The organism is Bowmanella denitrificans, assembly GCF_002887595.1.
Classification (GTDB): Bacteria; Pseudomonadota; Gammaproteobacteria; order Enterobacterales; family Alteromonadaceae; genus Bowmanella; species Bowmanella denitrificans.
This window is the reverse complement of sequence record NZ_PEBU01000004.1, coordinates 288,358-346,028: the sequence shown is the minus strand read 5'-3', so window position 1 is coordinate 346,028 and position 57,671 is coordinate 288,358. Positions and strand designations below refer to the sequence as shown.

Here is a 57,671-nt window from a genome sequence, read left to right as displayed (position 1 = left end):
TCGGTAGTGGCCAATGGCACCATAAAGTCGCCCTGAGCGTGTTCGCCATTAATACGGAATGGCCCGGCAATGCCGATAGGCACCTGCGCCACACCAATAAAATGTTCAATATTGCCCTGCAGACTATGGGGGTCGATGCTGTACTTGCCCACATGATTGATTTTGGCATCACTGAATTGTTCAAAAAAGCGCTGTCGAGCCTGAATAATCTCCTCGCCGTAATCATCAGTGTCCGAGCGGGGAACTTTGTTATGGTCCACCTTGTTTTCGGTCACCACATCTTCCACTTCCAGTTTCAATGTACCAAAGGGTGAGGCTTTAAAGCTCACCAGTATTTTGTGTTTTTGCTGTGGCAGTGGCTGGCATTGCTCGATATGTACAAACAACGAACTCTTGAGCGGAAAGTCATGGCTGCCCATGCTGTTAAATTCTGCCAGCGGTAAGGTCTGCCCATCAGCCAGTTGCAGAAAAATCTTATCCCTGGGTACTTCCTTACCGCCTATGCGTATCTCGCTAACTTCCTGGACGATGGCATCCTTAAGGCGGTTTTTCAGGGAGAAACGCACTCCGCTGCCCATATTGGTTAAACTGCCTCTGTTATATAGTTGTTTTAGAAGAATACTTGGAATGAACATATCTGCTTGCTACCCCTGTTGTTGTCAGCCATCCTGAATAGCCTTGAACGGAAGGCTGTTTGTTTATGCCTATCAACTATTGTTGATAAAACCGCCAAATGCTAGTTTTATATAGTGTTTTTTCTTTGATAACAGTAAGTTGCAACAATGCCCAGAGAGGAAATGCTGTGCTGACATCTGACAAGCTCCTGCAACGTGCCAAGTACTGGCTTTACGCTTGGTTGGTACGCTTTGGCAGACTGCGTCAGTTCAGTATGTCGGTGGACGAAGTTAGTGCCCTGCTGGTGCCCAATCTGCCAATTCAGTTAAACCTGGCGATCCCTGGCGGCAATGGCGTGCTGAACGTATTGAGTGTGGAGCTCAGCCTGCCAGACAACAAAATGCAGATGGCGTTACTCTGCGAATTCAAGGTGGAGATGCGCGGGGTCAGAATTTACCAGGCACATATACTGGCCACGGTGCAGGGAAAGCCGCACTTTCTTAAGCAAAGTGCCACTATTCGCCCCATGCAGGTCAGCCTGGATACAATCCAACTACTGCAGGATGACTATCTGGTGATTAAAAGTAGCAGAGATATTCTGGCCCGCCTGCTGCCAGACTCTATTTCAGGTTGGGTCAATGCTTCGTTGGATGTATTCAGTGGTGGCTTGTATAAAGACGCCGCCGCCTATCTGGACCTTTATGTTAGCGGCGGCAAGCAAAGAGTATTGGATTACCACAAAGGGCAAATTGAAAAGCAGTTGCTGGATCTGGTGACCAGTGGCGAACTGGATTATCAGTTGGATGAACACCTGCCCGATGAACGGCTGTTTGCCCGCCTGGGCAAAGAGGTGCAAGTGCAGAACGGGCAGTTAGTGTTTTTGTTTCACCGCTGACAGCGATATACCACAAAACGGCGGCTGCCATGTTGAATGTCACTGTCCACCGTCAGGGCGTTACCACCCAGTTTTACCGCTTCATTCTGGCCCAGCTTTAACAGTTCGGCGGCCATTTTTTCCTGGTCTCGCTCGACAAAGGCGATTCTATCCAGCACCTGCGCATTGGCACTGCCCAGGCGCTGACAGTCAGCAAGCTGATGCTTTTCCAGCAACACGACAGCATCTGCGCCAGGCACCGATTCCACCGATGCACAACCACTTAAAACCAGTAAAGGAAAAATACCATTCAACAACTTCATTAGTGCACCATTGGTTCGCGGGCAAGTTCTTTATCAAGGGCTTCGTCCTGAGCATGTTTCAGCTCATCGTCGACAATGGACTTTACCTCATCATCCACCCACTCACCAATATCTTCAATATTCAGGCTTGGGTCGTCGGCACATTTATCCAGCATTTCAAAGGCTTCCACAAAATAATGAGCCATGCTGTCCAGCGAGCTGATATGGGTGTTGCAACACACAAGACCAATGTTGGCGGTCTGGCCATAGGTCAGCAAGGTGATATTCACCCCGCCCCCCGGCGTAATAGTGGAAATAGGATAAGCCGCCAGCAGTTTGGCATCGCGCAAATAGCGGGTCTGGCTTGGCCCTGGCACATTGGAAATAAGGATATTGGCGATGGGCTTAAACCAATCCGACAAATGCAGCAACTCCACCACCAGCGCCACCGCCTGAATCAAGATGGTGTAGTAGCTAAAAGCGCCTGGCTCTGAGCGTTTCGCCGCATTTTTAACGATGCGGTGGTTTTCAATAATCTGCCGCAAACGCAGGTAGGGGTCCATTTCACCGTGCGCCAGTTTGACCGGCACTATAGCTATCTTATTGCCACCGGTCTGCTCACCCGGCTTACGCAGGTTAATCGGCATATTGGTATACAGCGCCTTTTTAAAGCTATGGTGGCCGTAGTCCTTTAAAAAACGATGCACGCCGATGTCGAAACAACAGAGTAAAATTTCATTGGCCGACGCACGCATGCGCTTCGACAGCGCCTGCACACGGGTAAAGTCTAAATCCGCCACCGCCACTACCCTGCCTGGCTTGACCTGGCCGGTCAGCACCGTACGTGTGCCGGAAAACGGAATAGGCATATAGTGATCATTAATACGCACCAGCTTTACAAGCAAACGAAACAGGATCCAAAACAGGTCCACCACGGTGCGCAGAAAATGCCAGGCACTGGATATCAGTCCAGACAGCCAGTGCTTGGGACGGCGCTGGCGAAAAGGTTGCGGCAGCGCCCAAACCGGAGTAAAGCCATCGATATCAGGTTGTTCCCGGTAACCAGCCTGAAACCAGCGGATCAACGCGGCACCATCACCATACATATGGTGAATTTTCACATAAATGGCGAAATGCCCGCCCTGCCGGCTTTGAATCAGATGGTACTGCCAAAGGGGCTTGTCTCTGTCCAGACGAGGCTCATGTAATTTGGCAACAAAGCGGTTTAAGCCGGCCTTGTCACCCACATCATCGATAATATGCAGTTGCACATGATACTGCATATCCAGCTCCCGCACGGTCACCAGTCGCAGTGGAAAACCCAGCATCTGTTCAACTATGGTATTAAACGGGCTGGACGGCTTATCAAAACGACGAAACTGTTCGGCCAGATTAGGCAGATAGTCTTCGCCGGCCCCTGCGGGTAATTCAAGCAATTGCAGACAGGCTACATGTTTAGGGTTACTGTCGGATTCTGTTATCCAAAACGCCCGGTCAAGAAAACTAATCTTTCGCGTCACTCTGCATGCTCCCTGTTCTGTTCCCGTTGCCCGCTACGCACGGTCTGCTGTAAATCTTGCCATGCGCCCGGTTCGATCTGCATATAAGGTCTAAGTAGAAACAACATATTGCTCATACACTGCTGCTCAAAAGCCTGAGCGTCCAGCTCCTGCGCTTTTAACAGAGCATAGTTGCCAGCCTGGCTGAATACCAACCCCAGTTGCTGCAACATCAGCGGCACGTCGGAAGGTTCAAGACTAAGCAGCCCCTGCCCAATAAACTGATTCAGACAGTCTTCTAAAAGCTGGTCTTGCTGCTTAAGCAGCAAACGAAATGGCTTAACCAATCCAGGGTATTTTTCCAGTAAATCAACCGGATTACGGTACAGAAAGCGAAAGGTCAGATTGACGTCCAGCAGCAAATGCAAGAAGTAGAAAAACTCGTCCAGCTCCAGTGTCTGCTGCGGAGCAATAAGCAGGGGATGCATTTGCTCCCGGTATAACTCAAACAAGGCCAGGACAATCACTTCCTTGCCTTTAAAATGGTAATAAAGATTGCCCGGACTGATATCCAACTCCATGGCGATATCTACGCTGGTCACCGCAGACTCGCCATGGGTATTGAACAATTCCAGACTGGTAAACAAAATCCGTTGTGCTGTTTTACTGGCCATGGCCGTCACCTGGATAGTTCTTGTACACCCAGACTAACGGTATTTTGGCTAAAGCGAAAGCACTCAGACACTTTTACCCTAAAGCAGCCACTGACCAGTGAAGTGGTTGACTAGGTTCAGGCTTTTTCGTTAGTTAACAATAGCCTTCAGAGTTTTTCGAGCTGGTATCCCCGCGCTGCCAGTTGTGCCAGCAAACCATCCGGGCCCACCAGATGCAATGCTCCCACCAGTACCAGTTCCACTTCTTTATCCTGTAACATCTTAACCAGTTGCGGTAGCCAGTTATCGTTACGGGCTTTCAGCAGGCTGGTGTATAAGGCCGGGTGACTTTCCAGCATAGGCTGTATGCCCTCTTTCTCAAGCGCTTTAATATCCGCTTCACGCCAGGCATGGCGCAGCTTGGTCAGCATATCCGGCAGGCTTTGCATGTCTTCCAGGGTATACAGCACCAGTTCGTCTTCCTGCCCCGCGCCCATGTCGGCCAGATACCCCATCTGCTGCTCCGGTGTTTCCAAAAAACCCAGTGCCTTACCATCTTCTGACGCCTTAAGCAGATAATGGGAATCGACGCCAAGCTGATCCAGCCCCAGCTTTTGCATTTCCAGTTTGGTCAGGATCAGCGCCAGCATGGCAGCTTTATAACCCATCAGCGGTTTTGCCTGCATGCCGTGGGCCTGTAAATAATCATGCAGTTTGGTGAATGTGGCAGGGGACAATTTGTCTGCCAGACTCTGTCCGGCCGGTAAAGTCATCAGCGCCATTATCTGTTGCATAAAGGCCGGTTCCTGCATCAAACGGATATCGGTTTCCAGCACCACTTTAGCGGCGTTTTGATAGGCCTGGTCAAAACCGTCTGGCAGCGGATAGTCGGCCTTACTCAGTAAATGCAGGGTGCCGCCCAAATACAGTTGGCTCCCGGCTTTTGACACCCGCCATACGGCACCATCGGCCTGACATAGTGACGACAAGCAGCATAACAACAGCAACCAATGCTTCATTGATATTCCTTTTATAAAAAAGCCGACTTTACCCCAAGTGCCGGTAACAAGGGAAAAACAAAGTGCGGCGAATACCAGCAAGCTTTTACAAATTGACGGCAGCCGATTAACAACTGATACAGTCAGCGAGTTCCCCCTTACATAGCATATGGGCAGTTGAGTTTTTTACGTTATTCACCAACGGGAGACCCTATGTATAACAAGATCACCGCAGTACTGGCATTAGGCCTGCTGCTAGGCGGCTGTAAGCTGGACCTGAGCAGCGACGGCAATAAGGAAGATCCGGCTTTTAGCTTTGACTTTGAACAAAACGACCATGGCTGGAGCGCTGGCTTTTCCGATTATCCACCGGATGATCCCGACACCCACGAACTCAGCTCCGGTCTTAAGGCGTTGCCTACCGACAGCCAGAAGCAAGGGTTTATGCTGTCAGGCCATAATCGCAGTGACGATTTGTTTATGTATATTAAAGGTAAATTCACCGGCCTGGAGCCCAGCAGCCGTTATCAGGCCAGTATCAGCGTGAACCTGCTAACCAATGCCGGTGAAGGTTGCATGGGAATAGGCGGCGCCCCTGGCGAATCAGTGTGGATGAAATTTGGTTTTGGTGAGCAGGAGCCCAAACAGGCCGACTACTACCTGAACCTGGACAAAGGCGCGCAAAACAATAACGGCAAAAACGCTAAAATTATCGGCGATATTGCCGCCAGCGGCGCCAACTGCGAAGGCAGCAAATATGTAGAAAAAGTGCTGGCCAGCAACAATGACAGCCGTATTGAGTTTACCACCAACCAGGATGGCAGCATTTGGTTGTTTGTCGGTACAGACTCCGGCTATGAAGGCAAAACCACCCTGTATTACGATAAAATTGATATTCAGTTGAAGCGCTTGTAATTTTTACCCCTAAGCGCTCGGCTGGCAATGTCTGCAGCCCCTGGGCCCAGGTGGTAAAACACCTAGGCCCGGCGATGCCGCCACCACCTGGTATGCAACTAATACTGCTAAAACAATCGCTTACCTGTTATGGCAATATACAAGGCAAGCACACCCACAAGTGAGTAAAGCACCTCAAATGCGCCAATGCTGGTGATGCCTTGATCAAAGGCACTGATCACAATCATCACCGCCAGTAATAACGATGGAACAGCGGCAAGCGCTACAATCAGGCGAATCGTTGGCGGCAGCTTAGCTGTATTGTTGATATTGTTCATTGCATCCCTTAACCGCCGACATCGGCTCGTTCAGCTATCAATAACCGATTCCCAGGTACCGTAAAACCTCAAACCAAGTGACTCCGCCAGCTTTATCGATGGCTCGTTATCCACTTGCGTTCGATACTGCAGAATGTAGCCGTGTTTTGCAATTTCCCCATGAGCATAATTAACGAGTTTTTTAGCCATGCCCTGCCCCCGAAAAGCAGGTGCCGTAATCACGCCCAAATCGGCAATATGGCTTTGCCGCCATGGATACAGGCTACAGGCCGAGATAAGTTTATCGTGCAAAAACAATCCAAAAACCTGCCAATGGTCCAACTCTACCCAGGCGTTGTCCCACTCGTCATCATCAATGTCCTGTTTAAATTCTGCATAAAGCTGTGTATCTGCCTCACTTAAACTGCGAATCTCAATATTGCTACCAGCCAAATTGACCGTGACAGGCTGTTCAGAAAAATACACCCGGTCCGGACTGTGCACCTCAATACCTGCCTCTGACAGGCGCGTTCTGAATGAGCCTAGGTCATTCACTGCGGATGTATGCTCCAAGCACAACTGCGCTGCCATTTGAGGGGCAATACTTACCCTGGTTTTACCCTGGCCGCAGGTCAAAATGGTGATTTTTTCATCTTCAGCAAGTTCATGATGAATATAAATATCCATATCAAGCCCTGTTACACTAGGCTCACCGCTAAAGTAGAAATCTGACCAAACACATTCAAACTTTTCCATCATCGACACTCCATCCGTTTGTCTGAGCAAGGTCACCCCCTTACCTGTGAGTTCAGCAACACTAAACTGGCCAGCCTTTTTTGAAAGTCTTGCCAGATACACTGCTGTCCTTGAATTTAAAAAAGCCGACGTTGTGACACCTTCATACCTTGTATCGCCCTGCCGCCCGTCACTCTTCCATCAGAATCTGCATCATCAGCCTGTGCCGGTTTAGAAAATCCCGGGTAACAGCAAAATGCTCCGTGTCTTCATAGGCTACCTCATATATGCCACTTTCCGAGAACCGATAGATCTTCGATCAGGGATAAGCCAGTAATATAGGGGAATGCGTGGCAATGATAAATTGGGAGTTGTCTTCCACTAACTTGATGAATCGCAGACAGCGCCGCCATTTGCCGGGTACGCAACTTGCTACAATTGTAGCACTTCGCTACAATTCATTTGTTGTTATCAGGAGACATATTATGGCGACAGCGAGCGTAAGACTTGACCTAGATCTAGTTGAGAAAGCTACCATTATGGGCAAAGCGCTGAACCGCACTATGCCTAAACAGATTGAGCACTGGGCGAAAATAGGTGAAATGATGGAAGATAATCCAGATTTGCCTTACGAGTTCGTCAAACAGGCAATAATATCTAAAGCTGAAAAAGAGGCGGGGAAATTGGAGCCTTACGACTTTGGCTGATATTACCACTGTTTTACAGACAGCTAATTTTAAGAGAGCAGTTAAGAAGTTACATCAGAATCAGAAAAATGATTTGGATAAAGCGGTAAAGGCACTGATGCAAGAGCCATTGCTGGGCGAGCAGAAAAAAGGTGACCTGTCTTTTCTTCGCGTCTACAAGTTCAAGATGGTCAAACAGTTGACTTTACTTGGTTACAGTTACGAAGATGGCACTGTAATACTTGAATTGATCGCACTCGGTTCGCATGAGAATTTTTATCGGGATGTTAAAAAGTTATTCTGACTCATTGCGTATAACGGATAATATGGATTCCCTCTTTCCAGCGTTTTGCCAAACTCAAGTGGCAACTGTTAAGGAGAACTGTCCATGTCTTATATGACACACCCTCCGTGGCGCGCCAATCCCACTCGAGCGTCCTGTCTGTTGCTTTTCAGGCCAGTTGAAGCTGTTCAATCTGGTTCCTGACCAGACTTTTCCCCAAATATTCTTCACCACAAAGGGCGCGAAGAGCACGAAGGACAATAGAGATTGTCCACTCTTCTTGTTCTTCATGCCCTTTGTGGCAGAAAAAGAATGACTTGAGAGAACCGGGGGTGGCTTTTGGTATCAGGCACGCAACATTAAACTTCTGATTCTGAGCGAAGCCATCCGAGACACGCTTTCCACTCGATGTTCTCCCAGCAAATTGCCCACCTTTTAGCAGCGCCTCGACCCGACAGGGAATTTTAAGCGGAGCTAAAGCAACTTGGGACGCTTGAGGGCGAAGCTTTGGCTCGGTTGCCTCATTACCAATATCATCAATGAACCTTAGCCTGTTGATCCGGTTGATCGCTGTTGATCTAAATGCGCAGCTTTTTAGATTTTGCCGCGCCGCGGCTGCGCCAGCGTATTAGTGCCTTGTAGGGCAATGCGTATTAAGAATGTCGTTAAGCAGCAAGGGCATGTGGCATCCTGCCACAAGCGGCACGTCGGGATGTTTATACCTGGCCGGGAATTCTGGCGATGACCTTAATCTCAAAATCAAACCCCGCCAGCCAGTTTACCCCTAGCGCCGTCCAGTTTGGATAAGGGCGCTGGTTAAAGATTTGCGCTTTTACCGCCATAATGGTGGCAAACTGATTTTCCGGATCGGTATGAAAGCTGGTTACATCAACAATGTCAGCCAGCGTACAACCCGCTGCAGCCAGAACCGCCTGTAAGTTTTCAAACGCCAGCTCAACCTGACGTTTAAAGTCAGGCTCCGGGCTGCCGTCTTCACTGCTACCCACCTGCCCGGATATAAAGAGTAAATCCCCGGATTGAATAGCCGCCGAATAACCATGCTGCTCATAAAGTGCATGTCGGTTGGCAGGAAAGATAGCTTGACCCTTAATCATAAATAAACCTCACTTGATTGCTTGAGCCTGTTGATGCCGATTGCATCTTCAGGCTGGATTTGCGGTATGATGCAAACAGCACATTTCACATACAGCTCGTATACAGAATATCTGGCATACAGTTCGTATGTCAAATTTCAAATACAACTCGTATATGAAAATCATTGGGAGCATAATGAAAAAACGCGCCGAAAGTATGGCCGAGAACCGGGCCAAATTATTAGCCGCTGCACGTAAAGCCTTTGCAGCGCACGGCTATGCCGCTGCGTCTATGGATGAGCTGACCTCATCCGTGGGCTTAACCCGAGGAGCGCTTTACCACAACTTTGGTGATAAAAAGGGATTGTTGAGCGCGGTGGTGGATCAGATTGATTCAGAAATGGCGGATTATGCCCATCAATTAGGCGCACAGGCTGGCGATGCCTGGCAGGGATTGCTGGTCGAAGGTACCGCCTACATCGAAATGGCCCTAAACCCGGAAGTGCAGCGGATCGTTTTACTGGATGGCCCGGCGGTACTGGGCGATCCGTCACAATGGCCAAGCCAGAGCAGTTGCCTGCAATCCACCCGGCAAACAGTGGTAAAGCTGATTGCCGATGGCACCATGCAACAAGTTGATGCCGAAGCTGCCGCCCGACTGCTAAATGGGGCCGCACTCAATGCCGCCCTTTGGGTTGCAGCCAGCCCAGAGCCTAAAACGGTATTGCCTAAGGCCATTGAGGCATTTCGGGTATTGGCGGGTGGTTTTTTGGCGAAAGCAAATTGACTTGAGTCCATTACCTGATAAAGAAATTAATGATCAGCGCTCTAGCCAGTAGCCAGGTTTTCTATGATTATGCATCACAGCGATAACATAGATAACTTTGCTACCCTGTACTTTATAGATTATTGAAAAAGGAAAGCGGCTTAGAACAAAGCGCCGATGGCATTGACCCATCTTAGGCCAGGTGAATGGCAAAGATTGAATTGAGCTAAAAGATTCTTCCAGTTCGTTTATGAACTCATGACCTAATCCCAAGGACTGCTCTTGGTACCATTGGAAAGAATGGAATATTTCTGTTTTCACATCCGGGTGAAAAACTAAAGGTAACATCAACCGACAATATCTTTTTTAATGTCAGCCCAGCACCGCCCTTCGACCTTTCCTGATTCGAGTTCAGCACTGCGTAACTCAGCAAGCTTCAACCAATCAGCATCCACATCACAATCAGATTTTTCATTCATTGCCGTAAGAAGACAGTGAGCAGCAATAGCCTTCTCTTTATTGTTGAGCTTCCCGATATATTCGAGCATGGTTCTTAACGCATCTGACATATATACACTCCTGTGGAACTAGAAAAATAATACCACTAAATCGATATTTAAGAAGGTTTGACCAATACACTGATTTCTGGCACATCACTTGGCTAGTAACCAACACACTTGATAAAAGTAATCGCTTAAATCCTGAAGTTATATAGAAACTATGGATACAACAAAGAGAGAAAATGGTCGGCGTGAGAGGATTTACTCCGGGCGTCCTACCCTTCGCCCTTCGGGCCATCGTCGTCCCTCCGATGTTCCAATGCATTCCTGACGCATTGGTGAACTCCGACTGTAACCGCTAGCGCGCTTATGTCGTAGATTCGTTGAAAGCTGTGGAAAATTTAAGAATTAATTGGGTATCAGAAAGAGAGAAAATGGTCGGCGTGAGAGGATTTGAACCTCCGACCCCTGACACCCCATGACAGTGCGCTACCAAGCTGCGCTACACGCCGACTGAAGAGGCTGCAAAGTTTACTTATTTTACCTGGCTTTGCAATGCCCAGATGACAGAAAAAAGATCGTTTGCCGATAATCTGTTCAGTCTGGGCGAGTGATGGGCAATCTGCTGGAGTTTTATACGGTATGGGTTGTGTGCCTTTGGATGTTTCTTGCCATATTGATGGCCGGTTTGTTGAATCACCAACTTCTATACAACTTGCGCTTGGCAAGATAAGGCAGATTCTCCCTTAACAGACATACGCCTTCTTTATCAAAACAACTGGATCAGCGTAACTGGCTGGCCATCCCTGAGTCAGAACGTTAGTATCTGCTATTCACCCAATCGCTTTAGCGACCACTCTGGCAAGGCGTTTAATTAATCTGTCATAATTTTTTAATAGCCTCTGCCTACTGCTTTTTCGCCAGAGCCATAATGTCACTCGCTGTTATCCGAACTCCCGCCGTTAACCTTGCTCTACTTATGTTTGCTTTCGCACTTTACCTGGCAATGTCACTGTTACTTTCTGTCCATAAGCTAACGCCCCCAGACATTGATAATCTGTATACCTACCGCTGCCAGTTACAAGCACCAACCGCTGACCGCATCCTACGGATCCGCAATGTGGTGTCCAATCTGTCCATCGATCTGGCCAGGCAATTGTGTCACTCTGATATTATGGCGAAACAAGGTTATCAATACATTGAGATCAGTTGGCCACCTGCAGGACAAATTACCGCTAAGTCACTGTTAGCGCAGGAATATGACTTTGTACTCAATCGTCACCATAATCTTAAGGGGTTGCTCAACGACATTGACGAGCTGTATCAGAAAATTATTGAATATCCGTTACAACCCATTTTTTGGTGGAGTAAAAGCGCGCCCCCACAACTTACCCCTGCGTTTTTCCAGCATAAACGGATTGGCGTCACCAGTAATACCGAAAGCCACCCTTATTATCTGATACCGCTGAAATCCCTGGCTGATGCCGGGATCCAGTTGTCAGACGAACAATTGGTTATACTCCCCACCCCAGATACGCTGTTACAGGCTTTTGCCGAAGGCCATGTGGATATGATAATGGCGTCGGCTCAACTGCCGAGCCAGTTGCAGGCCCATCAGCAGGATTATCCGCTATACCACTCACAGCAAGCTTGGGAGGTCGCCAGCAGCAGTTGGTTTGCCAGCAAAAAAATCAGCGGTACCCCGGAGATCCTGTGTGAGTTTGTGCGAGCCAACACAGTGTACGCTGAGGTGATAAAAAACTACGCAAAACAGGCAACCATTTATGCTCAGTGCTAAGTACCACAGACGGCTGGCGATATGGTGTGCGCTGGTTGTGTTGTCTTTGCCGTGCAGCTATTACACCGCCTTATTAAGTGTCAGGCAGCAGTTGAACGCCTATCTGCAGGAATCGCTAACGATGCACGTGAACGATGCGCTGCAATCAAGTATTCATGATCTCAATAACCGCCGGTTTATTGTCGAACAAATTAATCAGCACATCTCGCAGTGGCGAACTCAAGCTGTGGCCGGTCACTTTTTAAGCGGACAATTGACGTTGTTGGACTGGCAAACCAATAACCCCCTACCTCAGGGCGGGCCGGATACGCTCAACTTGCAATGGGATTCTGGCCCGGCACATCACCAGATGCAGTTCAAACTAAGTTTGCAATTAGACACAGTTAAATGGCTGCAGCTTCAGGGCTTGTTAGCTGCCCTACTGTTGATATTTTTGCTGTTGTTTCCGCAGCCGTTAAGCGCACGCCAGCGGGACTGGCAGCTGCGCATTGGCCCTTTGCTTAATCGCAACACAATGCAGGTCAGTCTGGCCAGAATCTCAGCACTGTCTGCACAGCAATATCAATGGCTTAGCATAGAACTCGCCAGCAATTCCTCAAAGGATTCGCAGTTGCAGGCCTGTCTGTTGGATAGCCGCTTTTACAGTTTGACCACCATTCAATTTGATTGGCTGCTATGCGCCTTAAACCAACCAGAATGCTCGGCCGAACAGGCTATGTCTATCGCTTGTGCGCCGGCAGAACTCGTTTTTATGCCTCAGCAGGTGCAAATACATGGATTGGTGATCCCAATGGCAAAGACGCCCCTGTTGTATTACCGCTGGTATGCGCAGCAGCGTTGGCAAAACCTGGATGAAGGATGGTTGTTAAACCCGGCCACCAACAAAGCTGACTTACCGACTGGTGCTGTCTTGGCCAATTTTATGCGCGCACATCAAGGACATAGCCGTGCGATTAACGATCTTGAACAAAACGGTCTCACGCCCAAAAAACTAGACCAAAACCGCAATCGTATTCGAGAAACCCTCTGCGCGGTGTTAGGGGAAGCGCTGGCCGAACCTTATTTGTTTGAGTCGAAACGAGACATCCGCAGTGGCCGCTTTGCACATCGAATTGCGGTGGATATACCTCAAATTCTTATCAGCAACAGATAAAACAATCTGAATTGTCACTTCGCCATCAAAGAGAAAAAACATTAATAAACAATAACCTACAACTAATAGACATCCATAAGCCCGACATCAATCTCGCTTTAACTGAACTGTCATCGCTGCATTTCACTATCCCTGTGCAATTTTACACAAAGGATCGCCTTATGAACTGCTCTCAACCGAGTATACGCCCCCTGGCATTGTTAGTTTCAATGTCTCTGCCCCACGTGGCGTATGCCCAAAGTCCACAAACAACCGAGCATCGCATCGAAGAAATTGTGGTCACCGTGCAACAACAAAATCAGGTTATCACCGAGGTGCCGGTGGCATTGTCGGCCTTCAGCAACAAAGAGCTGGAAAAGATGAACCTGACCGACTTTGAACGCATAGCGGCACTGACACCGGGCTTTATCAGCCAGCAGCAAACCGACAGCTCCGCCAGCTTTGTGATCCGCGGTGTTGAAGCGGCCGGCACCGGCGCGGCAGCCGAACCCACTATCTCCATATTTTACAACGGTGTGGACTCCTCTCGTTCCCGCGGTGCGGTGAAGGAACTGTATGACATAGAACGGGTGGAAGTGGTCAAAGGCCCATAGGGCACACTGTTTGGTCGCGGGGCCTCTACCGGTGCGATAGCCATCCATACCCGCAAAGCCGATACGCAGGAAAACAGTGGTTTTGTTGAGAGCAAACTGGGTAACTACAACCTATATAGTCTGACCGGAGCCTACAACCTGGTCGTTAACGATGAACTGGGGATTCGTGTGGCGGGCAGTCGCCGCAAACGCGATGGCTATGTGTTTAACCTTGGTGAACCAGAGCGAAAACTTAATGACGATGATATGGCCGCCGCACGTTTTTCAATGCGCTGGCAGCCCAGTGACAGCATTTACCTGGACTTAATATACGATCATCAAAATGACAAAGACTATGGTGTGTCCACCAAGTCCATTATTGCTGCGTCCCCAGGCGGTGATACCTCGCCCTTCACTCATGCCGGACAAAACAAACAGCTAAAAGATCAGGCCCGTCGTCAGAATGGTTACACCCTGTTGGTTGACTGGGATATCAATCAGGACTGGCGACTGTCATCTATTACCGGCCACCGGCAACTTTGGTTTGATAATGCGTTTGATATTGATGGCACCACTTACAACGCCTTTGCAGGTATAGAATATGACCGGCAAAAAGCCATCAGCCAGGAGCTGCGTCTTGCCTATGCCAGCCAGTCGGCCACCATTACATTTGGTGCCAGCTACTACCGGGATGAAGCCAGCAGTGGTTTTGATTTTGTTATTAACGAACAGTACTTACTGGGCGGTTTTCCCAATGTGTTAACCCCGCTCCCCGAATTACCGGTAGCGCCCGGCGTTTCCGTGCCACTCAACGAAGCCAATGTGTCACGCAGTTACACCGAAAACAAACGTCATAGTCAGTCGGTGTTTGCCAATCTGAATATGGATCTGAATACTCACTGGACCTTGGACGCAGGTCTGCGTTACACCTGGGACCGGGCCACACTGGCAAGATCGGGTGACGCCTTTACTTTGGACGGCGTCGGCTCTTTTGTATTGCCGAATGGTTTTCTGGGCAACAGCTTTGCTGAAATGCACAGCACAGATGCCGACTTCAATATGCTTTCACCACGCGTAGCCCTAACCTACAGGTTAAGCGATACGGTTAATGTTTACGGCGGTATGTCTATTGGCAAACGTGCCGGTTACCCGGATATCAGCATCCAAAACCCTACGGTGGATAGCGTCAGCTTCAGCACTAAAGAGATTGGTAATGAAACGCTGACCTCCTACGAGATAGGCGCCAAAGGGCAAACCAGTAACCTGTACTTTGACCTGGCTTTATACAGCTACGAATACCAAGACTTTCAAACCGTCAGCCTGGATATCACCGAGGGTGCAGCAAACGCGGGTAAGGCTAAAGCCTGGGGACTCGAAGGCCTGATCAGTGCCGAGTTCACCGACTGGCTGGGCGGCTTTGCCAACTACGCCTACATTGATACCGAATACGTTAACTTCTTCGATACCCTCAATGGCGAGCCTGTTGATTTGTCAGGCAATCGATTCCGTTTAGCCCCGAAAAACACCTTCAGTATCGGGCTGGACGCATCGGCCTCACTAAGCGGCAGTTGGCGCTGGTTTGCCAATACCCAATATGCCTATCGTTCAGACTACTTCTTTAACAACGACAACCTGGCAAATGAGCGGCAGGACGGTTTTGGCTTGTTAGACGTTCGTATTGGCCTGGAAGATGACACCCGCGGCTACAAAATAGAACTCTTTGCAGAAAATGCACTGGATGAACAGTGGGTACGCGATATTGGCAACGCAGGCAAGTTGTTTGGCACCTCCACCGCAATTCGCGGCAACCCGCGTTTTTATGGTGTGCGCTTTCGCGCCGAATTCTTCTGAATAAAGGAACCAGAGCATGAAAAAGTTAACTTTAGCCTTCGCTGTAATCGCATTAAGCGCCTGTACTCACACCCAACAGTCGCCTGCAAAACAACAACTTAAGCTGAATCAGATCCAGGTACTGGGCACCCACAACAGTTACTCCGGTTTTGTCGAGCCCAAGCTGCTGGCAGCCTTGGCCAAGACGGCAGATAGCAAAATGGCTGGCTTTATGCGCAATATGAGCCCCGAGCAAATCGCCGTGTTTAAGGAAGAACATCCCAATCCGATGAACTTTGCTGAAGGATTTAACTACGGCTTTACGTCGCTGACTGACCAACTTAACCATGGTGTCAGGGGATTAGAAATAGACTTGCACCGGGATCCTGAAGGAGGCCGTTTTATGCATCCAGCCGGGTACGCCATGCTGACCGCGCAAGGGCTACAACAAGACTCACTCTTGCCCCATGACAAGACGGATCTGCAAAAGCCGGGCTTAAAAGTGTTGCATATGGCGGATCTTGATTTTCGCAGTAGCTGCAACTTATTTACCCGTTGCTTGAAGGAAATGAAACAATGGTCCGATGCCAACCCCTCGCATGCCCCCATTTTTGTTATGCTGGAAGCCAAAGGTAAGGGCTTGGATGGGTTTCCTGGCGCCACCGAAGTTCTGCGCTTTGACCAGGCAGCATATGCCAGCATGGACCATGACATTATTCAGGTCTTAGGGCGCGAGCGTGTTATCACCCCGGATGATGTCCGCGGCAGCTATCATACGCTGGAGGCGGCGGTCCGCGCACATAACTGGCCAACGCTGGCAAACAGCAAAGGGAAATTTGTGTTTATGCTGATCGCAGCTGGCGATACCAGTGACCTTGGCTATTACGCCGCATCCCGCCCCAATCTTGAAGGCAGGGTGGCATTTTTACGCTCTAGCCCCGGCAGCACCTATTCCGCTTTTGTGTTAATGGACAACGCTATCGTCAGACAAGATGATATTCAGGCATTGGTTAAACAAGGCTACTTAGTGCGTACCCGCTCGGACATTGAAACCTATGAGGCAAAGGTCAACGACCAAAGCCGCGCCCGGGCAGCCTTTAGCAGCGGTGCACAGGTTATCTCAACGGACTTTTATAAACCCGGCAATCTTTACCGCACCGATTATCATGTCACCTTGCCGCAGGACGCTGAGGCGGATTTTCGCTGCAACCCTGTTAACGCTGATTGCTAGATGCCTGCAAAAGCCACAACGCTTTTATGACCCACAAATAACAATGCCGTCACTGTAGACGGCACCTGTTAGAAAGCGCCGACCGTTCGGCGCTTTTTTATTGGCTCGCTTTTTATTGACTAGCGAAGGTCGAACCTGTCGGCATTCATCACTTTGGTCCAGGCGCTGACAAAATCGCGTACGAACTTCTCCTGATTGTCGTCCTGGGCATAAACCTCGGCGTATGAACGTAAGATGGAATTAGAGCCAAACACCAAATCCACCCGGGTTGCGGTCCATTTCATTGCACCACTTTGCCGCTCACGAAGTTCATACAGATTCCGCCCTGTAGGTACCCAGCGGTAATTCATATCGGTCAGGTTGACAAAGAAATCATTGCTAAGCTGGCCAACTTTATCGGTCAACACGCCGTGACGGCTGCCACCATGGTTAGTTCCCAGTACCCGCATACCGCCCAGCAGCACGGTCATCTCTTTGGCTGACAGGCCCATTAACTGCGCGCGATCCAGCATCAGCTCTTCCGGTTGCACGCGGTAGTCTTGTTTCAGCCAGTTACGAAACGCATCGTGAATCGGCTCCAGCACAGCAAAAGCCTCTTCATCGGTCATTTCGGCACTGGCATCACCACGGCCTGGGGCAAAAGGCACACTGATATTAACACCGGCATCGCGTGCGGCTTTTTCGACTGCTGCACTGCCGCCCAATACAATCAGATCGGCAATACTGACTTTTTTGCTCAGTCCGGCCTGAATTTCCGCCAGCACTGCCAACACTTTTTGTAGCCGCTCAGGCTCATTACCCGACCAGTCTTTTTGTGGTGTCAGACGAATACGGCCACCGTTAGCGCCACCGCGATAATCCGAACCGCGGAATGTACGGGCGCTGTCCCAGGCGGTGCTGACCAGTTCACTGACCGTCAGACCGCTGGCCAGAACGCGGGTTTTCAGCTCGGCAATTTCGCTTTCATCCAGGTGATAATCCACAGCCGGAATGGGGTCCTGCCAGATTAAATCTTCGCTTGGCACTTCCGGGCCCAGGTAACGGCTTTTCGGGCCAAGATCCCGGTGCGTCAGCTTAAACCAGGCGCGGGCAAACACCTCATTGAAATAGGCCGGATCGGCGCGGAATTTCTCGGAAATCTTGCGATACTCCGGATCCATCTTTAACGCCATATCGGCGTCGGTCATCATCGGCAGACAGCGGATGGAAGCGTCTTCCACATCCACAGGTTTGTCTTCGTCACGAATATCAACCGGCTGCCACTGCCAGGCACCGGCCGGGCTTTTAGTCAGTTCCCACTCATGCTTGAATAACATTTCAAAATAGCCGTTGTCCCATTGGGTTGGATGGGTAGTCCAGGCCCCTTCAATACCGCTGGTCACCGTATCCCGGCCAATGCCGCGTGACTTATGGTTCATCCAGCCAAAACCCTGTTCTTCTATATCTGCCCCTTCCGGCGCTGGCCCTAATTTGGCCGCATCACCGTTGCCATGGGCTTTACCTACAGTATGGCCGCCTGCCGTCAGGGCTACGGTTTCTTCATCGTTCATGGCCATGCGGGCAAAAGTCACGCGCATATCCTCGGCGGTTTTGAGCGGATCAGGATGACCATCCACCCCTTCAGGATTGACATAAATCAGCCCCATCATCACCGCCGCCAGCGGGTTATCCAGATCGCGCTCACCACTGTAACGGCTGTTTTCACCATCCGACGGTGCCAGCCATTGTTTTTCCGAACCCCAGTAGGTGTCTTTTTCCGGGTGCCAGATATCTTCCCGGCCGCCGGCAAAGCCAAAGGTTTTAAAACCCATGGACTCGTAGGCCACATTACCGGCCAGAATCATTAAATCGGCCCAGGACAGCTTGTTGCCGTACTTTCTTTTAATCGGCCACAGCAGGCGGCGGGCTTTGTCCAGATTGCCGTTATCCGGCCAACTGTTCAGGGGGGCAAAGCGCTGGTTGCCGGTACCACCACCGCCACGTCCATCAGCAATGCGATAGGAACCCGCCGAGTGCCAGGCCATCCGAATCATCAAACCACCATAGTGACCCCAATCTGCCGGCCACCAGTCCTGGCTGTCGGTCATCAAGGCGGTCAAATCGGCTTTAACAGCGGCCAGATCCAGCTTTTTAAAGGCTTCTGCATAGTTAAAGTCTGCATCCATGGGATTGGTTTTACTGTCGTGCTGATGCAGGATGTCAAGATTCAGCGCATTGGGCCACCAGTCCATATTAGTGGCACCAGATGAGGTCATACCGCCGTGCATTACCGGGCACTTTCCGGCACTGTTGGAATGCGTTTTCTCCATGTCAGGTTTCCTCTTCACTTTGCTAAGTTGGATGGCGTCACTACCGCCACAATCGAAGTTAAAAGTTACCTAGATAATTTAATCTTTAAAAATTAATTTATTGGCTGGCCCCAATCGTTTTAATCAATACATCTGGTAACGGCAGTTACAAGTAAAGTTGGCTTTGGCAAATCTGCAAGTGAAAACCGCAACCGCACAGACTAGTGCGCTCAAATCCCCCCTTAAGCGCATTAAGGCAGCATTTTCTTCAGGGTTAAAATCCCCCTCAGCTCACCCGGGCTGAAGCCCGTGGCCAGATCCGCCGGGTAATGACTTTGCAAGGCGGCCTTAACGTCATCCCCTAACTGGCTGCCATGGCAGGATAAGCAAAGGCCTTCGGTCATTATGGGTTTGGCCAGCCTGAACTGCTGCTTATCCAGTTGTATGGCGATTAATGACGAGGCTTTTTCCCCAGCAGCCAGAGCCTGTTGAAAGTAGCGGATCTGTTCAGCTTCCCAACTGTCCGGCTGATTATCCGGGTTACGCACCTTATGACTGGTGCGGCCGATATACCAACCGTCTGTGGAGTATCGTTTGGCAATGTGCGGTGCCATTTCACGACAAACGTTAATCCCCTGGCTAAGCCCACCCTGCTCAATAGCCTGGCTTAAGGTAGTTTTGAGTTCAGTGGCAAATAGCCGGATGCGTTGCATAGCTTCCGCTTCCATCTGGGCTCTTTGCGCTTGAGGCTCACTGGCCAAGGCGGCAACTGAGCCCAGCGCCATTAATAGCCCAACAACTATCCCCGGCCTTACTCTTGCTCCCCACATACCCGCCCCTTTTAATATCAGCTTCACTACCACTACTATAGTGTTCAGAACCACAGTAATTTTGTTTTGGATCAGAAAAGGAGCCTTATTATGGCGGAATCGCAAACATTCAGTGTGCAATTGCAGTTATTGGAAGGCTACAAGTTCGAGGTGGACTTTGGTGAGTTTGGCCAGATTATCAGCGATGAACCCCAGCCACTGGGCCAGGGACAAGGGCCCAATCCCTCGCGTTTGCTGGCTGCCTCGGTCGCCAATTGTCTGGCTGCAAGTCTGATGTTTGCTATTCGTAAATTTAAGGAAGAGCCTGGCGAGGTTAAAGCACAAGTACAGGGCACCATGGAGCGCCAGGATGGCAGATGGCGTATCGGTCAGCTGCAGGTGCAACTCACTTTGGGTAATGAGGGCGCCAATATTCCCCACCTTGAACGGGCGCTCGGCCAGTTTGAAGACTTCTGCGTGGTTACTCAGAGTGTCCGCCAGGGTATTGATGTGCAAGTTAAGGTGTGTGATGCCAGCGGCAAGTTGCTGCTTGGCGGTTAAATACCCCCAGCAGATGAACACTTATTGACATGTGTTTGATTATTACTTGATAGTACTGGCGTAAAATTAGGCAAAAAAACGATACAAAGGAACTGACAATGATGAAACCCCACGCACTGTTGAAACTCACAAGCGTCGCCCTGCTTGCTCTGACAAGTCAGATTGCGCTTAGCGCTGACATGGCCAAAGATGCCATATGGACAGCGGTGAATAACAACCCGCATCGCAGTGAAAGCGAGATAGCCAGAGATCAGTACCGGCATCCGGAACAAGTACTGCGCTTTTTTAATATCAAGGCAACCGATCGTGTGGCGGAAGTTGCCCCCGGCGCCGGTTGGTATACCCATATTCTGGCGCCACTGTTAAAAGACCAAGGTAACTATGTTGGTTTACAGCATCATCCGGCCTACTACGGTAAATGGCCAGATTGGGCGGCTAAGCTGGCCGCTTATCCTGAACAGGTTGCGCAACAACCTGAGCTGTATGGCGATCGTGCCAGTGCCAGTTGGTTACCCATGCCGGAAGGTCTGCCGGTTGAAGAAAACTCCGTCGATGTACTGCTGATCGTGCGTACCCTGCACAACTGGCAAAACCAGGGGCGTATGGAACCCGGTTTGCAGCAAAGCTGGCAAATCCTCAAACCAGGTGGCACCTTAGCCGTTGTGCAGCACAGGCTGAACGAATCATCAGCGTTGGATGCCGAAACAGCCGCAAAGAATGGCCGCTTTAAACAGTCCCAGGTCATCGCCATGATAGAGGCCCATGGCTTTAAACTGGTCGACAGTTCTGAGGTTAACGCTAATCCCAAAGACGAGCAAAATTACCCTAAAGGCGTTTGGACGTTACCCCCTACCCTGGCGCTGAAAGAGCAAGACCAGGACAAATACCTGGCCATTGGTGAATCAGACCGCATGACGCTGAAATTTATCAAAGTGGCAAATCAGCAACTTACACAAGTCACCCACTAAACCCGCAACAAGCCGGTTGCCCGATAAGCGACCGGCTCCACCTCACGCCTCACGCCTCACGCCTCACGCCTCACGCCTCACGCCTCACGCCAGCAAGCATATGCCTAAATTAGTAAGTTTATTACAGAATCATCTTGCATTTTTTGCTCATACTGGCAGAGTCGGGGGGTCGAAAGCTTTATTTCACAAAAAAGCGGCTTTCGGCAAAAGTTTTTTACTAACGCCCTGTTTTTTCACGTTTTAGTAACAAAACCGGCAAATCGGACATTGCCGCCCAGGCCAGGGAATTGCCTGATATCAGCCGCTCCAACAGGAGTCGGCGCCAATCTGTTTAACCAGGAGAGACCACTTTTTATGTGCGGTATATTCGGTATTCTCGACATCAAGACGGATGTCACCGAGCTACGCTCCAAGTCACTGGAGCTTTCCAAGTTATTGCGCCATCGCGGCCCGGACTGGTCAGGGATTTGGAATAATAATAATGCCATCCTCTGCCACGAACGTCTGGCCATCGTTGACCTTGATAATGGTGCACAACCGCTCATCTCGAATAATAATCAGCAGATCCTGGCCGTAAACGGTGAAATTTATAACCACAAGCAGTTGGAAGCGGGGTTGGCAACGCCCTATGCGTTTAAAACCAAGTCTGACTGTGAGGTGATTCTGCCCTTGTACCAACAAAAGGGTGTGAACTTTATTGACGACCTGCAGGGTATGTTTGCCTTTATCCTGTATGACGAAGCCGAAGATGCCTACCTGATTGCCCGCGATCATATTGGTATTATTCCGCTGTATACCGGCTTTGATGAGCACGGCAACTTCTATGTGGCGTCAGAGCTAAAAGCCCTGTCGCCGGTGTGCAAAACCATTAAGGAATTCCCTCCTGGCCATTATCTGTGGAGTAAATCCGGCGAGCTGACCAAGTATTATCAGCGCGACTGGATGGACTATGACAATGTCAAAGACAACCACACCAGCCTGGAAGACCTGAAAATCGCCTTTGAAAAATCGGTGAAAAGCCACCTGATGTCTGACGTGCCCTATGCGGTATTACTGTCAGGCGGGCTGGACTCCTCACTAGTGTCGGCCATTGCCGCCAAATATGCCGCTAAGCGGGTGGAAGATAACGATCAAACCCAGGCCTGGTGGCCACGTTTGCACTCCTTTGCCGTAGGCCTGGAAGGCGCACCGGATCTGATCGCGGCCCGTAAGGTGGCCGATATGATTGGCACCGTGCACCATGAAATTCATTTCACTATTCAGGAAGGTCTGGATGCCATCAAGGATGTCATCTATCACCTGGAAACCTACGATGTCACCACCATTCGTGCCGCCACGCCAATGAGCCTGATGTCGCGTAAGATCAAGGCCATGGGCATTAAGATGGTGCTGTCAGGTGAAGGCTCGGATGAGATTTTCGGCGGTTATCTGTACTTCCATAAAGCGCCAAACGCCAAGGAATTCCACGAGGAAACCGTGCGTAAACTGGATCGCCTGCATATGTTTGACTGCCTGCGCGCCAATAAATCCACCTCGGCCTGGGGTGTGGAAGCACGGGTGCCTTTCCTGGATAAGGAATTTATGGATGTGGCCATGCGCCTGAATCCAAAAGATAAAATGTGCGGCAACGGCAAAATGGAAAAACATGTACTGCGTGCCGCCTTTGATAACGGCGAATATCTGCCGGCCGAAGTATTGTGGCGTCAGAAAGAGCAGTTCAGTGACGGTGTAGGCTATTCCTGGATTGATTCGGTAAAAGACTATGCCGCCAGCCAGGTCACCGACCAGCAGATGAAAACCGCCGCCTTCCGCTTCCCGGTTAACACCCCGGATACCAAAGAAGGCTATTTGTTCCGCACTATCTTTGAAAGCTTCTTCCCGCAGGAAAGCGCGGCACGTTGCGTGCCCAGCGGCAAGTCTATTGCCTGCTCCACGGTGGAAGCCCTGGCCTGGGATGCCAGCTTTACCAATAACGCTGACCCATCCGGCCGTGCTATGCGCGGCGTACATAGCGACGCGTTGGCGGAGTAATCTGTAGCTATTTTTCTAAAAGCCCGCTTTCGCGGGCTTTTTATTGTTCTGCATCAATCTAAATAACTCATAAACCCTTGGCACACCAAGGCTTTGCCGTTTAAGCTGGGCAAAAAAGCAATACCCGGAAAGACCATGCGTAGTGCCTTTATTGTCTCACATTTGTTAATGGCGATTGCCCTGCTGCTACTGGCGCAAAGCTGGGGCTGGGTTATCTGGTTGCTGGTGCCTCTGGCGCTGACCTTCGCCATCGGCCTTCAGGATATGCTGCAAACCGAGCACAGTATTCGCCGCAATTTCCCGCTGATTGGCCGCGGCCGCTGGATGATGGAAAGCCTGCGGCCCTTTGCCCGCCAATATCTGATTGAATCTGATTTGGACGGCACGCCGATTAATCGCATGTTTCGCAGCATTGTCTATCAGCGCGCCAAGGGCGACCTGGACACCCTGCCCTACGGCACCAAAATCAATACCTATGAGTCCGGCTATGAATGGATCAGCCATTCCATTGCAGCGCGCAATATTCATGAGCTGGACTGCTCGCCCAGAGTAAAGATTGGCGGCAAAGACTGCCTTAAGCCCTATTCGGCCAGCATTTTAAATGTCTCTGCCATGAGCTTTGGCGCGCTGAGTAATAATGCCATCCGCGCCCTGAATAAGGGCGCAAAGATGGGCAGCTTTTACCACAACACCGGCGAAGGCGGCATTTCTGATTATCATCTGGAGCATGGTGGCGACTTGGTCTGGCAAATTGGTACCGGCTATTTTGGGTGCCGTGACAGTGAAGGCAAATTCTGCCCCGACACTTTTGCCGAAAAGGCCGGGCAGGACGTGGTTAAGATGATTGAAATCAAGCTCAGTCAGGGCGCTAAACCCGGCCATGGCGGTATATTGCCAGCCAGTAAAAATACCGATGAGATTGCCCGGATTCGCCATGTACAGGCCCATACCGATGTGATTTCACCTTCGGCCCATTCGGCCTTTTCCACCCCCATTGAGATGATGCATTTTATCCGCCTGCTGCGGGAAAAATCCGGCGGTAAGCCGGTCGGCTTTAAGCTGTGTATTGGCCGTCAAAGTGAATTTATCGGCCTGTGCAAGGCCATGGTAGAAACCGGTATTCAAGCGGATTTTATTACCGTGGATGGCGGCGAAGGGGGCACCGGTGCGGCGCCGCTGGAATACAGTAATTCGGTGGGCATGCCGCTACGCGATGCCATTGCCTTTGTGGAAGATTGCCTGATTGGCTTTAACCTGCGCGACGACATTCGCATTATTGCCTCGGGCAAGGTCTTTTCGGCCTTTCACCTGGTACGCAATCTGGCCCTGGGGGCCGACCTTTGCAACAGCGCCCGCGGTATGATGCTGGCGCTGGGCTGCGTGCATTCGCTGGAATGCAATAGCAACCGCTGCCCGACCGGCATTACCACACAAAATCCTAAACTGATTAAGGGCCTGGATGTGCAGGATAAGGGCCATCGGGTGGCCCGTTTTCATAAAGAGACCGTGCATGCGGCGGTGGATATTGCCTCATCGGCGGGCCTTGCCAGCCCTTCAATGGTTAATCGCAGCCATGTGCAGCGGCGTATTGACCAGCAACGGGTAGCCAGATTGGATGAACTGTTTCCCTACCCTACCGCCGGGGCATTTTTACAGGCGCCCTACCCGGCCAGCTACCGGCCTTATATTCAGGAAGCCAGCAGCGAACACTTTATGCCAGACAACTATCTCTGCCACCGCTGCTGATAGCCCTTGTGATCTAACCACAGAGAACACGAAGAGCACAGAGAACACTATGATGAGATGAGTCGGCATGGCGATAAATTCTGTGCTTCGTGCTCTTGGTGTTTAATTGGTGTTTTTTTACTCACCACGAAGGACACTAAGAACACGAAGAGCGCAGAGAACACTATGATGAGATGAGTCGGCATTGCGATAATTTCTGCCCTTCGTGTGCTTCGTGCTCTTGGTGGTTTAATTGGCGTTTTTTTACTCACCACGAAGGACACTAAGAACACGAAGTAAAAGACGTCTTAAAACAGAGAAAACGACATTCCATCAAGTGCTTCGAGCCCCTCATGTTTATAAAAGCATCTATCATTTACCACGAACACTAAGATGAAATGAGTCGGCATGGAGATAACTTCTGCCCTTCGTGTGCTTCGTGTTCTTGATGTTTAATTGGTGTTTTTTTACTCACCACGAAAGCCACTATCTTCATCATGCTCTTTGTGGATGTTAGAGCGTGAATTACCGAGCACTAGATACTAAGCCAAAAAGGAACTAAGAAAATGGAATTCGAAACACTTTCAAACAAGGTGATTGGTTGCGCAATCGAAGTACACAAGGAACTCGGACCTGGCTTGCTTGAATCAACCTATGAGCAATGCCTAGCTCACGAACTGCGTTTAAACGGCGTAGAATTCAAGCTTCAACATCAATTGCCGATCGAATACAAAGGCTTTTGTCTAGATTGTGGGTACAGAATCGACATGTTGGTAGATAACAAGCTTATCCTTGAGCTTAAGAGCGTTGAACAGGTCAAGGACATTCACAAAGCTCAACTACTTACCTACATGAGACTGGCCAATATCAAGAAAGGTTTATTGATAAATTTCAACGCTCTGAAACTAAAAGATGGCCTGAAAAGATTCGTCCTATAACCCTTCGTGTACTTCGTGCTTCGTGGTTTAGTTAGCGTTTTTTACTCACCACGAAGGACACAGAGAACACTAAGATGAAATGAGTCGGCATGGCGACAACTTCTGCCCTTCGTGTTCTTGGTGTTTAATTGGTGTTTTTTACTAACCACGAAGGACACTAAGAACACGAAGTAAAAGGCCGTTTCTATAATGATGGCGACTCCCCCCTTCGTGTGCTTCGTGCTCTTCGTGGTTTAATTGGCGTTTTTTTCTCACCAGGAGAGACACTAAGAACATGAAGATGACAAGTGTCTTTGAATTGAGATGGTATGATCCCTTCGTATATTTCGTGGTAAAAATGATTCCACTGACAAGCAAAGCTGACAACCTGCCTACTATGTCCGCTGGCCGGGCTGGGCCAATTCGCGCCTTTTAGGTATACTTCGCCCACTATCCCTGTAACAGCAAAACCGGGCTTGATAACCAGGCCCGGCGTCGCCATTTACAGGCCATTGCGATTTGATTGGAGCCTTAAATGGAAACCCGTTTTGATGAACTGCTGGAGTTCCCCTGCTATCAAACCTTTAAAGTGCTGGGTGTTGCCCATGAGCGCCTGCCTGAGGATGTGGTGGCCTGCCTGCAGCTACTGGCACCGGATGACTATAATCCCAGCATCCGCCCCAGCACTAAGGGCAATTACCATTCGGTGTCCATTGATGTACGTGTGACCAGCAAGGAGCATATGGAGTCGGTGTATATCGAACTGGGCAAACTGGAACTGGTACGGATGGTACTCTAAATCGTGAGTACGCCAAGCCTGATTATTCGTCAGTTGGGGCGCCAGGACTACGCGCCCATCTGGCATGCCATGCAAAACTTTACCGACCAACGCGGTGTCGAGCAGCAGGATGAAATCTGGCTGGTTGAACATAACGCGGTGTTTACCCAGGGCCAGGCCGGTAAGGAAGAACATCTATTGGCTCCCGGCGATATTCCGGTGGTAAAAGTAGACCGCGGCGGCCAGGTTACCTATCACGGCCCCGGCCAGCAAATGATGTATGTACTACTGAATCTCAAACGCCTGAAAATCGGCGTGCGCGATCTGGTAACCGCGCTGGAACAATCCGTGGTGGAATTGCTAAAACCTTATGGTGTAAACGCCTACCCCAAGGCCGATGCCCCAGGGGTATATGTAGACGGGCGTAAAATTTGCTCCGTGGGCCTGCGCATTCGCAAGGGCTGCTCATTTCACGGCCTGGCGCTAAATATCAATATGGATCTGGGGCCGTTTCAGCGTATAAATCCATGCGGCTATGCCGGGTTGGAAATGATACACTGCGCGCAACTCGGCGGGCCGGACAATCTGCCAGAGGCAGGTAAGTTGTTAAGCCAGGCATTTTGCCGGCTAATCAAGATTGAACAGACAGACTATCGGGAAGGTTTTGATGACTAAAGCAGTACGTGTCGAAGCAGGTGTAAAACTGCGCGACGAAGACAAAATGAAACATATCCCTGTCACCATCATCCCCACCGAGCGGGAGCAGATGCTGCGCAAGCCCGACTGGATCAAAATCAAGTTGCCTTCCAGTACCGAAGGGATCGACCGCATAAAAAACATTATGCGCAAGAACAACCTGCACTCGGTCTGTGAAGAAGCCAGTTGCCCTAACCTGTCTGAGTGTTTTACCCACGGTACCGCCACCTTTATGATCCTTGGCGACATCTGTACCCGCCGTTGCCCATTCTGCGACGTAGCCCATGGTAAACCACTGCCACCCAGTGCCGAAGAGCCGGAAAAGCTGGCCACCACGATTGCCGAAATGAAGCTGAAATACGTGGTGATCACCTCGGTAGACCGCGACGATCTGCGAGACGGCGGTGCCCAGCACTTTGTTGACTGTATTAACGCCATCCGCAAACACAGCCCCAGCACCAAAATTGAAGTACTGGTGCCGGACTTCCGCGGCCGTATGGACACCGCGCTGGAAATCTTTAAAAACGGCGTACCCGATGTGTTTAACCACAACCTGGAAACCATTCCACGCTTGTACCGTGAATGCCGCCCGGGCGCTAACTACAAATGGTCACTGGAGTTGCTGCGTAAGTTTAAAGAGCAGCACCCAGAGATTATGACCAAATCCGGCCTGATGATGGGCATGGGCGAAGACCAGCAGGAAATGGCCGAGGTTCTGAAAGACCTACGTGAGCATAACGTCGATATGCTGACCCTCGGCCAGTATCTGCAACCCAGCCGCCACCATTTCCCGGTGAAACGCTACGTGCACCCCAGTGAATTTGACGCCCTGCGCGACACCGCCTACGAGCTTGGCTTCAGCCACGCCGCCTGTGGCCCAATGGTACGCTCCAGCTACCATGCTGACCGCCAGGCTGCCGGGGAAGAAGTGAAGTAGATTGTTAGGTGTGAGGGGTTAGGTGTGAGGCGCTTAGCCCTATAAGAAATTGAGGCGGTATTTCGTTTTAACTATCGTCCTAGCAGAAACTGCTTGTACAAAAAAGCCTGCTTATCAGCAGGCTTTTTTGTCTCGAAAATCTATTTAGTGACTTAACTCATGCCATTTATCAAGACTAGCGCGGGACGTCGCTCTGAGCAGTCTGTAGTAGTACCCTGCTGGTACTACACCAATCAAAGAATCACCTTGCTCATTAAATCGTCTCGATACCTTTGCGTGAGACAATCTTTGATAACTACTGTTACTAGGATCCCTTACCTCAAAATAAACAACATCCTGCCCCTCACAGCATCCATTTTGACTGACAAGTATGGCTACAACCATATCACCAAGGGTATCGTTGGTATATTCTACATTCCAGTTTCGTAAAGCGGTAACATCACTCCAAGTTCTTGGCCCCCCAATAGCTACGTTGTCAACAATGTCTTGCATCTGAGTAACTTGGTGCTCAAGAGCATCAAGTCTATCTGTAAGAGCATTGATTTTATCGTAATTCCCCTGAACACTGGGGCGTTCTTGTGCATTTACCAAATCAGAAACTGAAACATGGCCCAGCAGCAATGTCGCTATTAATATTGCCTTCTTCATATTATTTCCCTTAAGTAAGACATATAGAAATTTAAGTGTCGATATTTTCAAACAGAATTTTATCTTTCAAATAAACTGCGATACCTGGTCATCAATAGGATCAGGCCGATACCGATTACAAATACATTACCGGGTTCAGATATGTTGACGGCGATCCGGTGTTTTGTTTTCTCAACAACCGCATTTCCATTATTTTGACCATCGTTTACCGTGCGAAGCGAGACTTGTTTGAATGAATCCCCAGCACTTGCTGTTATTGACAAATGAACGCCATATCCTCCATCAGAATATTGTTGAATAACGGATGCAGGATCTAACCCATACGATATACCATTAACAGACAAGAACCACTCGCCTGGCCATGGATAGTCAGACATACTGAGGAAAATACTAAATGCATCAATGGGCTCAAAAAAACTAAACTCTAGAACACCAAACAAATCTTGAAAAACACCACCATCTGTTGTTCCTAAATAGTTACCGCCTGATGATGTATCCCAAACATTTTCAACAACTAACTCAAAACTAGTCATACTATGGTGGAGCTCATAATCTCCAATTGCTGCTCCATTGGGCAATAAACTACCAGAAGCATAACTTTCGAAATTTTGTTCAATCACTCCGCTGCCAACTGTATCGTAGAATGACTGAACATTGGTATGTTGGATTATTGCTGCATGTGTACTTAATGAAACAAACGCTGTTAATGCAAAGGAGATTTTCTTTATTGAATTCATCATTGCTTCCCTCAAACAAACTTTATATTTACGTATCAACTTTGTCGTTGCTAATCCTGCAGACAAATGTCTTGCATTTTTCAGGTTGTAGAGAATTAGAATCTATTCAGTAGAATTGTTACATTTAGAGATGGGCATAAAATAAACGAACTGATTACTATCAGCCTGCCCTAGCCATAAAATGATAGGCTCTAGAAGCCAACCACCATACTTCATACCAATAGAGAGTTGTGATATCCAACCCATCAACACTGGTGTTTTTTTAACCTAATCACCAATGACATCGCTGTCAATGAAAATTTTTAATTTCTAACCAAAAGTTAACTTAGTCTCTATTTCAAAAGTAACTTATCCTATGGAGGCTTTAGGGCTGAGCATGCAGTGGTTTATGAGCAAAGTAGCGAGTAACTACCTACAATTAAGTCCTAAATAGACCATTCTCTGTGATAAGCCATGTTTCCATTTGGGCACACTGAAATCTATGCATCACGGTCTTGGTTGGCTCAAGAGCTATTAACAAAACAAGTGCATGGGGGGGCTCAGCCTTGCCTAGTTAATTGCCCCTTGCTACCATGCGCATAATTTATACGCATTTATTATGCGAGGCACTGGCGATGCGTGAATTATTTGATAAAGATGCCCCTAAAAAGGCAACAAACTTAAGCATAAACAGTAGCTTATTAGCTGAAGCCAAAAGTTTAAAAGTCAATCTGTCTGCCACAATGGAACGGGCATTGGAAGCAGAAGTCAGACAAAGCAAGCGGCGGGCATGGCAGGCTGAAAATAAGCAGGCGATTGAAAACTGTAATACCTTAGCCGAAGCAAATGGCCTGTTTGCCGATAAGCATCGTGGATTCTGATGAAGCAATACGACTTATATGCCAACACAGATCCAGCTAGCCGAAACACCTACCCCTATTTTGTTGACGTACAAACCGGCCTGCTTGAAGAGCTTAACAGCCGGGTTGTAATTCCGATTTCCCCAGCCCTGGATGCCAACTCGTTTCCGAAAAACCTTTGTCCAATTATTGAGATCAATAACCAGCCATTTGCATTGCTTACCCATCAAATCACAACGGTTTCATTATCTTTTTTAAAGAGTAAAGAAGGTAGCTTGCTGCTCAACAGAGACGATATTATTTCCGCGCTGGATTTTCTTTTTACTGGAATTTAGTTTCTGCTATTGGCTCAAAAATTCTTCCGATTTTTTTCTGCAGGCTCACGTTTACCATCACCGGCGCGCGCCTTTGGCGCGTCCGGTGGATGGTTTTGTTAGCCGATTTTATATGTCATAACCACCATCTGGCTTATATGACCACCAAGTCTTATTATTAAATGGCTTGCGCTGAATGTTTGTACCGCAATGTACCTCGCCAAGCATTTCATGATAAGAATACCAATCCTCTATGAACACAACATCTCGTTCCGGAACTGCATCCTTAAATGCTTTTTCGAATATACACTCACCATCAATAATAGGCCCGTGTGGCTTTGGGACTATGCTTACATTGTTGATGACAAGGTGATTTACCATGTCAGGGAAATATGCTGCAGTTCTGTTGGCTCCAGTAGGGTGGAAAAGAACGGGTATCTGTACCACATGAACATCATCAACCCCTAATTCACGTTTAATGATTGAGATGTTGGTATCCATGATATTTTGATAATTGTCATTATTCTGCCAAAACACTCCATCATTTAGCAGTTCATCAACAGTGATTTCAGCAGATTCAGGGCTTCCTGGCTCACCTCGCTTCATTCCCTCAAACATGGTGACGCTTCCGTACCCATTAAGCGACAGCCGTTCTAAAATAGCTTTTGCTCTCCCTGGAGATGCCACTAGAACCTGAAAACCTATGTCATTCACAGCGGGAACGAAGCAGACAATTTCATCAACATGCCCAACCGTTAACCAATCTGTATACACCTCGAAAGGTGATTGGACTTTTTGAGAATATAAAAATTTCCTTAATTGAGGCATCATTTGCCTATTAGAATCAGAATAATCTCCATATTTCTTGCCGCCAAACACAATTCTGCCGAAAGGATAATTTCTTCCATTGACTGAAACTGGTGGGCTAACTTCTAAATTGCCAAATGAATCTAGAGAATTCGGAGCGCTCCCGCCGACTTGAAAATGACCAAAGTCCTCACCTAATAGCTCTTTTTCAGGAAATCCATCTAATCCTCGATCTCTCGGGCTATCCATAACCACTGGCAACACATGTGTAGCCCCTTGAACATAACCAAACTCAATTTCATCTTGAATCCACCTGTCTCCAAGATGGTCCTGTGGCTCAATTATCGTTAAAGGGACATTGATATTATCTAAAGCTTCAGTGAGACTTTCTAAAAACTTTTCATTTGTATTTTCCCCACTAACAATCCTGCACGTAAATACACGAACAGGTGGGAGTGTGTTGGGAGTCATAATCCATGGAGCAACCCTATAAACTACAGAGTCACTTGAAATGACGTTCTGCCCTTTCACCAACAATATTTCTAATGTGATCAACCCTTCAAAGTTTGCACTGGGATATTCATGTGCCTCTAGATACAGGTCTTGGCCTTTCGTAGAAAGCGGAGGCGAGTATATTAGTGTTTCATTTTCTCCAGACGGGTCTACTCCTAAAATCCTTTCATAATCCCCATTACTTGATTTGGCATAAACCGTAAACCTTGAGGCGGCACCCTCAGTTGTTGCCAGAGTCAGAAATACATCCTGAGGAAACTCATCAAGTAGCGTATCTTCTACTATTAATTTAGACCATTCTGAATAGTAGCTACCTGACGGGTCATGTTCGTTGATTTCTAGATCATTATTTACTAGGGCTATTGCACCTCTTTGGTTGTTACCCCACACCCAACTATCATTTCCTGTGTCAATTAAATCTATATCCCCATCGCGATCACTATCATTCCTTATAGAAACCCTGCAAACATCGACATTGACTTCAATTCTATCTATTTCATCTCCGTCAGTATTAACATGGATCAGCGTGGCTTTGCTCTTACCAGCCTCTAGCGCTTGAATTCGAACCAAACCTTCATACGGGAGAGGGGCTTGAACTGGCGTATTAATAATAAATTCTTTCCATGCGTTGCTTTCAACGTGAAATATCTTAAGTCCATGCAAACTTTCGAGAATCAAAGACCCCGACTGGATGTTAAAGTTGACTCGTACACTCTCACCGCGTGAGAGAAAGTGGTTAGATTCCATGTCATATCCTCATTTATTGGTTTTTAATGATGTGCGCTTAAGCTGCCTTGACCGGCTAACAATATTATTAGACGGCGAAGCTGCGATGTTCAGTACCTTTGCCGTTCTACCGCTCCATATCTGAAACTTTACTAACACAGCTTAAATCCGTTATCACAAAGTGACATATGCGCCAAAATCCTCGCACTTGCTACAGCCAAAAGTTGGTTGTTCGTACATGGCCCAATTAATTGTTAAATAGATCTATGCACCCCTTAAGCGGCCCAAGCCACTTTGCTCAAAGCTTTGGCCAAGCTCACCAGTTACCAATATCAATGACCCTGCCCCTGATAAGCAGAAGCCTACCTGCTATGGCCTATCGTTATTGAACAATTGGCATCAATTTTAATAGCCTTTCAGCAAGAAAATCATGAGCCAGTGAAGATTTATCGCACCCATAAGCTATTCTTCCAAGGTTTTGAGCGGCGATCAAAGTAGAGCCAGAGCCAAAAAATGGGTCAACCACAATTTCACCTGATTCTGAACTTTGTGAAATCAAAATTTCCAATAACTCTACGGGTTTTTCTGTAGGATATCCTCTGTAAACTCTTTTTGACTCCAATATATCTGGAACACTAAGATCTTTTAATTTTCTTTTTCCTTTTTCAAAGAAAAGAATGAACTCATACCTTGCCCTATAGTGATATCCCATTCCAATACTCACTTTATCCCATACAATAGGCTTCCAGAATTTAAACCCTATCTTTTCTGCTATAGGCTTGAGGACAAACATTGTTTCCTGATCACAAAAAATATAGAAATGTGAGTTCCTTTTTAGTACGCGATATATTTCTTTAAGAAAGACTTCAAATCGATGATTAGGGAAAATTTCAAACCACTGATTATTAGAGCTCTTACTAATTTTCAATCTTGTTGTCGTACCAATTTTTCGATGCTTCTCTAATGACTCATAAGGGGGGTCAGTGATAATAAGGTCTACGCTGGAATCAGCCAGCGTAGATAACCATGAGACGGCATCATCTCGAAAAATATTCATTCAAAACCTAATCTAAACTACTACAAAACTTTCCATTCACATGTGCACGAGAAGTGACACCTTTCGGTAAGCTTCTGCAGTCATAACAATAGCTTTGAAACCCTTCAGGGTTTCTAGCCGTCTTTCGTGCGGGAGTTTTACCGAATGCCGCAGGATAAGGGTGAAAAACATGTTCACTACCATTAGCATCAGAACAGTGCGGACAGGACTTAAATTTCTGTCCTGTGTTTACATCAACTTTGTGAATCATACCAACATTTAATTTCCTTCCACAACATTTACAACCCATATCAACACCTCAATAATGACTGCTTACTAAAATAATGACTACTTTTTCCGGAATGCATCAATAGAACATGATACATTCTGGAGAAAGTGTCGTACCGATTGATTTTCTCTCACTAAAATATAAGAATAACTTCATCATTGTGTAGCGAGCCGCCTTACCTCAGTCATCTAATTTCAAGCGTTCATAGTCGCATGTCTGCAAAGTAAATTTATCTATTGAGAGGTGGTTATGAGGTTATTGGAACTTTTAGAACATAGTATTTATGGACAGAGTGTGAAGTGTTGGCGCGACTGAAACTCTCTCTGAAATGATTTAAGACACTTTGACTCCGCTTGATGTTTCCAATCGATTCCGGGGCTACTAAAAGACTGGTAACTTGCTGGGATAGGGTTGAGTGGGAGACGCGTAGGGTACGTCGTATCGGCAACCGACTTTGCGCTGGACTGACGTTGAGATCCAGCTAGGCCCCTTGATGCCACCTCCCAGCGGCTTTTCTGCCGCACCAGCATAAAGCTGCCCAAAATCTTTCGAGAAAATTTGGTCTTTCAGTCTCATTTACTTAAGGAAAATCAATGAAGTGAGACTGTCGCGTTATAAGCAACAGGATATCAAAGATTCAACACCCCACCGGCAAACGAATCAAAGCAACAGCGCCGACTCCATCAGCATTATTTTCCAGCGTCAGTTGGCCGCCATGCTGCTCAATAATCTGGCGGGACAGCAATAAACCAATGCCCTGCCCACCCCGCTTGGTGGTGTAAAAGGGTACAAATACATTATCCGGGTTTTGAATACCCACACCGTTATCACTCAGGCTGATAAGCACTGCGCCAGCTGCGCTATAGCAATGGACTTTAATCACACCTTCCCCCGTGTTCTCAGCAATGGCCTGGCGTGCATTGGTAATTAAGTTAATCAGCACTTGTTCCAGCAGCACCGGGTCGGCGACCACCTGGGTGCTGTCCAGTTGCAGCTCGAAGGTAATATCGCTGTACATGGCCATGACCGAGCCGAGCATGCCGGGCAGGTCTATATGCTGCGGATGGATAGCATATTGGCGGCTTAACTGGCTATAGCGACCAACAAATTCGGTCAGCTTCTGACTACGCTGGTTAATCACTTCAAGCATGTCTTTTTGCACCTGATGGGTGCTGAATTCGGCCAGAGTTTGCGCCAGTGATTTAATCGGGGTTAAGGAGTTTTTAATCTCATGGCTTAGCACCCTGACAATCTGCTGCCAGGAGTGAATTTGCATTTCCCGCAGTTCATGGCTGATATCGGTAAAAATTAGTAACTGGTGCTCACCGGTTTCGTCCTTATAAAAGCTGGAGCGAATATTAAATTGCCTGGCCTGTTGCTTATCGGCAATTAACCAGCCCGATGCGCTTTGCACCAGCCCCAGCGATTTTGCCTTGCTCAGTCGCACCAGTCGCCAGTCTTTACCCAGCCAGCGCGACAGGGCCTGATTGCCGTGCACCAGTTTTCGCTCTTCATCCAGCAGCAGCACCGGGCTGTCCAACTGCTTGATTAAACTGTGAACCAGTAAGTTTTTCTCGTCGAACAGGCGTTTTTTTTGCCTCAGCGCCGCCGAAAACGCACCGATTTCATCAAATACCCTGCCGACCATGCCACGGCAATACACCGGCCGCACCTGCAGGGAATAATCATCCACCTTCATCGACTCCAGCGCATCCAGTATGCGAGCGTATGGGCAGAGCAGTTTTTTGTTTAGCCACAATGACACCAGCAACTGAGCCGGCAGTAATAACACCAACAAGGTGGCCAACATCAGCCCAGAGCTGTGTAACAGCCATAAACAGGCCACACTCAGGCCTAAAATAAGCAGGTTCACCAACAGCAAAAATATGCCAATCAGCCGCTCAAGGCTGTTCACTGTCAACATGTTCTGGCCCTGTGCATGCTAGAGGTAATCTTTGGCGACGATATGGTATTTTTCTAAGCGACGATAAATGGCACTTTTGCTGATGCCCAACAGCTCTGCGGCTTGTTGGGTTTGGCCCTTGCACTGCGTCAGGGCCTTATCCAGCAGCTCACGTTCGGCCTGCTCGAAGGTCATCAGTGGCAATTCAGCGCCCGCGGCAGACGCCACCGGAGCGGCAATGGCAGACGCCATACCGTTAGCAGCCAGCAGTGCTGCACTGATATCGGTTTGCTCACACAGCAGCACCACACGCTCAAGGATATGGCTTAATTCACGTAAATTACCGGGAAAGGGGTACGCCATCAGCAGCGCCAGTGCACAGGGCAGCAAACTGATGCCGGGCTTTTTATAGCGCTGACAAAATTGTTCGAGCAGTTGCCCGGCCAGCTCGGGAATATCTTCGCGACGCTCGCGAAGTGGCGGCACATGCAGCTCAATGGTATTTAACCTGAAGTACAGATCCTGGCGAAAGCGCCCCTCGCTAATCAGCTGTTTAAAATTGCCGTTGCTGGCACTGATCAGGCGCACGCTGGCAGTTTGGGTGGCGCTGGAACCCACCCGTTCATACTGGCCCGACTCCAGCACCCGCAGCAATTTAGCCTGGGACGGCAGCGGGATCTCGGCCACTTCATCCAAAAACAGGGTGCCGTGCTCTGCCAGTTCGAAACGCCCTACCCTGGCCCGGTCCGCACCGGTAAACGCCCCTTTGGTATGGCCGAACATTTCACTTTCAAACAGGTTTTCCGGAATAGCGCCCATATTGACGCTCACCAAAGCGCCGCCGCGATGTTGCTGCTGATATGCCTGGTGAATATAGTGCGCCAGGCTGCTTTTACCCGTACCGTTTTCACCGGTGAGCAGCAAGGTCACCGGCTTTTGGGCCACCTCATCCAGGCGGCTTTTCAGTAACTGCATGGCCGGGGAGTTTGCCACCAGCTTGACTGCCTGAGTCTGCTCCCTTGCTGGCGGGCAACAATGCTGTTCAAGCTGCTGTAATTGCAGGGATTGCTTGATCACTTGCAGCAGCCGCTGGTTGTCCCAGGGCTTTTCAATAAAATCCCGCGCCCCGCTTTTTAAGGCTTTCACCACCAGATCCACCGCTGCCCAGGCAGTTATGGCAACTACCGGCAGATGGCTGTGCAAGGCACGAATTTTGCGCAGGCAATACAACCCTTCTTCTCCCGATGTGGTGTCGCGGGAGTAATTCATATCCAGCAGCACCAGATCGACGGGCTGATGGTTAAGCATGTCCAGCCCGGTGGTTGGGCTGTCGGCTTCAACCACGTTGAAACCATGATTGGTTAAGAAGAATCGGGCACTTAGCCTGATGTCAGCGCAATCATCAATAAAAAGTATGGTCTTGGGGTTTTGCATGCTTGGTCGCGATAAAAATACAGGCTGCTGCGCAAAGTAAAATACTAACACGGAACAGCCCAGAGCCCTTTACAAGTTACTCATTTCGGAGCGCTTTTATAGGATCCTGCCTGACAATACTGTTGGCAGGAATAAAGCACGCCAGTAAAGAGAACAGCAGCAACAGCCCTAAGGCGCCGGATATCTGCAGCACATCTGGCTGCCCTAACTGGGCAATCTGGCTTTTGGCCATGCCGTACAGCAGCACAGCCAGCAAAAAACTGCTCACCAGGCCAATAACAATCGGCTGAATCGCATCCTTGAGCACCATATTGACAATACGCTTACGTTTGGCACCCAGTGCCATACGCACGCCCAGTTCATAGCGTCGCATCTGGGTGGCATAGCTGATTACCCCATAAATCCCGGTACAGGCCAGCAGCAGGGCAAACAGGCTTAACCCCCCGGCCAACCAGGCTGCCAGGCTATATTGATATACCAGTTCAGCGGCGGTGCGTTGCAGTTGCAGGTATTCCTGTATTCTCAGGCTCGGGTCAATCGTGCGCAGCTGTTGCAGGATCTCCAGTTTGGTCAGGCTCATGCCGGGTTTGATCTTCAGCATCAGGTTGATGTCACTGGCATCCAGGGGCATATAAAAATATGGGTCGATATTGGAAACACTAAAATAATCCTCCACCACCCCCACCACCTCGAAGGCTTGCCCTTTCGCGCGGTAAATACGCTCGCCTACTACATCGGTGCGGTTAAAAATGGCCCGAGCCATGGATTGACTGAGCAGCGCCACCTTGGCCTGGTCGGCCACTTCTTCGCGGTTAAAGTTGCGGCCATGCAACATTGGCAACTTCACTAATCCAACAAAGTCTTCATCCACGCGGTTATATAAAAAGCCGCCGACGCGCTGCTGGTGACTATCGTAAATAAGGGTGCCACTATGGCCGAATCTAAGTGGTGAATGGCGGGAATTGGCCACCAGTTCAACCTGAGGCAACTGAGCAAAATGCTGCTTAATTTGCGTGGCAAGCGTACGGATCTGAGTGGCGCTGGGGTAGTTTTTGCCGGGGTCTACCTCAACACTGATGACGTTCTCAATATCGATACCCAATGGATGGTTAGCGGTTTGCAGACTCATTTGCAGCACCAGGGATGTCATCATGATCAGCAAGCCGGTCAAGGCAATCTGTGATGCAATCAGGCTGTACCTGACCCGACGCGATACCTGCGCGCTGGTGCCTTTACCACTGGCGTTTAACTGTTGTTTAAGGCCGTCATAGTTGACCGCAAAGCGGCCAAAAAAGGCCAGCGCCCCGGCTAACAGCACGGCAATAGTGCAACTGAATAGCACGGTCGGGACATCCAGCCCCAGCTCATTTAAACGCGGCAGCGTGCCTTGCGCCAGCTCTTTGGTCAGCACCAATAGCCAGGCGGCGATGATCAGGGCAAACAGGCTGGCCACCAGGGTCAATAGCAGGCTTTCAACAAACAGGCGCTTAAACAGCGCTTTGGGTTTGGCCCCAAGGCAGGCGCAAATAGCCAGAACTTGCCGCTTTTTATTGATATGCGACAGGTACAGATTGAGCACATTAACAAAGGCAATCAGCAGCAATACCACGGCGCCCGCCAGGATCATCAGCGTAATCCGGACACCGTCACCTTTCACCGCATCGCTTAGCCGGGTCAGACGTGGCAGCAATTCCACGTCCCGGTACAACTGCGCTTGTGGCGACTGCAAAAAATCCTTAAAAATGGCCGATAGCTGCGCATTGACTTGGGTCGTATTCTGCCCCGGCGTAAGCTTAACCAGGCTCAGCAAATTAGAGGTGGACGAGGTGCCGTTAGGCTGGCTTAACTGGCTGTAAGCCGCCGGTAAGTAGATGTCACTGGCCGTTTCGGCAAAGGGCTGCGGCTCTTTAAAACCTTTATCGAGCACACCAACCACCTTAAATTGCTGGTGATCAAACTGTATGCTCTGGCCGATGATATCAGGGTCTGCGGCAAAGTAGCTTTGCCAGGTGGCATAGCTGAGCACGGCTTCTGGCCGGGCATCTTTCATTTCCGGGCTGGCAGACAGACCCGTGCCAAGGGCCAAGGGCACGGTTAACAGATCAAAGAATTCGGCTGTGGTATATAAGGTTTGTAACCTTGGTTCACTGGGCACACTGGCCAGAATGCCACGGCTGCGCAGTACCAGGGCTGAGTGCAGAAAGTTCTGGCTGCTGCGATACATTTGCACTTGTGAATCGATATGCTGGACACCGGATTTGACGACCTTGCCCTGGCGCACTTCGGTTTGATCCAATATATACAGCTGCGCCGCCTGTTTATAAGGCAGCGGCTTAAACAGGATCAACTGGTTAAGGTTAAACGCAGCAATCAGTGCGCCGAGGGTCAGGGCCAGGGTGAACACCAGGGTAAACACAAACATCGGCGTATTTTGTAACCCAGCCAGAGCATGGCGAATTTCGTGTTGTAACTTCATTAACTCGCCTCCGCCAAGGCGTGTTCAGACACCATTTCACCGTCAAGTAAATAATAACGGGTATGGGCAAATTCGGCATAGCGGGCATCGTGGGTCACCATACAAATGGTGGTGCCGGCCCGGTTCAGATCTTTGAGCAGGGCCATCACCGCATCGCCGTTTTTTGAGTCCAGATTGCCGGTCGGTTCGTCCACCAATAAGATGGCGGGTGAACCGACCAATGCCCGGGCAATGGCCACGCGCTGCTGCTGCCCACCCGACAATTGGTTAGGCTTATGCCCGCCCCGATGGGCCATATCCACTTGTTGCAGGGCATGGCGTACCGCCTGGTCTATTTCGGCTTCACGCAACATTTTGCCGGACGCATCCACCTCACGGTAGCGCAGCGGCAGTGCGACGTTCTCGTACACGCTGATTTCATCGATAAGGTTAAAAGACTGAAAAATAAAGCCGACCTTGCGGTTTCTGATCTCGGCCCTGGCATCGACCCCAAGCTGGCTGACGTCCTGGTTGTCAATCAGGTAGCTGCCACTGCTGGCGGTATCCAGCAAGCCCATAATCGCCAGCAAGGATGACTTGCCGCAACCAGACGGGCCGGATATGGAAATAAAATCGCCCTGGTAGATGGTCAGATCGACACCGCGCAGGGCGTGGGTTTCCAGTTCCTGGGTACGGAATACCTTGGTGATATTGGCCAGTTGCAGGCAAATTTGTGCTTGGTTTGCTTGGCTCATATTGATGTCCTTATTGGTTTTGTATGCTTAATTCAGGGAAATGTGCGACTGCTCGGCGTATTGACGCATGTCGCTTAAGATAAAGCGCTGGTCACGCGCCGCGCCCGATTTGATCTCAATAAACTGGCCGCTCTTGGCACCAAACTCCAGCCAGGTAAGTTCGGCGGTGTGACGTTCATCATCCACTTTAAATACCTGATGCCGGGAATGTTGGGCAACGTTTACTGGTGCCTTGATATACAGCGTGTCTTGCAGCGTGCCCATGCGTATTCTGGCTTCCACATTCAATGACGGGCGGGCATTATCCGGTAAGGTACCGATCAGGGCGATCTCCACTTCGACGTTACCCTCTTTAACCACAGGATCGATAAGCCGAACCTCACCTTCGGCCACCCCACCGCGAGTATCAATACTGGCCTGCATGCCCGGCATCATGCCCTGCACATCCCGCTGTGGCACCTGCACCACGGCAATTAACTCATCGGTTCCGCCCACCAGCGCCAGTTGACTGCCGACACTGACACTTTGTCCAAGCTCAACCGGCAGAGCCTGTAACACCCCGTCAATACCGGCTTTTACCTGCAATCGGGCCATACGATCCTTGGCTAAGGCCAGCAGGCTTTGCTTTTCATCGATTTGCTCTTTTTGGATCTGCAGGCTCTGTTGATGCAGACGCGTTAATTGCGCCAGACGCTGTTGGCTGTTGGCCAGCCGCCCGGACAATTTATTGACTTGGGCCTGCGTTTCCAGCAGGGTCAGTTGGGTCACTATCCCAGAATTGGCCAGCTTGGTTTCCGCCTCAAAGCGGGCCTTAACCACATCCAGATCCAGTCTAAGCTCGGCCTGTTGATTATTAGCGTCGAGCATTTCCCGCTCCTGAGTCAGGACCAGTTGTTTTAATTTGCCTTTTTCAGCCTTTAGCGCCAACTCAGCCTGCACCAGCGCCTGACCGATACCCGGGTTGGACATCGTCAGGATCACACTGTCGGGTGTGACCACCGCGCCGGGCTTTAGCAGGATCTCTTCAATCACGGCCTCATTGGCGGCGGTTAAAAAGCGCTGTACTTTGGACTCTAAGACACCAAAACCTGTGACTTCTAATGCCAACGCCCCCTGATTGACCTGACCTAACCATAACTGCCCGACCTCGACCTGACTGCTTGCCGACGGCTGGGAATAAAGCCAGACACTGAAAACAGAAAATACCAAGGTGACAGCTGGCAAAATATAGCGTTTGCTGTACATGGCCCTCACCGGGCTCACTTTTACGTCCATTGCATCGGTCCTTACCTGTTTAGCTGCTTAGCTAATGCAAGACGCAAGCGTCATACCAAAACACAACAAATTGATATTTAAAGGAATATTAAAATCAGCCTGGCATTTAACAGGGGAAATTCCCGGAATCGGGAAGATGGAAATTTATGAAATCGGGAATGGCGGCAACGTCACAGGTACTAACGAGCTTGTTTGCACGCCAAGCCACAAGCAGATCAAAGTCATTGCCTTTATAACAAGGATAATCAGGCTGAAATGCTTGGCCTAGCACACAGAGCTAACGCGATGTGCAAAATAGCGAAAGGCAACCAAACCCTGATGTTTTGCGCCTTTCACATGCGCTTGTTACGCCAGTTGGCAGCTAATCCCACTCACTTTTGCTGGCGACATAACGGCGTTTGCTGAATCGCCTGAATAATCTCTTGTTGCAGCGCCGGACTATTTACCGCCCTGGCCAGCGTAACCCCTCCCATCAGAATAGCGAGTTTTGCCCAGGTATCTGGCGGTATGGCGTTATTCTCGCCAGGGTTCATTTGCTGCACTAATTCCCTTAGTTGAGCTTCAAACGCCGATTTTATCTGTGGGTCGGCCCGCCCCACATCCGGCGTTAAACTCTGCAGACCGCAACTTTGCGAGCCTTCGCAGGTGGATTTTTCCTGCAGATAAAACCTGGCAAATTCAGGCCACCAATCGGCATTATTTGACTGGAACAGGCTGACGGCTTCCTGCACCTCCTGCATTCCGCCAATCATGGCTTCTTCAAAGGCGGCCAGCTTAGACGGAAAGTGTTTATAAAATGCCCCGGAGGTGACCCCAGCTTCTTTCGCCAGGCCATCGATACCAATGCCATTCAAGCCGTTGCTGCGAAAGCAGCGAGCCGATGCGTCACTGATCCGCTTGCGGGTTTCTACTTTTTGTTCAGCTGTATAACGCATAGCTAATCCACATTCTATTTATTTTCAACTAGTTAGATGTCATATCAGACAATATGGCAATCACTGTAGCATAAAATAACGATCGTTACCCATTTACAAGATAACGATCACTATCTAACATAGAAAATGATCGTTATCTAAAGCGATCCTTTATTTTTCTTACATTACTAAGGACAACCTATGCCACTTACATTAACGCTGACTCAAGGTGTGCTACCTGAAGGTGCAGAAGCCGATGCCATTGCCCAACTAACCCATGCCATGCTGGATGCCCACGGCTTAGCCGACAATGCCCTAATGGCCCGCAACATTACCGCGCAGGTCAATGTGTTACCCAAACAGCACTGTTTTTCTGGTGGCAAACCTTTCTCGGGTGCCTGGATAGAGTGGAAAGTTCCAGCTTTTGCCTTTTCACAGCCGGATGTGCAACAGCAATACTGCAGGCACGCCACCGACATTATCGAGCAGTTGTCTGGCCATAAGCACCCCAGGGAAAACATCTATATCAATGTGGTGCACGCCGTAGATGGAGCCTGGAATTTTGAAGGGGCAGCATTAACCAATGTGCAAATACTTGGGGCGATATCTGAGAACGCCGCAACACAGCCCAATTAACCTCTGACGAGGGGCGTTTGCCCCTCTGTCCCAACGGATAAGCATAATGTTTAAACGCATACTGCATAGCATGTTACGGGTCGGGGATCTGCAAGCCTCGATAGACTTCTATACGCAAGCCCTGGGCATGACCGTACTTCGTACCCACAACAATACTGAAGCACAATACAACCTGGTGTTTCTGGGCTATCAACCTGAATCAGCAGCGGCGGTACTTGAACTGACTTACAACCAAGGTACCCACCATTATCAGCATGGCAACGGCTTTGGCCATATTGCCGCTGAAGTTGAGATTGCCAGGCGGCCTGCGACTGGGTGAAAAACCATGGTGGCAGGGTTATCAGGGTTGCCGGCCCGTTGGCTGGCAGCCATGAGATCATCGCCTTTATTCAGGATCCCGATGGTTATGCCATTGAGCTGATCCAGCGTAACAATGGCGAAAACACTTAAAAAACAACAAGAAGGAGAGCCGAAGCTCTCCACGATTATTTATTGTACTTTTTATACAAACCGATTAATGCATTGTCGGTGTTACCGTCAACGCAACGGGTGTCAGTACCAGTGCGGTCTTCCAACACCAGGATATATACCACATCCTGCTGACCTTCCATCTTTGCCGTTAATGCAGGCCCCAACAAATTGGTGTGCTCGGGATAGATAAACACCGGTTCTCTGGGGTTACCGTGATATTTTTCATAGTTAACTTCATAGGTATTGTTCCCTATGGCGAAAACGTCCGTGATTACGCCTTCACAAGTGAAAACGATAGCGTGTGACACGCTTGAAGCAAGTAACAACAGTGCACCTGCACTTACTTTTAATAAGTTCATCTTCATTGCTAATTTCCCTAAATATAAATTGATACCTTTCTAGCCACACACCGTGGCGACTTGAGTTTATATTTATTGCGGCCTTGAAAAGATGACACTTTGATTAATTTTTGTTTAGATCAATTTATAACAATAGACAGCTATACATACTGGGTATCGAAGCCGACTTTCTAGCCCTGCCCGCTTAGTTCATTACACCTCCCTATCGTGATTTAGGCGTCACAGGCCAATGCAATGCTGCAGCCTATTTCGTTAGGACGGTCCAGCCCTCTGTCGAAATCCTCCCCAGCCAAACGACTATTGGCAAATTAACCCAACAAGAGAGTGAACTATGCAAATTTACTGGATTAAAGCTCAGGCACCGCTGCGGGTGCTGGCCCTATGCAAACATTTGGGCGTGCAAGCCGAGTTTATTCAGCTCGATCCCACCGACGGTAGCCTGAAAACCGACAAATATGCCAAGCTGAATCCCAATATGAAGGCGCCAACCCTGGTGGATGGCGAGACGGTGCTGTGGGAAGCCTCGGCCATTATGGTGTATTTATGCCAAAAGGCCGGTTCGGATATGTGGCCAGCCAACCATGCTATTGAACAGGTGGACGTGATTAAGTGGTTGTCCTGGAATGATTGTCATTGGATGGAAGCGGTAGGCAATTTTTACTTTGAATATATCGTAAAAAGTACCTTTAACTTTGGCCAACCAGACCAGCAGGCTATTGAGGCCGGCCTACCGCTATTTCATAAATACGCGGCGGTGTTGAATCAGCATCTGCAAGGTAAGGACCATGTGGCCTGCGGGCGACTGACCATTGCCGATTTTCAGCTCGCTTCCATGGCCCGTTACTGGCAGGAATCACAGATGCCGATGCAGGATTACCCTAACATTGTGAACTGGCTGAACAAGCTGATGCAACTGCCCGCCTGGGCCGAGCCCTGGCCGCTATAAACCAAACATCGGCCAGCTACGCTGGCCAATCACTTTGGTATCGTTGTAACCTTCATTTGACAAGAGTGGTTTTACTTCAGCCAGTATTGAAGTGGATTCAGCACCTGCGCTTTTCTGGGGGATTCAAGCCAGTCTGGTAACTTGGCCTCATATGCCTGGCGATAAGGGGTATCCTGATGTTTAAGGAAGGCTTCAACGCTGGGTTCTTGCCAGCGTTCGTACAAGGTGAAAAGATTGGCTTGCTGCTGATCTTCATGCAAATGACAAGCAATAAAACTGGGTTCTTCGGCCATCTTGTCTAACAATGCTTTACACGCCGATAACCACTCATCGCGACATTCGGCCTTAATATGAAGCTGCACATAAAAAACCAATTCACTTCCGTGCGACTTCGTTAACTCATTCATACTTAACCTCTTTTTCCAATATTTTAGCCAATGTGTTCCGTGTTGATGATTCCCCCTTTGCCGGTAACTTTCAACGTATTTGCATGATTTTCAAAATCAGCTGAGATAAATCCCGTTGATGCGTCACTAACTTGTTACTCAGCAAGCATTTTACAGGCAGTTCATACCTGATAGCAGAATATGAAGACGTCGCCGTAACCATAGGAATCGTTATGCAACCTTCAGCCACTTATGCCAGCCGCAATCTGCGATTATTCATTGCGTTGTTTATGGGACTCTCGCTCGGGGCCTGTTCATCCTTAACCAACCCCTACATTGACGAAGCCAAGCTCAGCAATGATTCAAGCGTCAACTCTTGCCCCCCTGACACCGCTACCCTTGCAGGCGCGCTTGAATGTAGCAGGCAATTAAAAAGCCGCTACCTGGAGGCCATGGGCGACCAGGCAAACTTAGCCAGTTGGACCGGAATTGGTCTGATTCCCCTAACCGCTTACACCATCGGCTTTGCAGTCAACGGCGAATCCGCAACGAAAATCTCGGATTTTGCTCTGACCAGTGCAGGACTGTACAGCTTATCCAATTGGCTGGCAGCGCCGCAGCGAAGCAAGGTGTATGCACTTGGACTAAAAGGCCTTCAATGCGCTGAGCACGCCGTATTGCCTTTGACTCTGACCACTGCGGAACTGAATAGTCTGCAGAATCACACCGTTGCCCTTGACCTTGCCTATGCCGATGCACGCTCTGCATTAGCAAAGTTCCCGGACCATTCACTCGCTCCGCAGGTACAACAGCATCTGCAGGAAGCCAACACCTTGCGCCAACAGGCCGCCCTGCGGCAACGGCAAAGTTCCCGCGCAGCGGCCTCCCTGGTTGTGACTGCCCGGGGAATAAATACCGCCGTAAACGAAGCGCTGGTTGACAGCGTGCAATCATTAAGTGCCCTGCCCGGTTTTCTGTCGGGTTTAAGCAGTTTGTATGACCAGAACCTGACAGGCTTCTCCGCTTATGTTCCCACCACTACAGACCAGGGTGCCGTCGTTGACGGGTTAGCGCCGCAATCGCAAAGAGGTCAGGAACTGGCAGATAAGCATAAAGAACTACTAGCAAAGATGGCACTACTGGAAAGTGAACTAACCAAACTCACCCCACAAAGTCAGGGCCAGAGCCTTGAGCAATGCGGTTTGGACAGCAATGCCTTAGCTGCAGGGATAAGCCTGACTCCCAGCACTCTGAGTTTTAATAAAGTAGACAGTGCGCATTCTGTTTCCATCAGCGGAGGCAGCGGCAGTTATGTGTACAGTGCTAATGAAGATGTTTTTGAGGTGAAGCAAGTGCCAGCCTTTGGTGACAACCTGACCATTAAACTAAAAAGTGCTGATCAGCCCGGTAGCTATATGATTAAGGTCAAAGACAGCAGTGGCAAAGCACAGAATCTGGTGATTACTGTCAGCCCACCTCAGCCACCTCAACCACTAGCAGATGGTGCCCCGGCAGTTCCAATCAAACCCAGTTGTGCTCTGAGTAACAACTTGCAACCAGGAGAAGAACCTTACTGTCAGGATAAAAATCTGACCATTCAATTGCAGACCGCATTGAATAATGGTTTACCTGCGGCGCAGCAGATACAGGTTGATGGTGACTATGGCGAAGCAACGCGCAAAGCCGCCCTGGCTTATATGCAGCAACATAGCTTTGCCGAGCCACAAATTAATGAGCTGAATTTGCAAAGAATTATCAGTTCTCTGGATGGAATGGCGTTGCCAGGCCGGTTATAACAGGAGCTCGTAATGAACAGGTCAACCCGCAAAAAACTCAACAAAGTGACCAGAATGCTGTGTGAAGGCAAGGACGCCAAAGGACTTACAAGCCGCGACAGACAGCAGGCTGCGCACCTGCAGCACGGCCATGCTGCCTGGTTAGAACAAGCCAATGTGCAGGGCCTGGCCGTCGACACCAAAAAAGTAGCCTTTCAGGACACTGGACAACCCTGTATTCAGGTTTATGTGGATAAGAAACGCCCGGTGCACGAATTGTCAGAGCCGATTCCACAAAAGTTACAACTTGAAGATGGTTCAGAAGTGCCATTGGATGTGCAAGAAATTGGTCAGTTGCAGTTGCACAATCAACTTGAACTGCCGCAACGCCCTGTGTTTGCCGGGCTAAGCGTTGCCAGTATCCACAGATACCCAGGCACTATCGGCTTGATAGTGCAGTCTATAAACACACCGGGCGACAAGTACATATTAAGCTGTGCACATGTACTGAGTCCCTTCTCTGATCAGCAGGACAAAAGGGTTCTACAACCTGCCCCGCAGGACTTCAGTCAGGCCGAGCATGATTTTACCGTTGCTGATTATGTCGCCAGTATCCCCTTGTACTTCAGCACCAGTGGCTATCCCAACCGGTTCGATGCCGCTTTGGCCAAACTAAGACCCGGCGTAGACGTGCTTGCCGAGCTCCCCTATATCGGAGCACTGAATGGTGTTTCTGCACAAATTCGCCATCAGGCTATGGTGAGAATGGTTGGTAAAGTGTCCGGCTTTTCTTCCGGCACCGTATTAAACAACAACTTTTATGCACGATTGCCCTACTACAATGGCAACGGTCAGAAGTTTCAGGCCGGCTTCCGCGAACTGGTATTGTGCAGCCGCTATGCGCAGCCAGGTGACAGCGGTGCAGCCATTGTCGGTCCTGGCGGGCGGCTGCTCGGAATACATATGGCGGGCTCCAACAGTCACTCGGTTTTCTGCCGTATTCTGCCGGTACTGCAATACTTCCAGGTATCGCCATTAGGACTGATACAGCATTCAAGTGCCGTGCCTGTTGAGTTAGCTGAAGCCGTTTAAAAGCGGATAAGTAACAGATTGTGTTCTGTCCTGCCAGCATAGTGCCAGCGAATTATTATTCACTAGTCCTTTACTTACAATTTCTTACACTGCAAAATTGTTACGTTATCACATAATAAGACTCTGTATTTTTCAAATATGCAGTCTCTACTTAGTCACCGTCGCCAGAAGTAAGCTTGTCGGCACCAGGAAAGGTATCAGTCAGTGAATGTAAAACGTTCTTCGGTAAGTCTCGTTGTTTTATCCGCGCTATTCAGCCACACCAGTTACGCCAATTCCGGCCAGGAAAATATTGAAAAGCTCAATGTTACCGGCTCCCGCTCGGCCCTGTATGACACCCGCGACGTCAACGCCGCCGCACTTGGCACCAAAGATACGCAATTACTGCCTATCTCTATTCAGTCTTTTTCCGATGCGCTAATTGCCAACCAGCGGGCAAAAACCTTAGGCGATGTGCTGGCCAATGACGCGTCGGTGCAAAACACCGCCATAGGTACGGTGTTTGACTTTGTTAGCCTGCGCGGCTTTCAGCTCGACTGGACCAACGGTTTGCGCCGCGACGGCCTGGCCCTGGCGCCGTTTCAGGATGTTGCGCTGGAAAACATCCAGCGTCTGGACGTGATCAAAGGTCCCTCTGGGCTGATTTCCGGTGTCAACAATCCGGGGGGTACCGTGAATTACGTAACCAAGCGCCCCACGCAGAAGCAATTTTTGGAAGTCACAGGCGAAGTGCGTAGCCGCAATGGCAAATATCTGCATCTGGACAGCGGCGGACCACTGGATGCCGAAAAGAACTGGGGCTACCGATTTAACGCAGCCGCCGAAGATACCGGCGATTTTAGCGGCGGCGATGACTTAAAACGCTACTTTTTAAGTGCCGCGCTTGACTGGGCCGCCAGCGACAAGCTGTTTGTGCGCTTCGACGCCGACTTTCAGGACAAAAAGGTCGTCTCCCAGCCACTGATTGGTCTGGCACAAGACCCCAATAACAGTGATATCAGTATTTTGCCCCCCTATGTAGACACCAGTGACATACTGCTTGGCCAGCCATGGGGTCGCTATGAAACTCAGTCCTATAATCTGGCAACCCGGGTGGATTACTGGCTAACTGACAGTTGGCAATGGGTTAATCAATTCGCCTATTCAGACAACAACCGCTTTACTCTCTTTCCAGATATTTACCAGGTGGATACAGCCGGCAATGTCTTGTCTGCCGCTATCCATGTGACACCGGACGAGAAATACCGCTCCTACGCGGCGGTGAGTTTTTTAAGTGGTGAATTCCAGACCGGCGATATAGCCCATAATCTGGTGGCCGGAGTGAGCCTGCGCGACTATCAGTCTGCCGATGGCCGCTGGTTTGAACTACCAAACCCGGTTGGTAATCTATTTAATCCTGTCCATACCAGCCGTCCTCAATACCCTGATTATCCTGATGCCACTATTACCGACACCAAAGAAAACTCACTGTTTATAACCGACACCTTGTACATCAGCGACACCTTCTATGCCACCTTGGGCCTGCGTCATATTCGTTATGAAAAGCTGCAACATGCCCCAGACAGCGTGCAGGAAACACTAGACAATCAACGTTTTACCACTCCTTTGATTGGTCTGAATTACAACCCGAGCGACAATCTGGCCTTCTATGCCAGCTATTCAGAAGGCGCGGGAGAAGGTGGTGTTGCGGTTATCGGCAGCGGTGCCATTAACGAAGGGGAATCCCTTGGACCACAGGAAAGTGAACAGCTGGAAGCCGGAGTTAAGTTTCAGACCCAAAGTGCTACCTACACCCTGGCCGTATTTGAGATAGAGAAAATGCTCGAATACCACAATCGTGTGAGCAACTATTTTGTGCAGGATGGCGTGCAGTCGCACCGCGGTATTGAGCTGAACATCAATGGCAAGGTGTCTGATGCCCTGTCTGTGGTCAGCTCCGTGACTCTGATGGACGCTTCCCTGGACAAGCTGGTTGGGCAGCCACTGATCAATGGCAATCGTCCGGCCAATGTGCCCAAATTCCAAGCTAATTTATTCCTCGACTATCAGGTTCAGGCCTTGGCGGGACTGTATGCGCAACTGGGTATTTTCCATGTGGGAGAGCGCCAGCAAAATGTACTGAACAGCTTGTCGCTCCCCGCTTACACCCGGGCAGACTTAGGCGTGAAGTACGAACTTAGCGCCCTGAACACCATCTTCAGATTAAAAATTGAGAATCTGTTTGATAAAGAATACTGGTTATCAGCCGGTGCCAAAGGCGTGGATTGGGGCGTCACACCGGGTAAAGGCCGCACCTGGATTGCGTCTATGACGTACAGCTTCTAAGGAGGAAAATATGCTCAAGGAAACAACGCAAGCCGTGATTGAGGTTTGTGAACTGAAAAAGGCCTTTGCTGACTACCAGGCACTAAAAGGCATTTCCTTTACCGTCAATGCGGGCGAGATTCTGGCCTTACTGGGGCCAAACGGTGCCGGGAAAACCACCACCATTAATTGCCTGCTGGGCTTTTTACAGCCCGACAGTGGCACAGTCAGCATTGGCGGCATTAACGTTCAGCACGATGTTGTCAGGGCCAGGCAGCAACTTGCCTATATTCCGGAACAAGTGGCCTTGTATCCGCGTTTAACCGGCCTGGAAAATGTTAGCTATATGAGCCAAATCGCCGGTATCAGTCTGTCACGAAATGAGTATCGTGCCCTGCTGGAAAAAGTGCAGCTCCCCGCCCATGCCATCGATAAGGCGATATCAACCTATTCAAAAGGTATGCGGCAGAAAGTAGGGATTGCCATTGCCCTGGCAAAACAGGCAACAGCACTGATTCTGGATGAACCTACCTCGGGCCTGGACCCGTCGGCCAGCTATGAATTCAGCCAACTGCTCGGGCAACTGGCCGGGCAAGGCGTAGCCATTTTAATGGCGACCCATGATTTATTCCGCGCTCAGGAAGACGCCCATTCGGTGGCCATCTTAAATCAGGGACAACTGGTACACCGCCTGCAGGGACAGGATATGCAAGATGTGCAGCTTGAATCCCTCTACCTGCAACATATTCGCAGAGAAGCCCTATGTTAGTAGAGATGCTTAAAAAGGAATGGCTGGAGTCTGCGCGCCAGGGTCAGCTTGGCTGGGTAGGCATTACCCTGCTGATACTACTGTTGGCGGCACTGGCCAGCGGCTGGTATACCAGCAGCGAACAACAGAGTCTGTATCAGGATGTCACCAATGCAGAACGCCATCGCTGGTTGCACCAGGGCGAAAAGGGTCCCCACTCTGCGGCCCATTACGGCGTTTATGTAATCAAACCCAGCAGCCACCTGAGCGTGCTGGATCCCGGTTTAAGTGAATATCAGGGCAAGGTACTGCGCCTGGAAGCGCATAAACAGAATGACAGCTTGTTTCGCCCTTCTCAGGACAGCATTGCCATGCAGCGGTTTGGGCAGTTAAGCCCGGCCTTTGTTGTACAGATGCTGATGCCCCTGCTGATAATTCTGATGGGGCATGCCCTGCTGGCGGCGGAAAGGCAACAGGGCACCCTGCGCCAACTGCTGGCCAGTGGGGTATCAACCGCCAAACTGATGATGGCTAAAGGCGGAACCTTGTACCTGACCACTATGCTGTTCGCCGCCCCGGTGCTGCTCTTTGCTTTGTATAGCCAGGTGACAGCCAGCCAGGGGCAAGGCGGCAGAACACTGCTGTTTATCTCGGGTTACAGCCTCTATTTGTTTATCTGGTGCGCACTGACATTACTGCTATCCAGTTGGATGCGCACTCCCCGTCAGGCACTGGTTTGGCTGCTGGCGATCTGGGCAGTCAGTAGTTTGCTGTTACCGCGACTGGCAATGACCAGCGCCACCGACCAATTTCCAATTCAGTCGGGCCGTGAATTCGCCGCCAAACTGGAATCAGAGATTTACACGCCCGAGCGCCTGCAGGCCATACAAGAGTTTAAACAAAACACCTTGCAGGCCCATGGCGTCAGCAGCACTGATGAGTTGCCATTCGACTGGTCCGGCGCGCAATTGCAGTTTGGTGAACAGTATTCTGATCAGGTATTTGACCGCTTGTATGGCCAGCGCGCCGTATTGCTGAATAAACAGACCGACGCCTACCAGTCTGCCGCCGTACTTAGCCCTTTTATTGCCTTACAGTCAGTGTCCATGGCGGCATCGGCTACTGATTTACGCCATCATCAGCTGTTTGAAGATGCTGCGGAGCAACACCGACGAGTCATGCAGGCCACCCTGAATAATTACCAGCGCGACCATGCTAAGCAATCCCAGGGGGCGTTTCAGGCCGGGCAATCACTGTGGGAGCAGATCCCGGCATTTTCTTTTAGCTACCCCAGGATTGGGCCACTTTTAGGGCATTATCTGACACCGCTATTAAGCCTTGCTACCTGGGCGCTGTTGCTGCTTATCGCCTTGTGCTTTGCTGCCCGTCGTTTACAAAAGGAGATGCTGTAATGAAACGCCTGGTTGTGAAATATGAACTCCTTAATCTCAGACGGGAAAAACTGCTGTTGCTGCTTTTCGCGGCCAGCAGCTTATTCGCTGTACTGGCTTTTTATAATGGCTACCGCTTTAGTCAGAATCAGGCTTTAGCCGTGACGGCCGCTCAGCAGGAACAACAGACAGCCAATAACACCATCCGCCAGGGCCTGGCCGAACGCCAGGCCAGACAAGGGCCGCTAAACTGGTGGGATGATAAGCATGACCTGCGCGGGCAGGCCTTCTACCTGATGGTAAATTATGCCACTAAAGCCCCACTGCCCACAGCGGCCATTGCCGTTGGCCAGGCGGATATTCAGCCGTATTTTTTTCGCATGCTGGTAACAGAGAAACAGCATGTGCTGCACCAGTATGACTATACCCATCCGCTGGCATTGCTACTTGGTCAGTTGGACCTGGCTTTTGTAATTATCTACTTGCTACCGCTGCTGCTGATTGGCGCCTGTTTTAATGCGCTATCTGAAGAGAAACAGTCGGGCCAGTTGCGTATTATGATGTTGCAGGGCATATCTCCTGCTACCCTGGTGGCCGCACAGATTCTAGTGCGCGCTGGGGCTGTGATGGTGCCGTTCTTATTGATCAGCAACCTTTGTCTTTGGCTATTCAGCCCGGGTATAACCTTTATCAGCCTGCTGATCTTCAGTCTGCTGGTATTGCTTTATACAGGTTTTTGGCTGGCGCTGACGGCCTGGGTTATCAGCTTGGGCAAAAACGCCGCTAACAATGCCGCGCGGCTTGTTACTGCCTGGCTGGGATTGGTGATTATTGTGCCCGCCGTGCTAAATATCCTGATTATGACCCTGAATCCGTCACCCTCACGCCTGGTATATGTGGACCAGATGCGCAGCCACACCGATAAAGTTAATCAACAGGCGGCCCAAACCCTGGCGAATTTCTTTCAGGACCACCCGGAATTGGCTAAAACCGGCACAGCCACAAACGACTATGCCACCAGCAAAATAGCGAAAATTCTCGCTGTGGAGCAGGCTATGCAACCTTTTGATGATGCCTTTGTGAAGGTATTACACAAACAAAACCAACAGGCCGGGTGGTTAAAGCACCTGTCACCGGCCACCTTGTTGCATGCAGCGCTGATCGACCTTGCAGGTAATGGTCAGCTTAGGCATCAGGCATTTATGCAGGAAGTTCAGCAGCATCATCAAAAGTTGCAAACCTATTTTGCCAGCCGTATTGCGCTGGCCGCGCAAAATGGGGATTTTGCGCCTTGCAGCGGTTGCAATGCCAGGGTCACCCTGGCTGATGCCAGTGACATTCCGGTGTTCTCGTCACAGGCCTCGCTCTTGCCCATCCCCTATGGCGCCATGCTTATGCTGGTACTGCTGATTGTGTTGCTGACATTCGCCAGCACTAAAGCGTTAAGCAAAATGCACCAGGCGCAGAGCCAGACCGTACTGGTATGATCGGTATTCGCCCGCTGTCAAAGCGGGCTCGTTACTAAAGATACGGATGCTCGGCAAACCAATCCTGCAAAAATTCGATAAAGCAGCTTAGTCGCGGCGGTACAAAATGCCTGACCGGATACAGGGCATACAGGGTCATCAGTGGTTTGGCTTCACTGGCCAGCACTTCCACCACCTCACCACTTTGCAGGGCCGGGTAACTGATGAAACGGGGAATAAAACCCACGCCCATCCCCTGCTTAACCATATCCAGCAAAAACACCGAGCTGTTGGCTTTCAGCCGCCCACCAATCGGCACCCCTTGTGGCCCTACCGGCCACAGATTTTTATGCCGAAAGTAGCTGTATTCAAAACACTGATGATGCCGAAGATCATCCGGTTGATGAATAGGCCCCTGTGTTTGTAAATAAGCCGGGGCGGCACAAATACTGTAGCTGAACTGGGTAATAGCCTTACCCACATAGTTGGAATCAAAGGATGAGCTTGCCACCCGCAGGCCAAGGTCAAAATTATGCTCGAGCAGATCCTGAGCCTGATCGCTTAATTCAATATCCAGCTCAATCTGCGGATAGCGCCGTATAAATTCGGCAAAGGCCGGGGCCAATGCGGTTAATCCCAGCGCCATCGCCGCATTGATCCTGAGGCGGCCCATGGGTAATTGCTGCTGCGCCTGGATATGGGCCTCGGTGTCTTCCACCTGCCGCAATATCTCACGGCAACGCTGCAGATACTCTTCTCCAAGCTGGGTCAGTTGCAAACGCCGGGTGGAACGTTGCAACAGCCGGGCACCCAAGCTGTCTTCCAGCGCGCTAATCTGCTTGCTGATCATTGATTTACTGGCATCACTTTGCTCTGCTGCACGGGAAAAACTGCCCAGATCCACCACCCGCACAAACAACTGCATGGCTTTTAGCTTATCCACATTGTTTCCATATAGGAAAAAGAGTTATCACATTGTAGCCATATATCAAATCAATACCCAGCGCTAAAGTAGCCTTGTTCCCGGATATTGGAACCATCAACCAAGGAGATTGTTATGTATACATTGTATTTTTCTCAGGGCGCTTGTTCTTTAGGTACACAAGTGATGCTGCGCGAACTCGGCCAGCCAGTGGAGCTGGTTAGCAAAACCAAACTGGCCGACTATCTGGATGTCAATCCTCTTGGTGCGGTACCGGCGCTGGGAGTGGACAAGCAAATACTGACCGAAGGTGCGGCCATTATTCTGTATCTGCTCAACAAACATGCTAATGACCTGCTGCCCACTGAGCCCAACGCACGCCAGCAAAGCATTGAAAACCTGATGTTTGCTAATGCCACCGTACACCCGGCTTACGGCAAACTGTTTTTTATTGGCGGTACATTGCCGGATGGCGATGCCAAAACACTGGCATTCAATGCCGCCGCCGAGCAAATCAACAAGCTGTGGCAAAGAGTGGAAGATAAACTGGCCAACCAGCCGTACCTGGGCGGCCACACATACTCACCGGCGGATATCTTACTGGCTGTATATGAAAGCTGGGGTCAGTACTTCCCGGTAAGTATCGAGGTGGGTCCACGCGGCCGCGCCATGATTGACAGAATCAGAGCCCTGCCCAGCTATCAGGCATCGGTGGCTGCTGAACAACAGGCTGCCTGATAATGAAAGGCCAGCAAGCCTCTGACTTACAGGCCATCGAAGCGCTGCTGATGCAGTACTTCGATGGCCTGCACCGCGCTGATATCGCGCTGTTGGACAGTATTTTTGACCCGGATGCCAGATTATATGCCCCCGGAATCCGGCGCAGCAAACAGCAATGGCTGGATTTGGTCGCGAATCGCCCTGTTCCTGAGAAACTGGGCCATAGCTTTGACTATCAGGTTCTGGCCATCGAGCGCTGTGGTGAACAAGCCATGGCCAAGGTTAGTTGCCCGCTGTTGGGTGCCCGCTTTATCGATTATCTGGGCCTGCTAAAAGAAGGCGGTAACTGGCGGATTGTGGCCAAACAATATGCCGACAATCCTTTTGAAACACCAATGTAAAACAAGGAATCACTATGCCCTATGTAAATATCAAAGTGACCGATGAAGGTGTCACCGCCGAGCAAAAGCGTCAGCTTATTGCGGGTACCACTGAATTGCTGGTCAAAGTGCTAAATAAAAACCCCAGCACCACCTTTGTGCTAATTGAAGAGGTTAATACCGACAATTGGGGTATCGGCTATCAAAGTGTGACGGAACTGCGCCAGGCCGACAGCTAATTTGCCACGATTATGTATGTCGGACATCTGTCCGGCATCGCGTGCGGCGATAACCAAGTTAAACAGCAAAAAATCGAGCGGCCGATAAAGCGATCTGCTGAGCTTGTGGACTTTGAATTTTACGCTCCGGGGTAATCAGGTAATAGCGCTCGGTAATATTCCCTGCTACCCCAATCTGGCTAACCTGATGCTGCTCGCAAACATGCCCGGCAATGCAAGCCGGGGCACAAAACACCCCATAACCTTGCTGGCCTAACAATTTCAATACCGCGCTGTCGTCGATTTCAGCCAGTACTTTGGGCCTGATGCCCTGGTTCTCAAGGTATGCCATAACGCTGACACGCATGGTGGATTTGTCACCGGATAGCAGTAAAGGTGCGCCTTCCAGGCAGGCAGGGAATGGTTGCCGGGCATAAGAGCTCTGTGCCTTAGCAAAGAAACACAGCGGGCTCTCCCCCAGAAAATGGCTAAAGGCTTTAACATTGGCACCAGGTGGCAGCGGCCGATCTGACAATATCAGGTCAACCCGGTTTAGCGCCAGTTGGGCCAGCAGACTGTCCAGCTCCCCTTCCCGGTAAATCAGCCGCGTACTGTCCAGCGCCGCGAATAAGGGTTTCACCAGATCGAATGCCAGAATTTTAGGAATAACATCGGTGACTGCCAATGTAATGCGATTCAGGG

Annotated in this window: 57 protein-coding genes, 1 tRNA gene and 1 pseudogene (2 of these 59 only partly in view); 32 read left to right on the top strand and 27 right to left on the bottom strand. The window is 49.7% G+C overall.

The features are described 5' to 3' along the window. Positions 1–635, bottom strand: the 5' end (the start) of a protein-coding gene (locus tag CSR04_RS10575; protein WP_102796252.1) for a hydroxymethylglutaryl-CoA reductase. It extends 910 nt beyond the left edge of the window; only the first 635 of its 1,545 coding nucleotides appear in the window; it begins with the start codon at positions 633–635; its stop codon lies off the left edge, out of view. Positions 636–802: 167 nt separating this feature from the next. On the opposite strand from CSR04_RS10575, the gene CSR04_RS10570 reads away from it, so the two are divergent. Next, a complete protein-coding gene (locus CSR04_RS10570; protein ID WP_102796251.1) occupies positions 803–1,510 on the top strand; it encodes a hypothetical protein in 708 nt (235 codons plus the stop codon). Here the strand turns inward: CSR04_RS10570 and CSR04_RS10565 are convergent. The 4 genes from CSR04_RS10565 to CSR04_RS10550 all read right to left on the bottom strand — a co-directional run bounded on the left by CSR04_RS10565 (position 1,501) and on the right by CSR04_RS10550 (position 4,962). Continuing rightward, positions 1,501–1,812 (bottom strand): DUF4156 domain-containing protein, encoded by a 312-nt coding sequence (locus tag CSR04_RS10565; protein WP_102796250.1) that lies wholly within the window; start codon positions 1,810–1,812, stop codon positions 1,501–1,503. The genes CSR04_RS10570 and CSR04_RS10565 overlap by 10 nt on opposite strands. Beyond that, positions 1,812–3,311 (bottom strand): wax ester/triacylglycerol synthase domain-containing protein, encoded by a 1,500-nt coding sequence (locus CSR04_RS10560; RefSeq protein WP_102796249.1) that lies wholly within the window; start codon positions 3,309–3,311, stop codon positions 1,812–1,814. The genes CSR04_RS10565 and CSR04_RS10560 overlap by 1 nt, the downstream gene beginning before the upstream one ends. Further along, positions 3,308–3,964 carry a TetR/AcrR family transcriptional regulator gene (locus CSR04_RS10555; protein WP_102796248.1) on the bottom strand — a complete coding sequence of 219 codons (657 nt, stop codon included), beginning with the start codon at positions 3,962–3,964 and terminating at the stop codon, positions 3,308–3,310. Before CSR04_RS10555 ends, CSR04_RS10560 begins: the two co-directional genes overlap by 4 nt. Positions 3,965–4,110: 146 nt before the next feature. Continuing rightward, positions 4,111–4,962 (bottom strand): TraB/GumN family protein, encoded by an 852-nt coding sequence (locus CSR04_RS10550; protein ID WP_102796247.1) that lies wholly within the window; start codon positions 4,960–4,962, stop codon positions 4,111–4,113. Positions 4,963–5,154: 192 nt separating this feature from the next. Between CSR04_RS10550 and CSR04_RS10545 the strand changes: the two genes are divergently transcribed. Further along, positions 5,155–5,856: a hypothetical protein gene (locus tag CSR04_RS10545; RefSeq protein ID WP_102796246.1), complete on the top strand. Its 702-nt coding sequence runs from the start codon at positions 5,155–5,157 to the stop codon at positions 5,854–5,856. Between the two features lie 107 nt (positions 5,857–5,963). Here CSR04_RS10545 and CSR04_RS10540 read toward each other — a convergent pair whose 3' ends face one another. Continuing rightward, a complete protein-coding gene (locus tag CSR04_RS10540; protein WP_102796245.1) occupies positions 5,964–6,173 on the bottom strand; it encodes a hypothetical protein in 210 nt (69 codons plus the stop codon). A 30-nt stretch (positions 6,174–6,203) separates the two neighbouring features. Beyond that, on the bottom strand, positions 6,204–7,010 hold the full coding sequence (locus tag CSR04_RS10535) for a GNAT family N-acetyltransferase (protein ID WP_216362547.1): 807 nt from the start codon (positions 7,008–7,010) through the stop codon (positions 6,204–6,206). A gap of 362 nt (positions 7,011–7,372) precedes the next feature. Here CSR04_RS10535 and CSR04_RS10525 point away from each other — a divergent pair, with 362 nt between their 5' ends. Beyond that, entirely contained in the window at positions 7,373–7,594 is a 222-nt protein-coding gene (locus tag CSR04_RS10525) for a TA system antitoxin ParD family protein (protein WP_102796243.1), read from the top strand. After that, entirely contained in the window at positions 7,587–7,877 is a 291-nt protein-coding gene (locus CSR04_RS10520; protein WP_102796242.1) for a type II toxin-antitoxin system RelE/ParE family toxin, read from the top strand. Before CSR04_RS10525 ends, CSR04_RS10520 begins: the two co-directional genes overlap by 8 nt. 695 nt (positions 7,878–8,572) lie before the next feature. Here the strand turns inward: CSR04_RS10520 and CSR04_RS10515 are convergent. Beyond that, positions 8,573–8,971, bottom strand: a complete 399-nt coding sequence (locus CSR04_RS10515) for a RidA family protein (RefSeq protein ID WP_102796241.1) — start codon at positions 8,969–8,971, stop codon at positions 8,573–8,575. A 175-nt stretch (positions 8,972–9,146) separates the two neighbouring features. Here CSR04_RS10515 and CSR04_RS10510 point away from each other — a divergent pair, with 175 nt between their 5' ends. Further along, the gene (locus tag CSR04_RS10510) at positions 9,147–9,737 is read left to right on the top strand and encodes a TetR/AcrR family transcriptional regulator (RefSeq protein WP_216362546.1); all 591 of its coding nucleotides are present in this window, start codon (positions 9,147–9,149) and stop codon (positions 9,735–9,737) included. 33 nt (positions 9,738–9,770) lie between these two features. Here the strand turns inward: CSR04_RS10510 and CSR04_RS10505 are convergent, their stop codons facing one another. The 3 genes from CSR04_RS10505 to CSR04_RS10495 all read right to left on the bottom strand — a co-directional run bounded on the left by CSR04_RS10505 (position 9,771) and on the right by CSR04_RS10495 (position 10,728). Continuing rightward, the gene (locus CSR04_RS10505) at positions 9,771–10,064 is read right to left on the bottom strand and encodes a type II toxin-antitoxin system RelE/ParE family toxin (RefSeq protein WP_102796240.1); all 294 of its coding nucleotides are present in this window, start codon (positions 10,062–10,064) and stop codon (positions 9,771–9,773) included. Further along, positions 10,064–10,285 carry an addiction module protein gene (locus CSR04_RS10500; RefSeq protein ID WP_102796239.1) on the bottom strand — a complete coding sequence of 74 codons (222 nt, stop codon included), beginning with the start codon at positions 10,283–10,285 and terminating at the stop codon, positions 10,064–10,066. The genes CSR04_RS10505 and CSR04_RS10500 overlap by 1 nt, the downstream gene beginning before the upstream one ends. Positions 10,286–10,651: 366 nt before the next feature. After that, positions 10,652–10,728: transfer RNA gene (locus CSR04_RS10495), tRNA-Pro, on the bottom strand. Positions 10,729–11,195: 467 nt separating this feature from the next. Between CSR04_RS10495 and CSR04_RS10490 the strand changes: the two genes are divergently transcribed. From CSR04_RS10490 to CSR04_RS10470, 5 genes are all read left to right on the top strand, one after another. Then, positions 11,196–12,014, top strand: a complete 819-nt coding sequence (locus tag CSR04_RS10490; protein ID WP_216362545.1) for a type 2 periplasmic-binding domain-containing protein — start codon at positions 11,196–11,198, stop codon at positions 12,012–12,014. Further along, the gene (locus CSR04_RS10485; RefSeq protein ID WP_102796237.1) at positions 12,001–13,167 is read left to right on the top strand and encodes a hypothetical protein; all 1,167 of its coding nucleotides are present in this window, start codon (positions 12,001–12,003) and stop codon (positions 13,165–13,167) included. The genes CSR04_RS10490 and CSR04_RS10485 overlap by 14 nt, the downstream gene beginning before the upstream one ends. Before the next feature lie 161 nt (positions 13,168–13,328). Next, positions 13,329–13,760, top strand: a complete 432-nt coding sequence (locus CSR04_RS10480) for a TonB-dependent receptor plug domain-containing protein (RefSeq protein WP_102796236.1) — start codon at positions 13,329–13,331, stop codon at positions 13,758–13,760. A 168-nt stretch (positions 13,761–13,928) separates the two neighbouring features. Then, entirely contained in the window at positions 13,929–15,590 is a 1,662-nt protein-coding gene (locus tag CSR04_RS10475) for a TonB-dependent receptor (RefSeq protein ID WP_102796235.1), read from the top strand. A gap of 16 nt (positions 15,591–15,606) precedes the next feature. After that, positions 15,607–16,800 (top strand): Ca2+-dependent phosphoinositide-specific phospholipase C, encoded by a 1,194-nt coding sequence (locus CSR04_RS10470; protein ID WP_102796234.1) that lies wholly within the window; start codon positions 15,607–15,609, stop codon positions 16,798–16,800. Positions 16,801–16,919: 119 nt separating this feature from the next. Here CSR04_RS10470 and katG read toward each other — a convergent pair whose 3' ends face one another. Then, positions 16,920–19,109 (bottom strand): catalase/peroxidase HPI, encoded by a 2,190-nt coding sequence (gene katG, locus CSR04_RS10465; RefSeq protein WP_102796233.1) that lies wholly within the window; start codon positions 19,107–19,109, stop codon positions 16,920–16,922. 230 nt (positions 19,110–19,339) lie between these two features. Further along, on the bottom strand, positions 19,340–19,945 hold the full coding sequence (locus tag CSR04_RS10460) for a Tll0287-like domain-containing protein (protein WP_146027148.1): 606 nt from the start codon (positions 19,943–19,945) through the stop codon (positions 19,340–19,342). A gap of 63 nt (positions 19,946–20,008) precedes the next feature. Here CSR04_RS10460 and CSR04_RS10455 point away from each other — a divergent pair, with 63 nt between their 5' ends. From CSR04_RS10455 to lipA, 8 genes are all read left to right on the top strand, one after another. After that, the gene (locus tag CSR04_RS10455) at positions 20,009–20,458 is read left to right on the top strand and encodes an OsmC family protein (RefSeq protein ID WP_102796231.1); all 450 of its coding nucleotides are present in this window, start codon (positions 20,009–20,011) and stop codon (positions 20,456–20,458) included. A 98-nt stretch (positions 20,459–20,556) separates the two neighbouring features. Further along, entirely contained in the window at positions 20,557–21,426 is an 870-nt protein-coding gene (locus CSR04_RS10450) for a class I SAM-dependent methyltransferase (RefSeq protein WP_102796230.1), read from the top strand. Between the two features lie 354 nt (positions 21,427–21,780). Next, positions 21,781–23,457 (top strand): asparagine synthase B, encoded by a 1,677-nt coding sequence (asnB, locus tag CSR04_RS10445; protein WP_102796229.1) that lies wholly within the window; start codon positions 21,781–21,783, stop codon positions 23,455–23,457. A gap of 135 nt (positions 23,458–23,592) precedes the next feature. Further along, the gene (locus tag CSR04_RS10440) at positions 23,593–25,203 is read left to right on the top strand and encodes an FMN-binding glutamate synthase family protein (RefSeq protein ID WP_102796228.1); all 1,611 of its coding nucleotides are present in this window, start codon (positions 23,593–23,595) and stop codon (positions 25,201–25,203) included. 545 nt (positions 25,204–25,748) lie between these two features. Further along, positions 25,749–26,120, top strand: a complete 372-nt coding sequence (locus tag CSR04_RS10435; RefSeq protein ID WP_102796227.1) for a GxxExxY protein — start codon at positions 25,749–25,751, stop codon at positions 26,118–26,120. A 514-nt stretch (positions 26,121–26,634) separates the two neighbouring features. Further along, positions 26,635–26,898, top strand: a complete 264-nt coding sequence (gene ybeD / locus CSR04_RS10430; protein WP_102796226.1) for a DUF493 family protein YbeD — start codon at positions 26,635–26,637, stop codon at positions 26,896–26,898. Between the two features lie 69 nt (positions 26,899–26,967). Next, the gene (lipB, locus tag CSR04_RS10425) at positions 26,968–27,552 is read left to right on the top strand and encodes a lipoyl(octanoyl) transferase LipB (RefSeq protein ID WP_245921532.1); all 585 of its coding nucleotides are present in this window, start codon (positions 26,968–26,970) and stop codon (positions 27,550–27,552) included. After that, entirely contained in the window at positions 27,545–28,510 is a 966-nt protein-coding gene (gene lipA / locus CSR04_RS10420; RefSeq protein ID WP_102796224.1) for a lipoyl synthase, read from the top strand. The genes lipB and lipA overlap by 8 nt, the downstream gene beginning before the upstream one ends. Before the next feature lie 144 nt (positions 28,511–28,654). On the opposite strand, the gene CSR04_RS10415 is transcribed toward lipA, so the two are convergent. Both CSR04_RS10415 and CSR04_RS10410 read right to left on the bottom strand, forming a co-directional pair. Beyond that, entirely contained in the window at positions 28,655–29,158 is a 504-nt protein-coding gene (locus CSR04_RS10415) for a hypothetical protein (RefSeq protein ID WP_102796223.1), read from the bottom strand. A 59-nt stretch (positions 29,159–29,217) separates the two neighbouring features. After that, positions 29,218–29,898 carry a hypothetical protein gene (locus tag CSR04_RS10410; RefSeq protein ID WP_146027147.1) on the bottom strand — a complete coding sequence of 227 codons (681 nt, stop codon included), beginning with the start codon at positions 29,896–29,898 and terminating at the stop codon, positions 29,218–29,220. A 611-nt stretch (positions 29,899–30,509) separates the two neighbouring features. Between CSR04_RS10410 and CSR04_RS10405 the strand changes: the two genes are divergently transcribed. Further along, the gene (locus CSR04_RS10405; protein ID WP_102796221.1) at positions 30,510–30,755 is read left to right on the top strand and encodes a type II toxin-antitoxin system CcdA family antitoxin; all 246 of its coding nucleotides are present in this window, start codon (positions 30,510–30,512) and stop codon (positions 30,753–30,755) included. Next, positions 30,755–31,069 carry a CcdB family protein gene (locus tag CSR04_RS10400; RefSeq protein ID WP_102796220.1) on the top strand — a complete coding sequence of 105 codons (315 nt, stop codon included), beginning with the start codon at positions 30,755–30,757 and terminating at the stop codon, positions 31,067–31,069. The genes CSR04_RS10405 and CSR04_RS10400 overlap by 1 nt, the downstream gene beginning before the upstream one ends. 108 nt (positions 31,070–31,177) lie before the next feature. On the opposite strand, the gene CSR04_RS10395 is transcribed toward CSR04_RS10400, so the two are convergent. From CSR04_RS10395 to CSR04_RS10350, 8 genes are all read right to left on the bottom strand, one after another. Continuing rightward, positions 31,178–33,115 (bottom strand): protein-arginine deiminase family protein, encoded by a 1,938-nt coding sequence (locus CSR04_RS10395; RefSeq protein ID WP_102796219.1) that lies wholly within the window; start codon positions 33,113–33,115, stop codon positions 31,178–31,180. A gap of 361 nt (positions 33,116–33,476) precedes the next feature. Next, positions 33,477–34,151: a DNA-methyltransferase gene (locus CSR04_RS10390; protein ID WP_102796218.1), complete on the bottom strand. Its 675-nt coding sequence runs from the start codon at positions 34,149–34,151 to the stop codon at positions 33,477–33,479. 905 nt (positions 34,152–35,056) lie between these two features. Further along, positions 35,057–36,343, bottom strand: coding sequence for a sensor histidine kinase (locus CSR04_RS10380; RefSeq protein WP_102796216.1), 1,287 nt, complete (start codon positions 36,341–36,343; stop codon positions 35,057–35,059). Between the two features lie 18 nt (positions 36,344–36,361). After that, positions 36,362–37,756: a sigma-54-dependent transcriptional regulator gene (locus tag CSR04_RS10375; RefSeq protein WP_102796215.1), complete on the bottom strand. Its 1,395-nt coding sequence runs from the start codon at positions 37,754–37,756 to the stop codon at positions 36,362–36,364. A 76-nt stretch (positions 37,757–37,832) separates the two neighbouring features. Continuing rightward, positions 37,833–40,232, bottom strand: coding sequence for an ABC transporter permease (locus CSR04_RS10370; RefSeq protein WP_102796214.1), 2,400 nt, complete (start codon positions 40,230–40,232; stop codon positions 37,833–37,835). Beyond that, positions 40,232–40,966, bottom strand: coding sequence for an ABC transporter ATP-binding protein (locus CSR04_RS10365; RefSeq protein ID WP_102796213.1), 735 nt, complete (start codon positions 40,964–40,966; stop codon positions 40,232–40,234). The genes CSR04_RS10370 and CSR04_RS10365 overlap by 1 nt, the downstream gene beginning before the upstream one ends. A gap of 27 nt (positions 40,967–40,993) precedes the next feature. Then, positions 40,994–42,241 (bottom strand): HlyD family secretion protein, encoded by a 1,248-nt coding sequence (locus tag CSR04_RS10360; protein WP_102796212.1) that lies wholly within the window; start codon positions 42,239–42,241, stop codon positions 40,994–40,996. Between the two features lie 371 nt (positions 42,242–42,612). Next, entirely contained in the window at positions 42,613–43,176 is a 564-nt protein-coding gene (locus CSR04_RS10350; protein ID WP_102796210.1) for a TetR/AcrR family transcriptional regulator, read from the bottom strand. 180 nt (positions 43,177–43,356) lie between these two features. On the opposite strand from CSR04_RS10350, the gene CSR04_RS10345 reads away from it, so the two are divergent. Together CSR04_RS10345 and gloA are read left to right on the top strand one after the other, a co-directional pair. Further along, positions 43,357–43,791 (top strand): 4-oxalocrotonate tautomerase, encoded by a 435-nt coding sequence (locus CSR04_RS10345; RefSeq protein ID WP_102796209.1) that lies wholly within the window; start codon positions 43,357–43,359, stop codon positions 43,789–43,791. Positions 43,792–43,837: 46 nt separating this feature from the next. Continuing rightward, a pseudogene (gene gloA, locus CSR04_RS10340) lies at positions 43,838–44,241 on the top strand (lactoylglutathione lyase). A 35-nt stretch (positions 44,242–44,276) separates the two neighbouring features. On the opposite strand, the gene CSR04_RS10335 reads toward gloA, so the two are convergent. After that, complete coding sequence (locus tag CSR04_RS10335) at positions 44,277–44,627, bottom strand: hypothetical protein (protein WP_102796208.1); 351 nt, start codon at positions 44,625–44,627, stop codon at positions 44,277–44,279. Between the two features lie 325 nt (positions 44,628–44,952). Here CSR04_RS10335 and CSR04_RS10330 point away from each other — a divergent pair, with 325 nt between their 5' ends. Then, complete coding sequence (locus tag CSR04_RS10330; RefSeq protein ID WP_102796207.1) at positions 44,953–45,567, top strand: glutathione S-transferase family protein; 615 nt, start codon at positions 44,953–44,955, stop codon at positions 45,565–45,567. A 71-nt stretch (positions 45,568–45,638) separates the two neighbouring features. Here the strand turns inward: CSR04_RS10330 and CSR04_RS10325 are convergent, their stop codons facing one another. Then, on the bottom strand, positions 45,639–45,974 hold the full coding sequence (locus CSR04_RS10325; RefSeq protein WP_102796206.1) for a putative quinol monooxygenase: 336 nt from the start codon (positions 45,972–45,974) through the stop codon (positions 45,639–45,641). A gap of 212 nt (positions 45,975–46,186) precedes the next feature. Between CSR04_RS10325 and CSR04_RS10320 the strand changes: the two genes are divergently transcribed. The 6 genes from CSR04_RS10320 to CSR04_RS10295 all read left to right on the top strand — a co-directional run bounded on the left by CSR04_RS10320 (position 46,187) and on the right by CSR04_RS10295 (position 54,750). Then, a complete protein-coding gene (locus tag CSR04_RS10320; RefSeq protein WP_102796205.1) occupies positions 46,187–47,749 on the top strand; it encodes a hypothetical protein in 1,563 nt (520 codons plus the stop codon). Positions 47,750–47,761: 12 nt separating this feature from the next. Further along, complete coding sequence (locus CSR04_RS10315; protein WP_102796204.1) at positions 47,762–48,820, top strand: trypsin-like serine protease; 1,059 nt, start codon at positions 47,762–47,764, stop codon at positions 48,818–48,820. A 204-nt stretch (positions 48,821–49,024) separates the two neighbouring features. Then, positions 49,025–51,145, top strand: coding sequence for a TonB-dependent siderophore receptor (locus tag CSR04_RS10310; protein ID WP_102796203.1), 2,121 nt, complete (start codon positions 49,025–49,027; stop codon positions 51,143–51,145). 10 nt (positions 51,146–51,155) lie between these two features. Then, positions 51,156–51,893: an ABC transporter ATP-binding protein gene (locus tag CSR04_RS10305; RefSeq protein ID WP_102796202.1), complete on the top strand. Its 738-nt coding sequence runs from the start codon at positions 51,156–51,158 to the stop codon at positions 51,891–51,893. Continuing rightward, positions 51,887–53,284 carry a DUF3526 domain-containing protein gene (locus CSR04_RS10300; protein WP_102796201.1) on the top strand — a complete coding sequence of 466 codons (1,398 nt, stop codon included), beginning with the start codon at positions 51,887–51,889 and terminating at the stop codon, positions 53,282–53,284. Before CSR04_RS10305 ends, CSR04_RS10300 begins: the two co-directional genes overlap by 7 nt. After that, positions 53,284–54,750: a DUF3526 domain-containing protein gene (locus tag CSR04_RS10295; RefSeq protein WP_102796200.1), complete on the top strand. Its 1,467-nt coding sequence runs from the start codon at positions 53,284–53,286 to the stop codon at positions 54,748–54,750. The genes CSR04_RS10300 and CSR04_RS10295 overlap by 1 nt, the downstream gene beginning before the upstream one ends. A gap of 34 nt (positions 54,751–54,784) precedes the next feature. On the opposite strand, the gene CSR04_RS10290 is transcribed toward CSR04_RS10295, so the two are convergent. Then, the gene (locus CSR04_RS10290) at positions 54,785–55,672 is read right to left on the bottom strand and encodes a LysR family transcriptional regulator (RefSeq protein WP_102796199.1); all 888 of its coding nucleotides are present in this window, start codon (positions 55,670–55,672) and stop codon (positions 54,785–54,787) included. A gap of 114 nt (positions 55,673–55,786) precedes the next feature. On the opposite strand from CSR04_RS10290, the gene CSR04_RS10285 reads away from it, so the two are divergent. From CSR04_RS10285 to CSR04_RS10275, 3 genes are read left to right on the top strand one after another with little or no spacing between them, the layout of a single operon-like run. Continuing rightward, entirely contained in the window at positions 55,787–56,389 is a 603-nt protein-coding gene (locus CSR04_RS10285) for a glutathione S-transferase family protein (RefSeq protein ID WP_102796198.1), read from the top strand. A gap of 2 nt (positions 56,390–56,391) precedes the next feature. Further along, a complete protein-coding gene (locus tag CSR04_RS10280) occupies positions 56,392–56,772 on the top strand; it encodes a nuclear transport factor 2 family protein (protein ID WP_102796197.1) in 381 nt (126 codons plus the stop codon). Between the two features lie 14 nt (positions 56,773–56,786). Next, on the top strand, positions 56,787–56,990 hold the full coding sequence (locus CSR04_RS10275; protein WP_102796196.1) for a 2-hydroxymuconate tautomerase family protein: 204 nt from the start codon (positions 56,787–56,789) through the stop codon (positions 56,988–56,990). 58 nt (positions 56,991–57,048) lie between these two features. Here the strand turns inward: CSR04_RS10275 and CSR04_RS10270 are convergent, their stop codons facing one another. After that, positions 57,049–57,671, bottom strand: the 3' portion of a protein-coding gene (locus CSR04_RS10270; RefSeq protein WP_102796195.1) for a LysR family transcriptional regulator. It continues 271 nt past the right edge of the window; the window shows 623 of its 894 coding nt (coding positions 272–894); its start codon lies off the right edge, out of view; it ends in the stop codon at positions 57,049–57,051.

Bases quoted from the DNA above. Each gene is read 5' to 3' on its own strand.
- CSR04_RS10545 (WP_102796246.1), top strand. From the start codon at position 5,155: ATGTATAACAAGATCACCGCAGTACTGGCATTAGGCCTGCTGCTAGGC.
- CSR04_RS10565 (WP_102796250.1), bottom strand. From the start codon at position 1,812: ATGAAGTTGTTGAATGGTATTTTTCCTTTACTGGTTTTAAGTGGTTGT.
- CSR04_RS10555 (WP_102796248.1), bottom strand. From the start codon at position 3,964: ATGGCCAGTAAAACAGCACAACGGATTTTGTTTACCAGTCTGGAATTG.
- CSR04_RS10505 (WP_102796240.1), bottom strand. From the start codon at position 10,064: ATGTTACCTTTAGTTTTTCACCCGGATGTGAAAACAGAAATATTCCAT.
- CSR04_RS10300 (WP_102796201.1), top strand. From the start codon at position 51,887: ATGTTAGTAGAGATGCTTAAAAAGGAATGGCTGGAGTCTGCGCGCCAG.
- CSR04_RS10390 (WP_102796218.1), bottom strand. From the start codon at position 34,151: ATGAATATTTTTCGAGATGATGCCGTCTCATGGTTATCTACGCTGGCT.
- CSR04_RS10540 (WP_102796245.1), bottom strand. From the start codon at position 6,173: ATGAACAATATCAACAATACAGCTAAGCTGCCGCCAACGATTCGCCTG.
- CSR04_RS10450 (WP_102796230.1), top strand. From the start codon at position 20,557: ATGATGAAACCCCACGCACTGTTGAAACTCACAAGCGTCGCCCTGCTT.
- asnB (WP_102796229.1), top strand. From the start codon at position 21,781: ATGTGCGGTATATTCGGTATTCTCGACATCAAGACGGATGTCACCGAG.
- CSR04_RS10515 (WP_102796241.1), bottom strand. From the start codon at position 8,971: ATGATTAAGGGTCAAGCTATCTTTCCTGCCAACCGACATGCACTTTAT.
- CSR04_RS10525 (WP_102796243.1), top strand. From the start codon at position 7,373: ATGGCGACAGCGAGCGTAAGACTTGACCTAGATCTAGTTGAGAAAGCT.
- CSR04_RS10480 (WP_102796236.1), top strand. From the start codon at position 13,329: ATGAACTGCTCTCAACCGAGTATACGCCCCCTGGCATTGTTAGTTTCA.
- CSR04_RS10325 (WP_102796206.1), bottom strand. From the start codon at position 45,974: ATGAATGAGTTAACGAAGTCGCACGGAAGTGAATTGGTTTTTTATGTG.
- CSR04_RS10280 (WP_102796197.1), top strand. From the start codon at position 56,392: ATGAAAGGCCAGCAAGCCTCTGACTTACAGGCCATCGAAGCGCTGCTG.
- CSR04_RS10470 (WP_102796234.1), top strand. From the start codon at position 15,607: ATGAAAAAGTTAACTTTAGCCTTCGCTGTAATCGCATTAAGCGCCTGT.
- CSR04_RS10305 (WP_102796202.1), top strand. From the start codon at position 51,156: ATGCTCAAGGAAACAACGCAAGCCGTGATTGAGGTTTGTGAACTGAAA.
- CSR04_RS10510 (WP_216362546.1), top strand. From the start codon at position 9,147: ATGAAAAAACGCGCCGAAAGTATGGCCGAGAACCGGGCCAAATTATTA.
- CSR04_RS10375 (WP_102796215.1), bottom strand. From the start codon at position 37,756: ATGCAAAACCCCAAGACCATACTTTTTATTGATGATTGCGCTGACATC.
- katG (WP_102796233.1), bottom strand. From the start codon at position 19,109: ATGGAGAAAACGCATTCCAACAGTGCCGGAAAGTGCCCGGTAATGCAC.
- CSR04_RS10550 (WP_102796247.1), bottom strand. From the start codon at position 4,962: ATGAAGCATTGGTTGCTGTTGTTATGCTGCTTGTCGTCACTATGTCAG.
- CSR04_RS10435 (WP_102796227.1), top strand. From the start codon at position 25,749: ATGGAATTCGAAACACTTTCAAACAAGGTGATTGGTTGCGCAATCGAA.
- ybeD (WP_102796226.1), top strand. From the start codon at position 26,635: ATGGAAACCCGTTTTGATGAACTGCTGGAGTTCCCCTGCTATCAAACC.
- CSR04_RS10360 (WP_102796212.1), bottom strand. From the start codon at position 42,241: ATGGACGTAAAAGTGAGCCCGGTGAGGGCCATGTACAGCAAACGCTAT.
- CSR04_RS10485 (WP_102796237.1), top strand. From the start codon at position 12,001: ATGCTCAGTGCTAAGTACCACAGACGGCTGGCGATATGGTGTGCGCTG.
- CSR04_RS10455 (WP_102796231.1), top strand. From the start codon at position 20,009: ATGGCGGAATCGCAAACATTCAGTGTGCAATTGCAGTTATTGGAAGGC.
- CSR04_RS10500 (WP_102796239.1), bottom strand. From the start codon at position 10,285: ATGTCAGATGCGTTAAGAACCATGCTCGAATATATCGGGAAGCTCAAC.
- CSR04_RS10380 (WP_102796216.1), bottom strand. From the start codon at position 36,343: ATGTTGACAGTGAACAGCCTTGAGCGGCTGATTGGCATATTTTTGCTG.
- CSR04_RS10410 (WP_146027147.1), bottom strand. From the start codon at position 29,898: ATGATGAATTCAATAAAGAAAATCTCCTTTGCATTAACAGCGTTTGTT.
- CSR04_RS10315 (WP_102796204.1), top strand. From the start codon at position 47,762: ATGAACAGGTCAACCCGCAAAAAACTCAACAAAGTGACCAGAATGCTG.
- lipB (WP_245921532.1), top strand. From the start codon at position 26,968: ATGCAAAACTTTACCGACCAACGCGGTGTCGAGCAGCAGGATGAAATC.
- CSR04_RS10395 (WP_102796219.1), bottom strand. From the start codon at position 33,115: ATGGAATCTAACCACTTTCTCTCACGCGGTGAGAGTGTACGAGTCAAC.
- CSR04_RS10330 (WP_102796207.1), top strand. From the start codon at position 44,953: ATGCAAATTTACTGGATTAAAGCTCAGGCACCGCTGCGGGTGCTGGCC.
- CSR04_RS10335 (WP_102796208.1), bottom strand. From the start codon at position 44,627: ATGAAGATGAACTTATTAAAAGTAAGTGCAGGTGCACTGTTGTTACTT.
- CSR04_RS10415 (WP_102796223.1), bottom strand. From the start codon at position 29,158: ATGAAGAAGGCAATATTAATAGCGACATTGCTGCTGGGCCATGTTTCA.
- CSR04_RS10295 (WP_102796200.1), top strand. From the start codon at position 53,284: ATGAAACGCCTGGTTGTGAAATATGAACTCCTTAATCTCAGACGGGAA.
- CSR04_RS10440 (WP_102796228.1), top strand. From the start codon at position 23,593: ATGCGTAGTGCCTTTATTGTCTCACATTTGTTAATGGCGATTGCCCTG.
- CSR04_RS10345 (WP_102796209.1), top strand. From the start codon at position 43,357: ATGCCACTTACATTAACGCTGACTCAAGGTGTGCTACCTGAAGGTGCA.
- CSR04_RS10275 (WP_102796196.1), top strand. From the start codon at position 56,787: ATGCCCTATGTAAATATCAAAGTGACCGATGAAGGTGTCACCGCCGAG.
- CSR04_RS10405 (WP_102796221.1), top strand. From the start codon at position 30,510: ATGCGTGAATTATTTGATAAAGATGCCCCTAAAAAGGCAACAAACTTA.
- CSR04_RS10285 (WP_102796198.1), top strand. From the start codon at position 55,787: ATGTATACATTGTATTTTTCTCAGGGCGCTTGTTCTTTAGGTACACAA.
- CSR04_RS10365 (WP_102796213.1), bottom strand. From the start codon at position 40,966: ATGAGCCAAGCAAACCAAGCACAAATTTGCCTGCAACTGGCCAATATC.
- lipA (WP_102796224.1), top strand. From the start codon at position 27,545: ATGACTAAAGCAGTACGTGTCGAAGCAGGTGTAAAACTGCGCGACGAA.
- CSR04_RS10370 (WP_102796214.1), bottom strand. From the start codon at position 40,232: ATGAAGTTACAACACGAAATTCGCCATGCTCTGGCTGGGTTACAAAAT.
- CSR04_RS10350 (WP_102796210.1), bottom strand. From the start codon at position 43,176: ATGCGTTATACAGCTGAACAAAAAGTAGAAACCCGCAAGCGGATCAGT.
- CSR04_RS10400 (WP_102796220.1), top strand. From the start codon at position 30,755: ATGAAGCAATACGACTTATATGCCAACACAGATCCAGCTAGCCGAAAC.
- CSR04_RS10490 (WP_216362545.1), top strand. From the start codon at position 11,196: ATGTTTGCTTTCGCACTTTACCTGGCAATGTCACTGTTACTTTCTGTC.
- CSR04_RS10320 (WP_102796205.1), top strand. From the start codon at position 46,187: ATGCAACCTTCAGCCACTTATGCCAGCCGCAATCTGCGATTATTCATT.